Origin of the sequence: Pseudomonas sp. FeS53a (assembly GCF_000931385.1) — a bacterium.
GTDB lineage: Bacteria > Pseudomonadota > Gammaproteobacteria > Pseudomonadales > Pseudomonadaceae > Metapseudomonas > Metapseudomonas otitidis.
The window spans coordinates 110,469-165,523 of record NZ_JYFT01000005.1 but is presented as its reverse complement, the minus strand read 5'-3'; the positions used below and the strand labels follow the sequence as shown (position 1 = coordinate 165,523).

The window sequence follows — 55,055 nt, the reverse complement described above, 5'->3', positions numbered from 1 at the left end:
CCTCCAAGCCCCCTCCCCACCAGCGCACCCAGCAGCTGGCGCGGCTGTTCACCACCCTGACCATCCTGGCGATCCTGGCCATGGAGGCCTGGCAGGTCTGGCTCGACTACCGGCAGGAGTTCCACCGCGCCGAAGTCAGCGCCACCAACGTCACCGGCGCCGCCGCCGAACACGCGCGCGACGCCATCCGCCAGGCCGATGCCCTGCTCTACGACCTGATCGAACAGGTCGAGCATGACGGCTTCGAACGGCTGGACAAGGCGCGCATGCACCGGCTGATGAAACGCCAGCAACAGTTCCTGCCGCAGCTCCACGAACTCTTCCTCTACGACAAGGACGGCAACTGCCTGGTCTCCGACCGCGAAGTGGGCGGCCAGCCGATGAACAACGCCGACCGCGAGTACTTCCGCTACCACCGGGACGACCGCGACGACCGCGTGCACATCAGCCAGGTGATCCGCAGCCGCTTCACCGGCGACCTGGTCATCCCCATCTCGCGGCGCATCGAGGACCGCAACGGCCAGTTCGCCGGCGTCGCCGTGGCCACCCTGGAAGTGGCCTACTTCAACCGTTTCTACGAAACCTTCGACCTGGGCGATCGCGGCATCATCGTGCTGGCCGAACAGAACGGCACCATCCTCGTCCGCCACCCCTTCGACCCCTACGCCACCGGCCGCAGCCTGGCCCGCACCCACATCGTCAAGGACCTGCTGCCGGAGGCGCCGGCCGGGGTCACGGTGGCCCGCTCCTCGCTGGACGACGTCGAGCGCCTGTTCAGCTACCGCCAGTTGCAGGACTACCCCCTGCTGGTGGAGACCGGCATCTCCACCCAATCCATCGCCGCGCCCTGGCTCAACCAGGTGGCCCGCTCGTGCCTGGTGGTGGTGGTGGTGATCGCCGGCCTGGTGTTCTTCGCCGCCACCCTGGTGCGGCAGATGGAACAGGGGGCTCTGGCCGAGGAAGAGCTGCGCCTGGCCCACGAAACCCTGGAGCAACTGGCCCTGGAGGATGCCCTCACCGGCCTGGCCAACCGCCGCCGGCTGGACGCCGTGCTGCCCATCGAGGCCAGCCGGGCCCGACGCCTGGGCACGCCGCTGGGCATCGTCATGCTCGATATCGATTACTTCAAGCGCTACAACGACCACTACGGGCACCTCGCCGGCGACCAGTGCATCCGCGCCGTCGCCCAGGTGCTGGCCGGCTTCGCCCGCCGCCCCGGCGATCTGGCCGCGCGCTACGGCGGCGAGGAAATGACCCTGCTGCTGCCCAACGCCGACCCCGAGGACACCCACCGCATCGCCGAACAGATCCGCCAGGCCGTGCGCGCGCTGGAGATCCCCCACAGCGGCAGCGACCACGGCGTGGTCACCGCCAGCCTCGGCTACCACGTGTACATGCCGCTGCCCCTGGACAACACCCCCGAAGCGCAGCTGCTGCGGGCCGCCGACGAAGCCCTGTACCGCGCCAAGGACGCCGGCCGTGACCGGGTTCACCCGCCGGCATCCTGAGCCCGGCAGGCCGTCGAAAAGCGCTGCACTCCGCCCCACACCCTGCGCTACCATGGCGCGCCGCCCGGCAGTGGATGCCGGTCGCCTCTCCTCCCCTGTTCTTCCAAGGAACGACAACGACAATGCTGTACGTCGTCATGCTCGGTGGCCGGCACCCCCGGGCCAAGATCGAAGTCCACGACGTGGTGTTCGCCTTCGCCGACACCATCGAAGACACCTACCCCCGCCTGCGTGAAGAGTGGTTCGGCAGCCGCGAAGGCCTGCACATCGACTCCTGGATGGCCATCGAAGGCGTCGACGGCTACCGCGTCAGCCTCAGCAGCCTGGCCCCGGCGCCCGGCTCGCCCCGGCTCTACTTCATCAACCTCGGCGGCTACGAACCCGGCTCCTTCGGCGAAGCCCACCGCTACCTGCTGGTGGTCGCCCGCGACCGCGCCGAAGCCAAGGAGCGCGGCAAGCGCCGCATGCACGCAGGCTGGGACAAACCCCACACCGACGCCCTGCTGGACGTGGACGACTGCATCCCCATCGACCTGCTCGACGGCCGCTACGTCCACCTCACCGAAGGCGAGCACCGGGGCATCACCCAGCGCAGCGACTACATCGTCCTGTCCTGACCCCCACCTGCCACGCACCGGGCCGCCCGCAGCCGCGCGGCGGTCACCTGGCGCACCTGGGCGCGGCTCTGGGCGATGTGGGCGGTCATGCGTGCGCAAGCGTCGTCCACATCCCGCCGCAGGATCGCCGCGAGCACGGCGGCGTGCTCCTCGTAGGTAGCGGCGATCCGCCCTTGCACCCCGAAATCCAGGCGCCGCACCACGCGGATACGCTCGCTCACCTCGCGGTGCACCCGCGCCAGTTCCGGGTTGCCGGCGGCCGCCACCAGTTCGCAGTGGAAGGCCTCGTCCCAGGCGGCCACCTCGGAATCCACCTCGCTGCGCCGGGACAGTGGCACCTGCCAGCGCGCGCAGAGCGGTGCCAGGCTGGCGGCAGCATCGGCGGCCTCGCACAGTCGCTCGATGGCCGCCCGCTCCAGCACGATGCGCAGGTCGTACAACGCCTCGAAGCGCTCGAACTCGAACGGCAGCACCTCCCAGCCGCTGCGGAAGTGCACCTGCAGGTAGCCCTCCTGCTGCAGGCGGTCCAGCGCCTGGCGCACCGGCGTGCGGCTCACCGCCAGGCGCGCGGCCACCTCGCCCTCGCTGAAGCGGTCGCCGGGCAGCAGGCGGAAATCGGCAATGTCGTCCTTGAGCTGGCGGTAGACGGTCTCCGCCAGGCGTGGCGGCCGGCTCGCCATCGGCTCAGCGCCCGCCCAGCGTCGCCACGTAGGCGCGCCAGCCCCCGAAGGCCGTGATGTCGCGGGCGCCTTCCAGGCCGCAGGGCTCGCAGATGAACCCCTTCACCCAGCGGCCATCCTCCAGTTGCAGGTTGCCGATCCCCAGGGGCGGCGGCACCTCGGCGACGAACTCACCGAAACGCGCCAGGGGTACGTCCCACAGCTCGACGATGATCGCGGCACCCTCCTGGCCGCGCACCAGGCCGGGCTTGGGCGGCACCGAGCCGGCCAGCGCGTGCAGGCGGTAGCAGGGGGCGGTGCGGGTCTCCTCCACCCGCACCGCACCACGGGTGGTCAGCTGATGGTTGAGCGGCATCCCGGTCAGGTGCGCCCCCACCACCGCCACCCGCACGCACTCGGGCGCCGGGACGGGCGGCGCCGTTGGCGGCAGCGAGCGCCCGGTGGCCCCCAGCGGCAGACCCAGCGCGGCCTGCCAGCGTCGCCCCAGGCTGGCCAGGGCCTGGTCGTGCCAAGCCGGGGCGATCAGGGTGATGCCGGCCGGCAGGCCGTCCTCGCGGAACCCCGCCGGCAGCGCCAGGGCACTCAGGTCGGCGAGGTTGGTGAAGTTGGTGTAGGTGCCGAACTGGCTGTTGTAGAGCAGCGGCTCGCGGGCCATTTCCGCCTGGGTGCGCAGGGTCGGCGAGGTGGGCACCAACAGCGCGTCGAACCCTGCCAGCACCTGCTGGATGCGTCGGGCCAGCGCCGCCCGGCGGTACTCGGCGCGGTAGGCGTCGCAGGCGCTGAAGTCGCGGCCGCTCTCGACGATGCCCCGCACCACCGGGTCCATCGCCTGGGGCCGGGTCTGCAGCAGGCTTCCCACGGCCACGGTGCGCTCGGCCACCCAGGGCCCTTGGTACAGCTCGCGGGCCAGCTCGGTAAACGGGCCGAAGTCGATGGGCACCACCTCGGCGCCCAGGGCCTCGAAACGCTGCACGGCCTGCTCGAACACCGCCTGGTTGCGCCGGTCGCCGAAGAACTCGGGCGCCTCGGGCACCGCCAGTCGCGGCCGTGCCCCGATGGCCACCGGCGCGGTGGCCGGGTTACGCCGTGCATAGGCGTCCGCTTCATCGAAACCACCGGCCAGCCGCGCCACCTGCTCGGCGTCGTCCACGGTCAGGGCGAACACCGAGATGCAGTCCAGGCTGCGGCAGGCCGGGACCAGCCCCTGGGTCGACAACCAGCCCCGGGTGGGCTTGAGGCCGACGATGTTGTTGAAGCCCGCCGGCACCCGCCCCGAGCCGGCGGTGTCGGTCCCCAGGGCAAAGGGCACCAGGCCACGCGCCACCACCGAGGCCGAGCCGGAGCTGGAGCCCCCGCTGACATAGGCCGGATCGAAGGCATTGGGCACCGCGCCAAAGGGCGAACGCACCCCCACCAGGCCGGTGGCGAACTGGTCGAGGTTGGTCTTGCCCAGCAACACGGCACCGGCGGCCTGTAGCCGCGCCACCACCGTGGCATCGGCCTCGGCGAGGTAGGCGAACGCCGGGCAGGCGGCGCTGGTGCGCCAGCCGGCGGCGTCGATGTTGTCCTTGATGGCGAACGGCACGCCATAGAGAGGCAGGGCCGACAGGTCGTCACCCGCGGCCTCCAGCTGGCGGGCCAGGGCGGCGAGACGCTCGGTCAACTGAGCCGGTTCGGCCAGCACGATCCAGGCCAGGTCTTCCCCGCGCAGGGTCTCCAGCAGCTCATGCAGGCAGTCGGGCTGCAGGCGGCCGTCGCGGTAGGCCTGCTGCCAGTCGTGCAGGGTCCAGCCGGTGGTGGGCAACAGCGGGGTCTTCATCGGGGCGCTCCATCTTGTATCCAAGTTGGCGACGCCCGTTGCAAGCGCCGGACCAGAAGCCGGGAACCCAGTCACCACGCGGCCTGTCGCATCTGCAAAGGCCCCGCGCACCCGGCAGGACGCCCGCCGACGGTGCGTGAGCGCCTCATTGCAGGGCCTCCGTCGAGCGGCACGGCCCATCGCTTGGGCGGGCTGCTCTCGGCCCCCCGAAAACGCTAGACTTGCCAGCATTTCGCCATCCCGGTCCCCGGCATGCCCACGAGCCCTGTCTACATCACCCCCGACCAGCTGTGCGTCGGCCTCTACATCCAGCTCGAACTGGGCTGGTGGGAACACGACTTCACCTTCAGCAACTTCAAGATCCGCGACGACAACCAGGTCGCCGCCCTGCGCAAGCTCGGCCTCAAGCGCCTGCGCTACGACCCGTCGCGCAGCGACTGCGAGCCCCTGCCACTGCAACCGGTCACCGCGCCGACCGAGCCGCTGGCAGACACCCCGCCCCCGCCAGCACCGGAAGAAGCCGCGCGCCAGGCGCGGGTGGTCCAGCTGAGCAAGTTGCGCACACGCCTGGCCGAGGTGGACCGCCGCTTCGTCCAGGCGAGCCAGCGGGTCAAGGCGATGAACCAGGCCCTGCGCAACCAGCCAGAAGATGCCCTGCGCCAGGCCGGGGAAGTGGTCGGCGAATTGGTGGAAGCCATCCAGGGCGAAGACGGCGCCGCGCTGCACAGCATCAACGGCAAGGCCCACGACGATGCCTACGTGCACCCGCTCAACGTCACCGTGCTGTCGCTGATGCTCGGCCGCCAGCTCGGCTACGACAGCGAGGCCTGCCACAGCCTCGGGCTCGGCGCCCTGCTCCACGACATCGGCAAGATGGACATCCCCAGCCAGGTGCTGCTCAAGCCCGAGCCCCTGACACGCCCGGAACAGCTGCTGCGCCAGCTGCACACCGAGTACGGCCTGCGCCGGGGCCAGCAGCTGATGCTCGACGACGAAGTGCTGCGGGTCATCCACGAGCACCACGAGCACTGCGACGGCACCGGCTACCCGCGCCAGCTGTCCGAGGCCGCCATCGGCCGGCTGAGCCGGGTGGTGTGCATCACCAACCACTTCGACGGCCTGTGCAACCCGCGCGACCCACGCGCCGGCCTCAGCCCCCACGAAGCGCTGAAGCAGATGTTCGCCCTGCACCGCTCGCGGTTCGACGACGTGATGCTCAAGGCCTTCATCCGCTGCATGGGCGTCTACCCGCCGGGCAGCCTGGTGCAGCTGGAGGATGATCGCTACGGCCTGGTGCTCGGCATGCACCCGAGCCAGCCGCTCAAGCCGACGCTGATCCTCTACGACAGCCAGGTGCCCAAGGAGGAAGCCCTGATCGTCGACCTGGAGCGTGAACCGCGCCTGACCATCGCCTCCGCCCTGCGGCCGGCCCAGGTGCCGCCCGAAGCACTGGACTACCTCAACCCCCGCCAGCGCATCACCTACTACATCGACCCGCGCACCCGCGGCTGAGCCGCGTGGGCGGATTTCCGCCACCCATCGCCTCCCAGGCCCCGCCATGGTGGCGGGTACCCGCCAGCCCGCGGCTGGCGTGCCTCCCGGCAAGCCCCGTGCCACCTGGCCTGCGACCATCTGGCACAGCCCTTGCTATTTCGGCCGCCCACGGAGGTCTCAGGACCACCGTTCGCAGCCGCCGCCACATGCGACGGCCAGAAGAACGCAGCGCCACCGCCCGGTCGCGCCCTCACAAAGGGCCCGGCCACACCGCGTGCACAGGGTGGCAGGCGCAGCCCGGAAGACTGGAAGGTTCATCGATGAAGAAACTGCTGCTGGCACTGACGTGCCTGAGCGTGGTCGGCTGCTCCCAGCCCGACGCCCCCGAACAACCCCTCGACGTGCTGCTGATCGGCGGCGGCATCATGAGTGCCAGCCTCGGCACCTACCTCCACGAGCTGGAGCCCGAGTGGACGATCGAGACCTTCGAACGCCTCGACCAGGTCGCCGAGGAAAGCTCCAACGCCCTGAACAACGCCGGCACCGGCCACTCGGCCTTCTGCGAGCTGAACTACACCCCCGAGACCGCTGACGGCGGCATCGACATCAGCAAGGCCGTGGCGATCAACGAATCCTTCGAGATCTCCAAGCAGTTCTGGGCCTACCAGATCGACCGTGGCGTGCTGAAGAACCCCCGCTCGTTCATCAACAACGTTCCGCACATGAGCTTCGTCTGGGGTGACGACAACGTCGCCTACCTGAAGAAGCGCCACGCCGCCCTGCAGCACAGCAACCTGTTCCGCGGCATGGAATACAGCGAAGACCACGCGCAGATCGCCCAGTGGGTACCGCTGGTGATGCAGGACCGCGACCCGGCCCAGAAGATCGCCGCCACCCGCATGCCGATTGGCACCGACGTGAACTTCGGCGAGATCACCCGCCAGCTGTTCGCCTCCCTGTCCGAGTCGCCCAAGTTCAAGCTGAACCTGAGCCATGAAGTGCGCGACATCGTGCGCAACGAAGACGGCACCTGGAAGGTGGTGGTGGCCGACCTGGCCCACGACGGCGCCGAGCGCGCAGTCAACGCCCGCTTCGTGTTCATCGGTGCCGGCGGCGGCGCCCTGAAGCTGCTGCAGAAATCCGGCATTGCGGAAGCCGAAGGCTACGCCGGCTTCCCGGTGGGCGGCTCCTTCCTGATGACCCGCAACCAGGACGTGGTCGCCCGTCACCATGCCAAGCTCTACGGCAAGGCCTCGGTCGGCTCGCCGCCCATGTCCGTCCCGCACCTGGACACCCGCGTGGTGGACGGCCAGGAAGTGCTGCTGTTCGGCCCCTTCGCGACCTTCTCCACCAAGTTCCTGAAGAACGGCTCGCACATGGACATGTTCAGCGCCATCACCACCGACAACATCGGCCCGATGACCACCGCCGGCATGGACAACCTGGACCTCAGCCAGTACCTGGTCGGCCAGCTGATGCTCGACCAGGACGACCGCATGGCCGCCCTGCGCGAGTACTTCCCCGATGCGCAGGACGCCGACTGGGAACTGATCCAGGCCGGCCAGCGCGTGCAGGTGATCAAGAAGGATCCGGTGAAGGGTGGCGTGCTGCAGTTCGGCACCGAAGTGGTCAGCGCCGCCGACGGCTCCATCGCCGCCCTGCTGGGCGCCTCCCCCGGTGCCTCCACCGCCGCGCCTATCATGCTCAGCGTGCTGGAGAAGACCTTCCCCGAGAAGCTCAAGAGCGACGCCTGGCAGGCCCGCCTGAAGGCCATCATCCCGTCCTACGGCCGCAAGCTGAACGACGACCTGGAGCTGACCAACAGCACCCGCGCCTGGAGCCACGAGCGCCTGCAGCTGGAGTTCATCCCCGTCCAGCCCGAGAGCGCCCCGGCCCCGGCCGCCGCCCTCTGATCCCCCTGCCCCGCCCGTCCTGGGCGGGGCACTCCGCCGCCGAGCATTCGGCAGGCGCCACTTCCCCGCCGCTGCCACCCAGCCGACGCCGATCCGCAGCGCCACATTCCGGCTCCCCCGCGCTCGACAGGCGGAACCCCAGCCCGGCCAACGCAGTCCAGAACATGGCGAGGCCCGTGCAGCGCGACTAGCTTTGAGGGTCTCCGTCCGTGTACCGGCCCCCGCCGTGTGGGCCAAAGGAGAAGCAGATGCCCTCGTTGGATAGCCTGAACTGCCGCCGCCCCCTGGATGTGGACGGCAAGACCTATCACTACTTCAGCCTGCCGGAGGCCGCCAAGAGCCTCGGCAGCATCGACAAGCTACCCCTGTCCCTGAAAGTGCTGCTGGAGAACCTGCTGCGCTGGGAGGACGGCAAGACCGTCACCCGGGACGACCTCGATGCCCTGGTCGCCTGGCAGAAGGAGCGTCGCTCCGACCGGGAGATCCAGTACCGCCCGGCGCGGGTGCTGATGCAGGACTTCACCGGCGTGCCGGCGGTGGTCGACCTGGCCGCCATGCGCGATGCCGTGGCCAGCGCCGGGGGCGACCCGCAGAAGATCAATCCGCTCTCCCCGGTGGACCTGGTGATCGACCACTCGGTGATGGTGGACCGTTACGCCAGCCCCGAGGCCTTCGCCCGCAACGTGGAGCTGGAGATGGCCCGCAACGGCGAGCGCTATGCCTTCCTGCGCTGGGGCCAGAGCGCCTTCGACAACTTCAGCGTGGTGCCGCCGGGCACCGGCATCTGCCACCAGGTGAACCTGGAATACCTCGGCCGCACCGTCTGGACGCGGGAAGAAGACGGCCTGACCTACGCCTTCCCCGACACCCTGGTGGGCACCGACTCCCACACCACCATGATCAACGGCCTCGGCGTGCTCGGCTGGGGCGTCGGCGGCATCGAGGCGGAGGCGGCCATGCTCGGCCAGCCGGTGTCGATGCTGATTCCCGAGGTGGTCGGCTTCAAGCTCAGTGGCAAGCTGCGCGAGGGCATCACCGCCACCGACCTGGTGCTGACGGTCACCCAGATGCTGCGCAAGAAGGGGGTGGTGGGGAAATTCGTCGAATTCTACGGCGACGGCCTGGCGGAACTGCCCCTGGCCGACCGCGCCACCCTGGCCAACATGGCACCGGAGTACGGGGCCACCTGCGGCTTCTTCCCGGTGGACGAGGTGACCCTCGGCTACCTGCGCCTGTCCGGCCGGCCCGAGGCCACCGTCAAGCTGGTGGAGGCCTACTGCAAGGCCCAGGGCCTGTGGCGCAACGCCGGCGACGAGCCGCTGTTCACCGACAGCCTGGCCCTGGACATGGGCACGGTGGAAGCCAGCCTGGCCGGCCCCAAGCGCCCGCAGGACCGCGTCCCGCTGACCCGCGTGGCCAGGACCTTCGATGACCTCCTCGCCCTGCAGCCCGCCCCTGCCGGCACCGGAGGCCAGGCCCAGCGCGGCACGGCCGAGTACCGGCACGAGGGCCGGAGCTACCGCCTGGAGGATGGCGCCGTGGTGATCGCCGCCATCACCTCCTGCACCAACACCTCCAACCCCAGCGTGATGATGGCGGCCGGGCTGCTGGCGAAGAAGGCCGTGGAGAAGGGCCTGGCGCGCAAGCCCTGGGTGAAGAGTTCCCTGGCCCCCGGCTCCAAAGTGGTGACCGAGTACTTCGCCGCCGCCGGGCTGACCCCGTACCTCGACACCCTGGGCTTCGACCTGGTGGGCTACGGCTGCACCACCTGCATCGGCAACTCCGGGCCGTTGCTGGAACCCATCGAGCAGGCCATCCAGCAGGGCGACCTGACGGTGGCCTCGGTGCTCTCCGGCAACCGCAACTTCGAAGGCCGTGTGCACCCGCTGGTGAAGACCAACTGGCTGGCTTCCCCGCCCCTGGTGGTCGCCTATGCCCTGGCCGGCAGCGTGCGCCTGGACCTCAGCCGCGAGCCCCTGGGCGAGGACCGCAACGGCCAACCGGTGTACCTCAAGGACATCTGGCCCAGCCAGCAGGAGGTGGCCGAAGCCATCGCCAAGGTGGACACCGCGATGTTCCGCAAGGAATACGCCGAGGTCTTCACCGGCGACGAGACCTGGCAGGCGATCCAGGTGCCGGATGCCGACACCTATGCCTGGCAGCCCGACTCCACCTACATCCAGCACCCGCCGTTCTTCGCCGACATCGGCGGCGAACCGCCCCGGGTGACCGACGTGCAGCGCGCCCGCATCCTCGCCTTGCTGGGGGACTCGGTGACCACCGACCACATCTCCCCCGCCGGCAACATCAAGGCCGACAGCCCGGCCGGGCGCTACCTGCGCGAACACGGCGTAGAGCCAGCCGACTTCAACTCCTACGGCTCGCGCCGGGGCAACCACGAGGTGATGATGCGCGGCACCTTCGCCAACATCCGCATCCGCAACGAAATGCTCGGCGGCGAGGAAGGCGGCAACACCCTCCACGTGCCCAGCGGCGAGAAGCTGGCCATCTACGACGCCGCCATGCGCTACCAGGCCGAAGGCACGCCGCTGGTGATCATTGCCGGCAAGGAATACGGCACCGGCTCCTCCCGCGACTGGGCGGCCAAGGGCACCAATCTGCTGGGGGTCAAGGCGGTGATCGCCGAGAGCTTCGAGCGCATCCACCGCTCCAACCTGGTGGGCATGGGCGTGCTGCCGCTGCAGTTCACCGGCGGCATCGACCGCAAGCGCCTGGGCCTGACCGGGCGCGAGCGGATCGCCGTCCTCGGGCTCAGCGGCGTGGAACTGCGCCCGCGCATGGACCTGACCCTGGAGATCACCCGCGAGGACGGCTCCCACGAGAATGTCGAGGTGCTCTGCCGCATCGACACCCTCAATGAAGTGGAGTACTTCAAGGCCGGCGGCATCCTCCACTACGTGCTGCGCCAGCTGCTCGCAGCCTGACCTGTAAGCGGCCCGGAGCCCCGCAAGGGCTCTGGGTCGCTGGCTGGCAGGAAACTTTCCCGACGGCGACACGACACAAACTGTTTACACTGCACGGCAAAAAATGGCTCAACTTTGGTTCACCAGAGCCGATACCCGCCTCAAGCCTTGCGGAAGAACAACATGAGAAACAACCAACCGGTTACCCAACGCGAAAGGACCTACCCCGCCGAGCAGCGCCTCATTTCGACCACGGACGGCAAGGGTGTCATCACCTACTGCAACCAGGCCTTCGTCGATATCAGCGGCTATTCCAGGGAAGAGCTGATCCACGCTCCACACAACCTCGTCCGCCACCCGGACGTGCCCCCCGCCGTGTTCGCCCACATGTGGGCCACCCTGAAGAAGGGCCGGCCGTGGATGGGCATCGTCAAGAACCGCTGCAAGAACGGCGACCACTACTGGGTCAACGCCTACGTCACGCCCATCTTCGAGGGCAGCCAGGTCACCGGCTACGAGTCGGTGCGGGTCAAACCCACCGCCGAGCAGGTGCGCCGGGCCGAAGCACTCTACGCACGGATCAACGCCGGCAAGTCCGCCATCCCCAGCCAGGACCGCTGGCTGCCGGTGCTGCAGGACTGGCTGCCGTTCATCCTCATCAGCCAGATCGGCTTCTTCATCGGTGCCTGGCTGACCTCCCACTGGGGCTTCCTGCTCGCCGCGCTGCTCTCCGTGCCCCTCGGGCTGATCGGCCTCGCCTGGCAAGGGCGCGGCATCAAGCGCCTGCTGCACCTGGCCGAGCAGACCACCTCCGACCCGCTGATCGCGCGGATGTACACCGACAGCCGGGGCGACCAGGCCCGCCTGGAGATGGCCCTGCTCAGCCAGGAGGCACGCCTCAAGACCTGCCTCACCCGTCTGCAGGACACCGCCGAGCACCTCACCGACCAGGCCCGCCAGGCCGATGCCCTGGCCCACAACAGCTCCGACGGGCTGGAGCGCCAGCGCCAGGAGACCGACCAGGCGGCCACCGCCGTCAACCAGATGGCCGCCACCACCCAGGAAGTCGCCTCCAACGTCCAGCGCACCGCCGACGCCACCCAGGAGGCCAACCGCCTCACCACCCAGGGCCGGCATGTCGCCGCCGAGACCCGCGCCGCCATCGAGCGCCTGTCGCAGTCGGTGATCGAGACCAGCGAGACCGTCGCCCGCCTGGCCCAGGACAGCAACGAGATCGGTGGCGTGGTGGACGTGATCAAGGGCATCGCCGACCAGACCAACCTGCTCGCCCTCAACGCCGCCATCGAGGCCGCCCGTGCCGGCGAAATGGGCCGGGGCTTCGCCGTGGTGGCCGACGAGGTGCGCTCCCTGGCGCAACGCACCGCCGAGTCCACCGGGCAGATCCACCAGCTCATCGCCCAGTTGCAGAAGACCGCCGAGGAAACCGTGCGCACCATGGAGAACGGTCGTCGCCAGGCCGACGAAGGCGTCGAGCAGGTGCTGCAGGCCGACCAGGCCCTGGTGGGCATCAGCGAAGCCGTGGCCAACATCACCGCCATGACCGACCAGATCGCCGCCGCCACCGAGGAACAGAGCGCCGTGGCCGAAGAGATCAACGTGCGCATCGGCAGCATCGCCCAGCTCGCCGACCAGACCTCCGGCGAAGCCCAGCGCACCGCCCTGCTGAGCGAAGAGCTGGCCCGCACCGCCCACGGCCAGTACTCCCTGGTGGACCGCTTCAACCGCTGAACCCCACCCGGTCGAAACGGAGCGCTCCAGGGCGCTCTTTTTCGTTGTGCCGCCCGCTCGCCGCCGCGCCTCCCTGACCCGCTCGACCGGCACCGTACAGGTCTTTTCGCCGCAGATCCGCACCGGGTCGGGCCGCCGGCCTGAAGATTCCACTTGAACGTTCCCGCTTCGCCCCACTCACAGTTCGTATCCCGCTGCGCTCGCGTGGGCGCGGCAGTCTGACAAGGATGGGGAAACGGATGGCAACCCGAACGCCCACACTCGCGTTCTGCCTGGCGACGCTGGCACTGGCCGGCTGCGGCCAGGACACACCGCAGGAACACCTGCCCCGCGTACTGGTGCGCGAGGCCACCCGCACTGACTACGCCCCGCGCCCCAGCGTGGTGGGCGACATCCAGGCGCGGGTCGAGGCGCAGCAGGCCTTCCGCGTCGGCGGCAAGATCATCGAACGCCATGTCGACGTGGGCGACCGGGTGCAGGCCGGCCAGGTCCTGGCCCGCCTCGACCCGCAGGAGCTGCGCACCCAGGTGGACAACGCCCGCGCCGCCGTCGCGGCCGAGCAGGCGCGGCTGCGCCTGGCCGAAGTCGACTTCCGGCGCCAGGGCCAACTGCTGCCCAAAGGCTACACCAGCCGCAGCGAATACGACCGCGCCCAGGCCGAACGCCGTGCCGCGCAAAGCGCCCTGGACGCCGCCCTCGCCCAGCAGGCCTCCGCCGAAGACCAGCTCTCCTACACCGAACTCAAGGCCTCCACCGACGGGGTCATCACCCAGCGCAGCGGCGAGGTCGGCCAGGTGGTGCAGGCCACCCTGCCGATCTTCACCCTGGCCGGCGAAGGCGAGCGGGACGCCGTGTTCAACGTCTACGAATCGCTGTTCCAGGGCGACCAGGGCGATCAGCCGGTCAGCGTCCACCTGCTCTCCGACCCGACCGTGCGGGTCGAGGGCCGCATCCGCGAAGTCACCCCCACCGTCGACGACCGCAGCGGCACGCTGAAGGTGAAGGTCGGCCTCGACCGGGTCCCCGCCGCCATGGGCCTGGGCAGCGTGGTGGGGGCCGAGCTGCCGCAGGCCGCGCAGCCCCGCGTGGTGCTGCCCTGGTCGGCGCTGTTCAAGCAGGGCCGGAGCCCGGCGGTGTGGGTGCTGGACGACGAGGACCGCGCCCACCTGCAACTGGTGAGCCGGGTCAGCTACGCCCGCGAACGGGTGATCGTCGGCGAAGGCCTGTCCGCCGGGCAGCGGGTCGTGGTGGCGGGCGGCCAGATGCTGCACCCCGGGCAGAAGGTGGAAGTGGCCCGTGACGAACAGGCCGCCGAGCCGGTGGAGCACAGCGCCAGCGCCGAGCCCCGCACCCGGACGGAGGCCCGCCCATGAAGCCCTGGCTGCCAGCCCTTGCACTGGCCGCACTGGCCGGCTGCTCCCAGGAGGCGGACAAGGCCCCGGCGCCGCGCCCGGTGCTCTACGTCACCGTGCGCAGCGACGACGTCCACCAGGTCGGCCGCTTCGCAGGCAGCATCCAGGCCCGCTACGAGACGACCCTGGGCTTTCGCACCAACGGCCGCATCGCCGCACGCACCCTCAATGTCGGCGACAGCGTGGAAACCGGCACCCTGCTCGCCACCCTCGACCCCACCGACCAGCAGAACGCCCTGCTCAGCGCCCAGGGCGATGCCTCCCGCGCCGAGGCCGAGTGGATCGACGCCCAGGCCGACGAGCGCCGCCAAGCCGAACTGCTCGCCCGGGGCGTAGGCGCCCAGGCCAACCTGGACCGCGCCCGCACCCGCCTGAAGACCAGCCGCGCCACCCTCGACCAGGCCAACTCGGCGGTGCGCCGGGCCCAGGATCAGCTGGGCTACACCGAGCTGCGCAGCGACATCGCCGGCGTCATCACCCAATGGCACGCCGAGGCCGGCCAGGTGGTGCAAGCCGGCCAGGAGGTGGTGACCCTGGTCCGCCCTGACGTGAAGGAAGCGGTGGTCGACCTGCCGGATGAACTGGTCCAGCGCCTGCCCGCCGACGCGCGCTTCGAGGTGAGCGCCCAGCTCGACCCGCAGGCGCGCACCACCGGCACGGTACGGGAACTGGCGCCCCAGGCCGACGCCACCACCCGCACCCGGCGCCTGCGCCTGTCCCTGGGCGAGGCCCCATCCAGCTTCCACCTGGGCAGCACCGTCAGCGTGCTGCTCAGCAGCCCGGTCGCCCCGCGCACCCACCTGCCGGCCACGGCGCTGATCGGCGATACCCGCGCCACCGGGCCGGCCCAGGTCTGGGTGCTGGACCCGCAGGCACGCCAGGTGCACCGCCGCACCGTGGAGGTGCTGCGCAACCAGGACGGCAAGGTCACGGTCGGCAGCGGGCTGGCCGACGGCGAACGGGTCGTCAGCGCCGGCGTGAACAGCTTGAAAGAGGGCCAGGAGGTGAAGATGGACGAAGGAGCGCAACCGTGAGCGAGCAGCACAGGGACCGCCCGCGCGGCGACACCGGCAAGGCCGGCTTCAACCTCTCCGAATGGGCGCTGCGGCACCCCTCGTTCGTCTGGTACCTGATGGTCGTTTCGCTGGTGATGGGGGTGTTCTCCTACTTCAACCTGGGCCGCGAGGAAGACCCCTCCTTCACCATCAAGACCATGGTGATCCAGGCCCGCTGGCCGGGCGCCACGGTGGACGACACGCTGCTGCAGGTCACCGACCGCATCGAGAAAAAGCTGGAGGAGCTGGACAGCCTGGACTATGTGAAGAGCTACACGCGGCCGGGCGAAGCGACGGTGTTCGTCTACCTGAAGGACACCACCAGCGGCAAGGCGATCCCGGACATCTGGTACCAGGTGCGCAAGAAGATCAACGACATCCGCGGCGACTTCCCCCAGGGCCTGCAGGGCCCCGCGTTCAACGACGAGTTCGGCGACGTGTTCGGCAGCGTCTACGCCTTCACCGCCGACGGCCTGAGCTTCCGCCAGCTGCGTGACTACGTGGAGAAGGCCCGGCTGGACATCCGCAGCGTGGAGAACCTGGGCAAGGTGGAACTGATCGGCGCGCAGAGCGAGGTCATCTACCTCAACTTCTCCACCCGCAAGCTCGCCGCCCTGGGCATCGACCAGCGTCAGGTGCTGGACAGCCTGCGCCAGCAGAACGCGGTGACGCCCTCCGGTGTGATCGAGGCCGGGCCCGAGCGCATCTCGGTGCGCACCAACAGCGAGTTCCGCTCCGAGGCCGACCTGGCCGCAGTGAACCTGCGGGTGAACGACCGCTTCTACCGCCTCTCCGACCTGGCGGACATCCAGCGCACCTACACCGACCCGCCCAGCACGCTGTTCCGCTACAACGGCCAGCCCGCCATCGGCCTGGCCGTGGCCATGCGCAAGGGCGGCAACATCCAGGAATTCGGCGAAGCACTGCGCCAGCGCATGGAGCAGATCACCGCCGAGCTGCCGGTGGGCGTCGGCGTGCACACGGTGTCGAACCAGGCCGAGGTGGTGGAGAAGGCCGTGGGCGGCTTCACCAGCGCCCTGTTCGAGGCCATCGTCATCGTCCTCGCGGTGAGCTTCGTCAGCCTCGGGGTACGCGCCGGGCTGGTGGTGGCCTGCTCCATCCCGCTGGTGCTGGCGATGGTCTTCGTGTTCATGGAATACACCGACATCACCATGCAGCGGATCTCCCTCGGCGCGCTGATCATCGCCCTCGGCCTGCTGGTGGACGACGCGATGATCACCGTGGAGATGATGGTCACCCGGCTGGAACTGGGGGACTCGCTGCACGAAGCGGCCACCTTCGCCTACCGCTCCACGGCCTTCCCCATGCTCACCGGCACCCTGGTGACCATCGCCGGCTTCGTGCCCATCGGCCTCAACGCCAGCTCGGCGGGGGAATACACCTTCACCCTGTTCGCGGTGATCGCCGTGGCGCTGATCCTCTCGTGGATCGTCGCCGTGCTGTTCGCCCCGGTGATCGCCGTGCACATCCTGCCCAGGACGCTCAAGCAGCCTGAGGAGAAGAAGAGCCGGCTGTTCGGCTTCTTCGACCGCTGGCTGCAGCGGGCCATGCGCCGCAACCTGCTGACCCTGGTGGTCACCCTCGGGCTGCTGGGGGTGTCGCTGTACCTGCTGCAGTTCGTCCAGCAGCAGTTCTTCCCCGCCTCCGACCGGCCCGAGCTGCTGGTGGACCTGAACCTGCCGCAGAACAGCAGCATCGACGAAACGCGCCGGGTGATGGACCGGGTCGAAGCGCTGCTCAAGGACGACGAAGACGTCTCGCGCTGGAGCGCCTACGTCGGCCAGGGCGCGGTGCGCTTCTACCTGCCCCTGGACCAGCAGCTGCAAAACCCCTTCTACGGTCAGTTGGTGATCGTCGCCCGCGACCTGGAAGCCCGCGAGCGCCTGGCGGGCCGCCTGCGCGAACACCTGCGCCGCGACTTCGTCGGCATCAGCAGCTACGTGCAGCCGCTGGAGATGGGGCCACCGGTGGGACGGCCGATCCAGTACCGCATCAGCGGCCCGGACGTGGACAAGGTGCGCGACTACGCCATGCAGCTCGCCGCCCTGCTGGACAGCAACCCGCACATCGGCGAGATCATCTACGACTGGAACGAGCCGGGTAAGGTGCTGCGCATCGAGATCGCCCAGGACAAGCTGCGCCAGCTGGGCCTCGGCTCCGAGGACGTGGCGCAGATGCTCAACAGCGTGGTCACCGGCACCACCGTGACCCAGGTGCGCGACGACATCTTCCTGATCGACGTGGTCGGCCGCTCCGGGCGCGAGGAACGCAGCTCGCCGGAAACCATTGAGAACCTGCAGATGGTCAACGCCAGCGGCACCTCCATCCCGCTCAAGGCCTTCGCCCGCGTCGGCTACGAGCTGGAGCAACCGCTGGTGTGGCGGCGCGACCGCAAGCCCACCATCACCCTCAAGGCCAGCATCACCGACGACATCCAGCCCACCGACCTGGTGAAGGTGCTCCGGCCGGACATCGACGGCTTCGCCGCCAAGCTGCCGGCCAACTACCGGCTGGCTGCCGGCGGCACCGTCGAGGAGAGCGGCAAGGCCCAGGGGCCCATCGGCCGGGTGGTGCCGTTGATGCTGTTCCTCATGGCCACCTTCCTGATGATCCAGCTGCAGAGCGTGCAGAAGACCCTGCTGGTGGCCAGCGTCGCCCCGCTGGGCCTCATCGGCGTGGTCGCCGCCCTGCTGCCCACCGGCACACCCATGGGCTTCGTGGCGATCCTCGGGATCCTCGCGCTGATCGGCATTATCATCCGCAACTCGGTGATCCTGGTGACCCAGATCGAGGCCTTCGAGGCCGAAGGCCGCTCCCCCTGGAAAGCCGTGATCGAGGCCACCCACCACCGCACCCGGCCGATCCTGCTGACCGCCGCCGCCGCCAGCCTGGGCATGATCCCCATCGCCCGCGAAGTGTTCTGGGGACCGATGGCCTTCGCCATGATCGGCGGGATCATCGCCGCGACACTGCTGACGCTGTTCTTCCTGCCGGCGCTGTACGTCACCTGGTACCGCATCCGGGAGGAGTGACCGGGCCGCCCGCCCCGGCCGGTGCGGTTTCCCCGGCAGGCTGCGATGGAGTTCGTAAAAGCGGCGGATGGCGCCGGGGGCCGGGCTGCGCAGACCCGGGGCCTGTGCTAAAAACCGCCCACGAACGCGGGTGCCGAGCCGTCGCCCGGCAACGCTGAAAAAGGAGCGACACCATGGGCATTTCCTCCAGGGCCATCCTGGCACTGCTGCTAGGCGCAGGCAGCGCCACCGCCGAAGAACCGACCGACACCGGCAGCCCCATCAAGGACTCGGCCAAGGCCGCCGTTTCTGCCGCCATCTCGGCCGGCAAGAACCTCCTTGGCGGCGCCTCCGAAGGCATCACCGAAGGCCGCCAGTCCGCCCAGGGCGCGGACGGCGCCTTGGTGATCTCCCAGCTGGACCAACTGGACGGCAAGATCGAGGTCCACCTGCTCAAGACCGAAGCCCAGGATGAGAACCTCAGTGTCCTGTTCGGCTTCAAGAACCTCACCGACAAGCCGATCCGACTGATCAACCTGACCTACAACGGCGCCCTGCTGGCCATCGACCAGGACGACTACTCCAGCAACCTGACGCCGATGGACAACCCCGAGGAAGTCACCGTCCCGCCCAAGACCGGTGTTCGGCAGAAATTCGTCTTCCAGGGTCCGGTGGAAGGCCCCAAGACCGTGCGCCTGTGGGGCCGGGACTACCCCGTCAAGTAAGCCAGGCACGCCGACCTCGAAAGGCCGGGCCTGACCCAGCTTTCCCCGGAAATGCCCCATACCCGGACTGAAGTCCGGCCTACGCAGAGCCACGCCTGGGAGTTCGCGGTGGAGGGGTGAAGCGCCGCTCACCCTACTCGCCTGGAAACACCCGTAGCCTGGGCTTCAGCCCAGGGATGCGCCGGACTGTACCCAGGCACGGGCTCGGCACCCTTCCCGGACTGAAGTCCGGGCTACGCAGGGCCACGCCTGGGAACTCGCGGTGGTGGGGTGAAGCGCCGCTCACCCCACCCGTCTGGACACACCCGTAGCCTGGGCTTCAGCCCAGGGATGCGCCGGGCTGCTGCCGGGCACGAGGTCAGGGCTGCAGCGGGTTCTGTTCGCTGCACAGGTCCGGGTTGTCGTTCAGCACGCGGCGGATGCGGCCATTGTCGTAGTACGGCACTTCGGGGCAGTAGCGCTGGCCGGCGGCGGTCTGCACCGGTTTCCAGGTGGTTTCCTCGGTGCGCAGCAGGGTCGGCGGCTGGCCGGGCGGCGCGGGTTTCCAGACCTCGATGTAGGTGCGTTCGAGGAAATTGCCTTCGTCCATGTCGCAGGACGCGGGGTCGAGCCCACGCAGGCGCAGGCGGCCGTCGTCGCCCTGCTCCACCCGGCTGCTGTATTCGATGAAGCCGTTGCCGTAGCTGGGTATGACGTAGCACAGGCGCCGCTTGTCGCCGTCCATCAGCGGCAGCAGGTAGCTGCTGCGGGAGTCCACCTCCTGCACGTCGCCGTCCTGCCAGCGGTAGGTGGAAACGCCGTGTTCGCAGCAGCTGGCGCGCCAGTAGGTGTAGACGATGCGGTGGACCGGATCGAACTCCGCCGAGCTGATGTCCTGCAGCGTGGGCGGGGCGTCGACATAGCGGCCAGTGGCCGGGTCGTAGAGCCAGGTCTGGTGGGGGATGTTGGGGCCGGCCGGGAGGAACTGGGCGATGGTCAGGTCCGGCCAGCCGTCGAAGTTGGCGTCGATCAGCGAGGGCGTGAACATCCCGCAGGTGCCCTGGGACTCGGTGGCCAGGGTCTGCACCAGCTGGCCGTCCTTGTACAGGCGGATGGCCGAGACCATCGGCGGTGTGGGGCAACCGTCGCCCTCCTCCTCGGGCGGTGCGTCCGCCACCAGGCGCAGCTCGAAGGGGAAGCGCGCCTCCAGCGCGTCCTCGGCAGTGGCCGGGCGCAGGGCCAGGGGCAGCGAGCGCTTGCCGTTGGGCGAAATCCAGGTGCCGGTCAGGCCCTTCTCCAGCGAGGTGATGCGCCAGGTCCCGGTCGCCACGTTGGCACGGCTGCTGTCGGACTCGCCCAGCTCGGCTCCCTCACCGGCGATAGGCCCGCTGAGCCTGAGCACGTCGCGCGTCTGGTTGCTGCAAGGCTGGTAGCAATAACGGCCGCGCAGGCCATCGGCCACCCGCTGCAGGGACACCTCCACCGTCTTGGTGCCCAGGGTGCCGACCCAGCTGCGGTTCCACACCGGGATTTCCACCGCCGGGGCCGACACCTCGTCCGCCCGACCAGGCAGGGGCGGCGCCGCCAGCGCAAGGATCAGCCCGGAAAAAACGCCACGGTAAGAAAGGACAGTGCGCATGCAACCTCCATGTCGGCGGAATTGGGGCGCGCAGGGTAGCAGAGCCGGCGCCCGGCCCCTGAGACCTGGGCGAGCAAAACCGCCGGCACGGTGCCCGTACCGACACACCCGGCAAGAACAGCGGTCGTCACGGACGATCTGTTGCCAGCGACGCAACACAGGCCCCACTCTTGCGCATCGCCCCACAGGAGCCCGTGATGGACCGTTTCCAGGAGATGCAGGTGTTTCTCGCCGTGGCCGAGGAACAGGGCTTCGCCGCCGCCGCGCGCCGCCTGAACATGTCGCCACCCAGCGTGACCCGCGCCGTGGCGGCGCTGGAGGAGCGCATCGGCACACTGCTGCTGGCCCGCACCACCCGCAGCGTGCACATCACCGAGGCCGGCCAGCGCTACGTGGAAGACTGCCGGCGCATCCTCGCCGAGCTGGAGGAGGCGGAGGAATCCGCCGCCGGCAGCCACGCCAACGCGCGCGGCCAGTTGAGCGTCACCGCGCCGGTGCTGTTCGGCGAGCTGTTCGTCACCCCGCTGATGGTGGAGTACCTGGACCAGCACCCGGCGGTGCAGATCAAGGCGCTGCTGGTGGACCGGGTGGTCGCCATGGTGGACGAAGGCATCGACGTCGCCGTGCGCATCGGCCACCTGCCGGACAGCGGCCTCAACGCCGTGCGCGTCGGCGAAGTGCGCCGGGTGGTCTGCGCCTCGCCGGGCTTCCTCGCCACCCACGGCCGCCCCACCCACCCCACGCAGCTGCAGGAGGCCCAGGTGGTGGCCTCGGCCAGCAGCCAGGCGCTGGGCGAGTGGCAGTTCATCGAAGAAGACCGGCCGCTGAACATCCGCCCCCAGCCGCGCCTGGTGGTCACCGCCAACCAGGCCGCGATCCACGCCGCCTGCCTGGGCTGGGGGCTGACCCGGGTGCTGAGCTACCAGGTGGCCGACAAGGTGCGCCGGGGCGAGCTGGAGATCGTCCTGGAGGCCTTCGAGCAACCGCCGCTGCCGATCCACGTGGTGTACCAGGGCGGACGGCGGATCGCCGCCAAGGTGCGCACCTTCGTCGACTTCTGCACAGAACGCCTGGCCCGGGACCCGGCCCTGAACCGCAACCGGCAGCCCTGAACATGGACCGCCACGGGCAGATGCAGGCCTTCCTCGCCGTCAGCCAGACCCTGAGCCTGGCCGCCGCCGCGCGCCAGTTGGGGTTGTCGGCGCCCACCGTGACCCGCGCCGTGGAGGCACTGGAGCAGCGCCTGGGCCTGGCCCTGCTGCAGCGCAGCACCCAGGGCGTGACGCTGACCGAAGCCGGGCAGCGCTTCGCCGCCGACTGCGAGCTGCTGCTGCAGCAGGTGCGGGAAGCCGAAGCCTCGGCCGCCGGGCTGCACCTCGAACCGCGCGGTCGGCTCACGGTGAGCATGCCGCTGCTGCTCGGGCAGCAGGTGCTGACCCCGATGCTGCTGGACTACCTGCAGCGCTTCCCCGAGGTGGATGTGGTCGTCCGCTACCTGGAACGGCTGCCCAACCTGCATGAGGAAGGCCTCGACGTGGCCATCGTCGCCGGCAGCCTGCCGGATTCCTCCCTGGTGGCGCTGCCGGTCGGCCAGGTGCGCCGGGTGGTCTGCGCCAGCCCCGGCTACCTGGCCCGGCACGGCGAACCCCAGGCCCCGGCGGACCTCGCCCGGCACCGGATCATCCACGCCCTGGCGGACTCGCGGCTCCCCGAGTGGCGCTTTCGCGTCGACGGTGAGCTGCGCGCGTACCCACTGCGCCCGCGCCTGGCCTGCGCCACGACCCAGGGTGCGATCCAGGCGGCCTGCCTGGGCGGCGGCCTGACGCGCTGCCTGGGCTACCAGGCCCATGAGCAACTGGCCAACGGGCAGCTGCGCACCGTTCTCGACCCCTTCGCCCCGCCCCCTGTGCCACTGCACGTGGTGTACCGCGAGGGACGCCGCGCCGCCGCGCGGGTGCGCAGCTTCGTCGACCTGGCGGTGGCCGGCTTGCGCCACCACGGCGCCCTGAACGGGACGGGCGAGGACTAGCCGCTCGGCGTTTATTCCAGATTCCAAAACAAAGGATTGCCATTCCTGGCGATTCCGCCCAAACCCTTGCGCACCGAAGATGGCTCCACAGCACGGCCGACCGGCCCCTGTTTCCCCCACCTGTGCCACGGAGATCATCATGTCCAAGCCGATCAAGCTCTTTCACCACCCCCTGTCGGGCCACGCCCACCGCATCGAGCTGTTCCTCTCGCTACTGGGCGTCCCGGCGGAGCTGGTCTTCGTCGACCTGGCCAAGGGCGCCCACAAGAGCCCGGAATTCCTCGCTATGAACCCCTTCGGGCAGATCCCGGTGATCGACGACAACGGCGTGGTGCTCAGCGACTCCAACGCCATCCTCGTGTACCTGGCGAAGACGCATGACCCGGCCGGCCGGTGGCTGCCCAACGACCCGCTGGGCGCCGCCCGGGTGCAGCGCTGGCTCTCGGTGGCGGCCGGGCCGATCGCCTCGGGCCCGGCTACCGCGCGGTTGATCACCGTGTTCGGCGCACCCTACGAGGCCGAGCCCACCATCGCCCGCTCCCACGCGCTGCTCGCAGTCATCGAGCAGGAGCTGGCCCAGCGCCCCTTCCTCGCCGGCGACCAGGCGACCCTGGCCGATGTGGCGGGCTACAGCTACATCGCCCACGCGCCGGAGGGCAACGTGTCCCTGGAGCCCTACCCCCAGGTCCGCGCTTGGCTGGCCCGCGTCGAAGCGCTGCCCGGCTTCGTGCCGATGCCGCGCACGGCCGCCGGCCTGCAAAGCGCCTGACGCGCCCCCGGTGCAGCCACGGCTGCGCCGGGCCTTACGCCTCTCCAGCGGGAGCCCCACCATGAACCAGCCGACCGAGCCCTCCCCCTGGCACGCCGGGGAACAGCAACTGCAGGCACGCGCCGGGGTGGCCCAGCGCATGGCGGACATGGGCCGGCGGGTGATCCGCGACCACATGCCCGAGCAGCACCGCGCCTTCTACCGCCAGTTGCCCTTCGTGCTGCTGGGCTCGGTGGATGCCCAGGGGCGCCCCTGGGCCAGCATCCTCGAAGGCCCGGTCGGCTTCGCCCACTCGCCGGACCCACGCCTGCTGCGGCTGGACGCCCTGCCCCAGGCCGGCGACCCGGCCGCAGCCGCCCTCACCGACGGCGCGGCGGTCGGCCTGCTGGGCATCGAACTGCACAGCAGGCGGCGCAACCGCCTCAACGGTCAGGTGGTGGCCCGTGACGGGCATGGGCTGGGCATCGCCGTGGAACAGACCTTTGGCAACTGCCCGCAGTACATCCAGCTGCGCCAGTACGAGACCGTCGCAACCACGACCCCGCCAGCAGCCCCGGTCGAACACCTCGCCCAGCTGGACGATGCGGCACGCAAGGTGATCGCCAGCGCCGACACCTTCTTCGTCGCCAGCTACGTCACCCTCGCCGATGGCCACCGGACCGTGGACGTCTCCCACCGGGGCGGCCAGGCCGGCTTCGTCCGGGTGCGGGGCAACCGCCTGAGCATCCCGGACTTCGCCGGCAACCTGCACTTCAACACCCTCGGCAACCTGCTGCTCAACCCGCAGGCGGGCCTGCTGTTCATCGACTTCGCCAGCGGCGACATCCTGCAACTCAGCGGGCGCACCGAGCTGACGCTGGAGGGTGAGGAAATCCGCGCCTTCCAGGGTGCGGAACGGCTCTGGCACCTGGAGGTGGAGCAGGTCATCCGCCGCCCCGCCGCCCTGGCATTGCGCTGGGCCTTCCAGGGCTATTCCGCCAACAGCCTGATGACCGGCAGCTGGGAAGAGGCCGAGGCCCGCCTGCAGGCCGCCGCGCAGCGCGACCACTGGCGCCCGCTGCGGGTGACGCGGGTGCAGGACGAGAGCGCCAGCATCCGCTCCTTCTACCTGGAGCCCGCCGACCAGGGCGGCTGGCCGGCCTTCTCCGCCGGGCAGCACCTGCCGCTGCGGCTCCCCCTGCCGGGCCAGGCGCAACCCCTGATCCGCACCTACAGCCTGTCCAGTGCACCGTCGGACGGCTTCCTGCGGATCAGCGTGAAGCGCGACGGCCTCGTCTCCCAACACCTGCACGCGCACCTGGGCGTCGGCGGCCTGCTGGAGGCCAAGGCCCCGCGCGGCCGCTTCGTGCTCGATCCGGAGGAGCGCCGACCGCTGGTGCTGCTGGCGGCCGGCGTCGGCATCACGCCGCTGCTGAGCATGCTGCGCGAGGTGCACTACCAGAACCGTCGCCTGCGCCGTCGCCGTGTGGTCTGGCTGTTCCAGTCCGCGCGCCACGGGAGCGAGCTGGCCTTCGGCCGCGAACTGGCCGCCCTGCAGCAGGAAGCCGGCGACACGCTGCAGTGGCTGCGGGTACTCAGCCAGCCGGAAGGCGAACTGCAGGAGGGGCTGGACTTCGACCAGGCGGGGCGCATCGATACCGCCCTGCTCAAGGCCGTGCTGCCCTTCGACGACTACGACTTCGTCCTCTGCGGCCCCTCCGGCTTCACCCAGGCGCTGTACGACGACCTGCGGGCGCTGAACATCAGCGACAGCCGCCTGCACGCCGAGACGTTCGGCCCCTCCAGCCTGCAACGCCGGCCGGACACGGCCAGCCCAGCCGACGCGCTGCCCCCGGCGGCCACCGAGGCGGTGCCGGTACTGTTCCAGCAATCCGCCAAGGAGGCCCGCTGGCAGCCCGAAGGCGGCAGCCTGCTGGAGCTGGCGGAGAGCCGCGGGCTGCAGCCGGACTTCAGCTGCCGCAGCGGCTCCTGTGGCACCTGCCGCACGCGCATCCTCAGTGGCCAGGTGACCTACCCGCAGCCACCGGCCAGCCTGCCAGACGCGGGCGAGGCGCTGATCTGCTGCGCGGTGCCCGCCGCCGGTGCGCCACAGCCACTGTTGCTCGACCTTTAGCGGCTACCTTTGACACCACGCCCACACCTGAAGAGGCACGACCATGACCGCCGAAACCCGCCCCCCGCTTCCCCCCTTCACCCATGAAACCGCCGTGCAGAAGGTGCGCATGGCCGAAGACGGCTGGAACAGCCGCGACCCGGAGCGGGTTGCCCTGGCCTATACCGTCGACAGCCGCTGGCGCAACCGCAGCGAGTTCCCCCGTGGCCGCGAGCAGATCCGCGAGTTCCTCACCCGCAAGTGGCAGCGCGAGCAGCAGTACCGCCTGATCAAGGAACTCTGGGCCTTCGAAGGCCACCGCATCGCCGTGCGCTTCGCCTACGAATGGCACGACGCCGAGGGGCAGTGGTACCGCTCCTACGGCAACGAGAACTGGGAGTTCGACGAACACGGCCTGATGCAGGTCCGCCACGCCAGCATCAACGACCTGCCGATCCGCGAGGACCAGCGGCTGTTCCACTGGCCCCAGGGTCGGCGGCCCGACGAGCATCCCGGGTTGAGCGATCTGGGGTTGTAGGCGCCTGCAAGCCGGCGCAGGGTCAGCCGGAGCGTGCCAGGGCGGACCGGTACAGGGCGGCAGCGATGCCTTCGATCTCGGAGGCGAGGTGCAGCCGCTCGATCCAGCGGGCCGGAATGCCCTGCCGGCCGTAGAAGGCGCCGGCGATCTGGCCGGTGATGGCGGCGGTGGTGTCGGCGTCATCCCCCAGGTTGGCGGCGGCGAGTACCGCTGCCTCGAAGGAGTCGGTGGACCAGAAGCACCACAGGGAGGCTTCGAGGGAGGCGACGCTGTAGCCGGTGCCCTGGATCTGGTCACGCGACCTGTACCTGAAGCTGCCCTCGGCCAGGCGCCGGATGGCGGGCTCGGCATAGGCCTCCGGGGACAGCGCCAGCATCTCGTCCTTGCCCTGCCCCGCCAGCGCGTTGGCAATGACCTCCGCAAGCAGCAGGCACGATTCGATGGCCTCGGCCGCGCCATGGGTGGTGAGGGAGCTCTGGCGCGCCGCCCACCTCATCGCCTCGCGGTCCGGGTAGTAGAACAGCACAGCCGGAGCCAGGCGCATGAGCGAACCGTTGCCGGCGGTTCGAGGGTCGCTCGAGCCCGCGAACGGCTCTCCCGTCTCCTGGAAGCGCGTCAGTGCATCCCGGACCGTCATGCCGATGTCGAAGCACGCCCCCGTCGAACTCCAGTACCCCCATTGCCACCAGTTCAGGTAGCGGCTCATCTGGTCCCGGGCGTCGAACCCATTGCGCTCCAGCAGGCTTTCCGCCAGACACAACGCCATGGAGGTGTCGTCCGTCCACTGCCCCGGCGCCAGGTGGAAGGGCCCGCCGCCGACCATGTCGGTGATGGGGACGAGGGCGCTGCGCGGGGTGAACTCGAGGGTCGTGCCGACCGCGTCGCCACAGGCCAGGCCAAGCAGGCACCCTGCGTAGCGATCCGAGAGATGTGCGTTGTGCATGCGGGTGATTCCCTTCCGGTTCCTGGCTAAGCCCCACTGGCAGCGCCTTTCAGGCGGGCGCAGCGTAGCAGAGGTACTGTCTGGCGCCTGAGACGGTTCTGGCAAAACGGCCCGCAAGGCATGCCGGGCTGCGGCGCACCCGATGTATGCTCGGCGCCGCTCACACGGACGTACCCCGCCATGCAGAGGATGCCGACATGACACCCGCTCTCCGCGTTGCCGCCTTCGTGCTCATCACCGCCAGCAGCCTGGCCGCTCGGGCCGAAGCGCCCCTGCACGGCTACTACCGGGCCGCCACACCTGCCACGGGCCATTACCAGACCCTCACCGTGCTGGCCACGGCACACGGCCTGTCGTTCTTCTACGTGTCGGAATCGGGCGCCGCCCGCTGCGAAATACCGGGCATCGCAACCCCGGTCCCCGGTGCCGCCAGCACCTACCTGTTCACCGACGACCCGGACCATCACCTGTACGCCAGCTGGGAAGGCTACGGCGCGCCCGATGCATCACACCGCTGCCAGGTGAGCCTCGTCTTCGCAGAGGACAAGGTGGTGGTGAAACCGCTGGATGCGCAGCGCTGCCAGTCCTTCTGCGGCCTGCGGGGCGCCATCGGCGGCACCTTGGAGCGGGTGGGGCCTTGGGCGATGAACAAGGAGTGAGTGGCATTACCGGATCGGAGATGGCGCTCTTCGAGACAGTCACCCCAGCCTGGTAATGGGCGGGGATCAAAAAGGGCACCGTGGCGATGATGCCGCTCAGTCGCCCCGCTTTCTGCGCTTGGCCTTGGCCTTGTACATCTCCCGGTCGGCCAGCTTCAGCGCATCCTCGGCGGAGATGCCTTCCGGGGTGACAGCGGCCACACCGACGCTGGCGCCGGGGTAATGGATGTCGCCCAGCCCCTCGCCCAGCTCGAACGTCCCGACCGTCGCCTGGGCCAGGCGCTCCTGAAGCTGACTGGCAGCCTGTTGCATGCCATTCGGATTTGCCAGCTCGGCAGCTGCGCCGAGGGCGATGACCACGAACTCGTCGCCGCCCGTGCGCCCGAGGATGTCGCTGGCGCGCAGGCACGCCTGCAACTGAGCGGCCACGCCCCGCAACAACTGGTCGCCCGCCTGGTGGCCGTAGGTGTCGTTGATGCCCTTGAAACCATCCAGGTCGATCACCGCAACCAGCACGTACTTCTGTTCCCGCTGGGCCTGGGCGAACAGCCGGTTGAATTCACTGAGGATCGCCCGGCGGTTGGACAGCCCCGTGAGGCTGTCCGTCATGGCCAGCTTCGCCAGTTCGGCGTTGGCGGCCTGGAGCCGTTCCACCAGCAGCTCCCGCTCCAGCGAATAGCTGAGCAAGCCGGACATGAGCATCAGCAGCGGCTCCACGTCGGCGGAGCGGGCCACCTGTGCCGAACTGGCGGCGCACACCGTGCCCAGTACCCGGCCATCGTGGGAGCAGATGGGTGCGCTGAGGTAGGTCTTGATGCCCAGGGCAGCGGCGGCCTCGGAGTCGCCCCAGCACTCGGCGACGTTGTCGGAGTAGAGCCGCTTCTCTTCGAGCGCTCGCTTGCACAGCGTGTCCGCCCAGGGCACTACCAGCCCTTCCGGGATCACCATGCTGCCGACGTTGCGGGCGAACTCGACGCGCTGGATGCCTTCGTCGGTGTTGATGGTGGTGAGGTAGGTCGACTCCATCCCCGTGACCTGCCCCAGCAGGGCCAGCAGTGGCCGGGTCAGCTCCTCCAGGGTCCGGGCCTTGGGAACGGTTTCCGAGAGAAGCGACAGTATGTGGTCCATGGGCAAGAACTACGGCGTTGTGGACGGGTGCGGGATTGTTAGCCAAAAGCAGCCCGAATTGAACCAGGGGAAACCGCCTCTTGGCGGTAACCAGGCGCTACGGCAACCCGTTTCAATTCAGGATGTGAACGCGTCACGGTGCGTGCCTGACTCCACCGGCATCTGCCGACAAGGGTGCCGTCCGGTACTTCGTCGTGGTCGTCCATTTCGATGGGCGAGACGCCGCCAGTCCTCCTACTCGCTGCAGCCGGCAACGACACTGCTCCAATCATCCGCCCCACGCGAGCGCTACAATGGCGCCCGCGCCGATCCCCTGATCGGGCACGCCTGGAGCCTGCTTCCCGATGTTCACCCTCGTTACCCTCGACACGCCGCCGCCCGAGTCCCTGAAGAGCCAGGTCCTGCAGCTGGTGGTGGACGACTTCAGCGACATCAGCCCCGTGCCGCTCACGCCCAGCAACCCGCTCTACCCGCTGTACCAGTACGTGATCGGCTACGAGGTGCACCTCTACCTGCAGGCCATGGACAGCGGGCTGGACGGTGCCGCACGGCTCGTCCTGGCGCTGGATGACGAAGACCCTTCCCAGGTGCTCGGCTTTGCCCTCTTCCTGCCGAGCGCGGACGACGCCGAAGCCTGCACCCTCCCCTACATCGCCGTGAAGGCCAGCCACCGCCGGCGCAGCATCGGCCGTGCCCTGCTGCAGCAGGTGATCGCCCAGCGGACCCACCTCGAACTGGCCTGCGTCGCCAGCAAGGCACCACTCTTCGAAGCCATGGGGCTGCGCGTGCTGGCCGCCCAGGGGCCCCACGTCCTGCTCAACACCCGTGACCACCGCTCCGACGGCCTGGTCGCCGTGCAGGACCTCGCCCCCATCTACCAGTCCAAGGAAGTGCGGCAGATCCACGCCTACCTGGTGAAGCAGCACGGCAGCAAGGCCATGCGCGAAGCAGAAGCCAAGCGCGACCGGCTGCTGGACCAGTTGGCCTTCCACGCCCAGGCCCTGGTGAAGGAGCGCTTTCCCACGGTGCATTGAAGGTCGGTGCACCGCAGGAAAAGCACAGATGACAGCAGCTGGCTGAGTCGAGATCCTGTTCTCGGGTTTCAAGCCCGACTGGAAGAAGGACGCGCTGTGCTGCGCAACCCAGCCGGTCAAGGGCAAGGTTTCGTTCAGTGATGGCGGGAGGCAGGTTGTCTTGGCGCCCTGATGGCCGCCTCACTTGGCCACTGGGCCCGCTACCCTTCCCAGTGTCCCCTCTCGCAGAACAAGCCCCGGCTCCCACTCCGGCTCGCCGACCTTGACCGTTTCCAGCACCTGCCACCTGAGCGTGTCGCCCTGCAGCGTGGCCTTGCCCTTCACGACCTCGCCCGTTCGACCGCTGGTGACAAACAGAACGGCTTCGGAGCCCGTCACGGTTCCCCGGACTTCGCCGCCATCGTTGAGCTTGCCGCAGTTGACCGTGGCGAGGTAGTGCGTCCCGAGCACCGTGTTGCCCTGCTGGGTCAGATCGAAGCCGGCGCTTCCGCACTCGGCTTGGGCGGCCTGTTGCTCGGGCGTGCGCAGGTCCAGGTACCAGCTTCCGGTGAAGGTGGGTTCGGCGAGGCAAAGGGCGGGAATGGCCTGGAGCAGCAGCAGGGCTGCGAGCAGGCGGGCCAGGCGTGGTTGGCAGCGGGTGTGAGTGGCGAGGTGCGTAAGCCGCATGGCGATCCTTGTCCGTGCGCGGATGATGAAAGCCCCCGTGCAGAGGGCTTGGCAGTTGAGTTACCCCTGTCGATCAGTGCTGTTCCAGCTCCTGGCGCAATTGCTCCAGCAGTGCCTGCACCGTCAGTTCGGGGTTTGCCAGCAGGTAGCTCTTGGCCAGAATCGTCAACGGATGCACGCCCATGTTCTCCGCCAGCTCTGCCAGCTTGATGACCGAAGGGCTTTTGATGCCGCGCTCCACATCGCTGATGTAGCTCTGGCTTGCCCCCACCGATTCCTGGGAAAGATCGCTGCTGAGCCTCAACTCCTTGATGGCCTTCCCGAGGGCTTGCTTCAGTTCCATTCCACCTACTCGCAAAAAGGAACGATGAAGCCTTTCGTCTGGCCATTACTCCATACTCTATAGAGTATTATTTGCCGAATGAGAGCACCTCTTACGCCCTCTAGCTCCGGGGCTCTGAAAGGGAAGTTTCCGGCCAATGCACCTGCTCCCGAACACATGGACCTGCGACATCACGCGCGTCCTCGCCCAGCCACCCGGCGAGCCTCAGCTGCAGGCCCTCACCCACTGGCTCCAGAGCCTTGCCCCGACCGACCACGTCGTACTGTTCGTCAACGAAGGCCATTACCCGCCGCAGCCTCTCTACTACGCCCTGCCGCCCGAACGGCGACGGCGCTTCATCGATGACTACAGAAGCGGCCCCTACCTGCTCGACCCCTTCTACCTCAGCAGCCTCTTCGACAAGGTCGATGGGCTCTACAGCCTGCGGGACCTGGCGCGGGAAGGCTTCGAAAACGGCCACTACTTCCTCACCTACTACCACCGCTTGCGGCTGAGTGATCAGGTGGGCTTCTTCACCACCCCGGAGCCAGGCTGCCGAGCAGTGCTTTCGCTGATGAGGGCCACAGGCAAGAACGCGTACGGCGACGCGACGCTGCGGCTGCTGCATGACGCCATGCCGGTCGTGGAGGACGTGGTGCGCCTGGCCTGGGCGGCGAGGAGCCAGCCACGGGCGGATGCCCTGCGGCCGACCGAGCATGTGCGCGCGGTATTCAGCAGCTTTGGGGAGGAACTGCTGACGCGGCGGGAGCACACGATTGCCCAGCTGATGCTGCAGGGCTACTCCAGCCTGGAGATCGCCAGGCAACTGCGCATCGCCTGGAGCACCGTGAAGGTCCACCGGCGCAACCTGTACGAGAAGCTGGAAGTGGACAGCCAGGCGCAACTCTTCGGGCTGTTCATGGGCGAGCTGCTTGGCGCGGAATTGTTCAGCAGGCCAAAGCGGCGGCAACGTCGATATCGGCGCCAGTCCTGACATCGCTCCAGAGCCCTCCACCCCACACCGGAACACCGCAATCAACCCAAGCCATTCGCACGCGCCCCACGCCCGAATGGACAGTGGCTGCACGCTGTAACAGCGACATGAGGACGCTCGACTTCACAGGCAGGCACGGCCCCCGAGTTGCGGTAGCATCCCGCGCTTGCCATGGAGAGTGATATGCAAAACCGATACGGACGACTCGCCTCGTGGATTTATCACCTGGATAAACCCATCGGCCATTCATTTGGAGATCTGGAGTACTACCAAGAGCGTCTGGCGGACGTTGATGGCCCGGTACTGGAGCCCGCAGTGGGGAATGGGCGGATCTTCATACCGCTGCTGGAGAAGGGCCTGGCCATCGAGGGCTTCGATGCCTCCCACGAGATGCTCGAATACTGCCGGCAGGAATGCCGGGCGCGAGGGCTGCCCGCGCCCCTCACACAGCAGACATTCGAGCAGTTCCGCTACGACCAGCGATTTGCGGCCATCATCATGCCCGCCGGGTCATTCCAGCTGATTACCGAAACCACCACCGCAATGACCGTGCTCAAACGGTTCTGGAATCACCTGCAGCCCGGCGGGCGATTGATCATCGACATCGACCCCATCGAGAGCATCATCGGGGAGGCACAGGCGGCACGGAGCTGGACAGTGGATGGCAGCAACCTTCTCACACTGACCAGCCACCGGGCCGAAGTGGACTACCGCAAGCAAACCACGCTGTCCCATCTGCACTACCAGCATTGGCAAGACGGCACCTTGCAGTCCGCCGAGCTGGATCTGTTCCACTTGCGCTGGTGGGGCGTCGACGAACTGGCATTCGCACTGCGCGAAGCGGGCTTTGTAGAGGTGGTGGCGTCAGGCGGCTACCAGCATGGCCGCTCCCCTTGCCAGAGCGATCACATCATCAGCTTCGAAGCACGCCGCCCAGGTTGACGAGGCCGTGAACAAGGGCGCGGCAAAGGTGGCGCACGGCGGATCGAAAGCGGCCGCGTCCACGCCAACCGGGAAGGGCCGTAACCCCGGCACGTTCATCCCGAATCGAAGGGTGAACGTGCCGATCAGCGCAATCCACAACCACACCGCTGAGTGCGCCCGAGGCGGTTGTTCAAGCAACCGCCTCACTCGGTCAGCGGCAGATCGTGGGCTCGGCCTGACGTAACGCTTTCCGCCCCAAGACCCGCCACTTTCTCCCAGCCAAGACGGCAGCCTGTCGCCGTGCCGGCCCCCTCCTCCCCTTGCCCTCGGGCTCGGCCGTCCCTATCCTGCGCCGGCCACGGTCAATCCCGTGGCCGGGTTTAGCGACCCGAAAGACATTGGCGCGATTGCGCCAGCTGGTGCATGCGAGAAACGGCGGATGTTTCTTGCAGGCATTGGCACGCATGCAGTTTTTACTGCACCGCTCTATGGCAGATCGCGTGGGGAGACCCTCGGGTCTGCCGGATTCCAATGTCTCCGGTTCGCTAACCCTGCGCGGTCTGCCACCCTTTCGTTTAGCGACGTAGGTGGCAGCTCCTTAACCGACATTGGAGCAACACCATGCATGACGCATTCACCCCCATCACCTTCCAACGCCACTGCCATCAACTGCGCGCCGTCATGATCGACAACCGCCCCTGGTTCGTCGCCCTCGACTTCGCCCTGATGATCGCCGCCACCCGGCCCTACCGCCTGACCAAACGCCTCTACCCCCACCAATTCCGCTTCGCCTTTCTGCGCTACAGCACAGGGCGCTGCGAAGAAGTGGAACTGGTCAGTGACGCCGGCCTCTACCGCGCCCTCTACCGCTTCGGCCACCCCGAGCACTGCGCCCTCAGCCAGTGGCTCAGCGACGAAGTGATCCCCACCCTCCACGACTACCACCGCGACCCGCAGGCCAGCCCGCGACGCATCCTCATGACCTGGGCCAACCAGCGCATCGCCGCCTTGCACTGGCAAAGCGAAACCTGGATCGCCCGCCAGGACCTGCCGCGTTTCATGGCGGTGCATGACGACCCGCTGTTGGGGGATGGGCCGAGTTGGAGGCGGTTTTTCTAGAGGTGCAGAAATGAAAAACGCCGCATGGGAGTGCGGCGTTTTTGGTAGGAATGGCAGTTGTCGGCCAATAGCTGACATTGCCCATGGCTGCGGGGCGGCTGCTTTTTTTGAACAAGTAGAAAGGATTTGGCTCGCTCATGATGTTAATCGTGCCATCTGGCCCCACGGCAATGAGTTTGCTCATGTACTCTCGTGAGCGTCGTAAGTAGTGTGAGGCCACCACTGCGTCTGCGGCCGTACGGATACCGCATCCATAATTTATTGGAGTTTGATGTTGAAAAATTACTCGCAGAGAACGCGCGCTCGGGGGAGAAGCAGCCGCAGGAGATCGTTAGTGGTTATTACGCTGGTCGTTTTAGTCGCACTATTGGTCGCTGCAGCACTAGTTCAAAATCGTGGGCTGCAGATTAATGCAAAGCGGTATGAGATTGACGTAAAACTCAATCCGACAGCGCAACCGGCCCCCTCTATTGCCACCCACAACGACGGCTCGCCCATCGTTACCGCACCGGATGCGAAGGTCGAGGTTCACGTGACTAGGCCAACTAAGTCGGCGCCTGCACACCCCCCTGAAAATGGCGGAATGTCCACCAACGGAGCAGCCTCACCGATCGTGACCGGACAGGGCGCCGTGGTTAAGTCCACGGTCGATACTCGACCATGAGGGAGGCTAAGCTTCGCAGTGCGGCGGTAATGCTTTGGGTGCTGGTTATGCCTCAGTTGGCCCTGGCACAGTCACCGAATATGCAGACCACGGGCCCATGCTCGTCCATCGTCAGCGGTCCGGGCGCATCGGGGACAAGTTATTGCATCGGCATCACCGACGAAGCGTTGAAACGCCTGACCAACATCACTGCCGCTACCCAAGGTCGCAGGCTCTTTGTTGCAGAGGCTTGGCTTAGTCCAACACTGATGTTCGGACGACCTAGTGGTGACAAGCAATCTGTTAACGAGCAGGTGTTCTTGTCCGTGCGCGCGACGAACATCACGGCGGTGCCCATTGTTTTGACTGCAGCTAAGTGGGAGATAGTGCAGGCGAGAAATCTGTCGAAGGTCGGCGGCTCGTTCGGCGCCAGAAACTTGTTGTGGCCTGCGCTTTCAGCGAACAAGCCAATTAAGATCGAGGCTGGCGAACAGGTTGACGTCAAGTTCGGTGAAGGGTTGCAACTGAGTGGTATGGCCAGTCGCCTGCGTAAAAACCGTGAACTGGACAGTGCATCTACATTGCCTGTCGAACCGACACGGATCAACGGCGACAAATACATCAACTGGTTCGCCGAACAGATGGGGCTGCTATACGGGCCCCAGGCCAAGCTGCGGCTCACGCTATATGAGGGTGACTACAAGCCTATTGCTAGTCTGTCACTGCCATTGGCCCAGGGCGTGGACTTTTTCTATCGAGGCGAGGCGGTGGACCAGAAAGGAAACGTGCAGTACGCGCCCCGCCTAGCGTACGACGCCTTCCTAGGGCAGTACCTCGAAATGCGGGCAAATATGGAGCCTGGGTTTCGTATCAATACTCCGCAGACCAGAGTGATTGAGGTGACTCCAGACCCTACTGTGTGGGGTAAGCAAAGGTATCAAGATCTGGGCGTTCAAGAGCGACCTGAGCAGTGACGCTGCGCGCAGCGTCTGCTATCGGCCAGGAGCTGCCATTCACGACAGACAGATGACTCTCGGCAGCATCAGTATCGGGGTCTGTCCCCGACTATTCCGTAAGAAAAATGGAGTTTTATATGCCAAGGACTGACCTTAAAGTCCCGTTCTCGCAGAAAGATGAAGCCAAGTCACTTGGCGCACGATGGGATCCGACACTGAAAGTCTGGTATGTTCCAGACGGGGTCGATATAGCACCTCTTGTGCAGTGGTTGCCTGTAGCCAAAGAAGATGATCTTGAGCACGAGCCGGAATTCCTTGTTCGCTCGCCCTATTACTATGTGATCGAGTCAGCTACCAGTTGCTGGAAATGCTTCAACTCGACGCGTGTTTTTTCCTTCGTGCTTCCTGAGGAACACGAGCAGTTTGAGCTTGTTGAGGATGAAGACGAAGGTTTCACGCTTTCAGCCAACCGTGGTGAGTGGAGCTGTCGTGGATACCGCGGAACTGCCTCTAGCGTCAGCAGCTTATCTCCGCAGGTTGCAAAACAGCTTAGCCGTTTCACTGAAAACTTTAAGTCTGCATACAGTAAAGCTGGCGGCCGATACATGATGAATCACTGCGAGCACTGCGGATCGAAGCAGGGCGATTTCTTTATGCACAGTGAGCCGGGTGGGGCTTTCTTCCCCACTTCGCCAGAGCAGGCTAGCCGAATGATCCTGACGAAGATCAACGAGCGGTTTGAGTCTAATTGTGGAGTCGGTTTTGCTTCTGACGACTTTCTGGACTGCATGCGTGTTCAAGAGCAGAGCTAAACGTCCAAACTCAGTAAAAGTGGAGATAGGCCGCGGCTGGGGGAGATGCAACGACGGTCAACTAACGACCAAAACGACCGTTCAGGAACATGACGATCATGATTTTTCTCTGTTTTCAAATGAGATCGAACCTGTTGACCGATACCTCTGAGTGGCTTGAGCAGCGTCTCGTTTGAAGGTTGAAGGACATGGCGGCGGACGCCAGTGATTCGCACTCTGGAAAAAGGAATTAAGAATGCGGGTAGCCAATTTAAGGATCGATGGTTTTCGCGGGGTGAGGACGGGCTTTGTGCAGTTCGGCAAGCATGCTGTTCTCATTGGAGATAACAATACCGGCAAGACCACGCTAATCGAAGCTATGACTCTTGTGCTTGGCAGGGATCGCTTAGTGCGGGAGCTGACCGAGCATGACTTCTATGGATCTAACCCGCAGGCAGCAGATAGGATCAAGATTGTCGCTACGATCACTGATTTTCCGGAGGATGATCCAGAGCAAAGCAGCCAGTGGTTTCGTGATGGGAGAGCGGTTGTTAAGTGGCTCGATGAGGAGACAGGCCACGTGCATCCGCGACGCGAAAACTTGGCGTGGAAGCTATGTTGCCAGCTTGGTGTGCAAGCTCGTTTCGACCTTGAAAGCCTGGGCGTGGAAACCATTCGCTACTTCCATGACCACGAAGAACCCATTGATCCTTTTGCTGATGAGGCGCCTGCCCCGGTGCCTGGCAAGCTTATACAGGAACTGAGCTTCTATCTGGTGCGCGCGAGCCGGACTTGGGACAAGGTCTTCTCATGGGGTAATGAGCTTTTCAAGCGCACGGTGCTGGCCGCTGCGGCTCAGCCTGCTGGTTCATTGCTCGCTGAACGAGACCGTTTGAGGGCTCCGGCCCAGCCAATCGATGCCGACCCAGGTATTCAACCTCTGATCCAGAATCTAAATAGTGAGCTTGCTCTCTCATTCCCGAACGCTCCGAAAGTCCAGTTGAGGCTCACAAGCACCGACAGCCGGTCGGTGATGGAGGCAGTGTCAGCCCACTTTTCAGGAGCGGATGGCTTCAGCATACCCGCAGGGAGACAAGGCAGTGGGCTGGTATCCATGCAAGGCTTGCTATTGCTTCTTGAGCTTGGTCGCGCTCGTGCTTTAAGTGGCGGAGAGTTTCTGATGGCTCTCGAAGAGCCTGAAATCCATCTCCCACCTTCTGCACAGCAACGACTGGTTCAGCGTGTTCAAGCGCTATCGACCCAGACTTTCGTGACGACCCATTCGCCGCTCGTTGCTAGCATCGCGGATCCGATCTCCGTTTTGGTTTTGAAAAAGCATGAGGGGAGGCTTTCAGCTGAGCCTTTCTTGGCCAGTCCGCTTGTGGCGGCGACTCCAAATTGGAAGCGTAAGTTTTTCCAGCACAGCCGTATAGACGTGCTGAGTGCGTTAATGCAACCCACGCTTCTTGTTCCAGAGGGGCGTGCTGACTTCCAACTAATTCGTTGCATTCTACGGCCGCTGATGATGACCGAAGGATGGGTCGATACGATGCCACGGCCGTTCGGTATCGAAGTCGGTGTAGTTCCCACAGAGGACGCAAATGTCGTCGAGACTCAGAGGCTGATGACACGTCTTCACCAGAGGGTATGTTGCTTGGTGGATGGAGACGCGGCCGGCCTAGGATATGCAGATCAGTTGCAGCAAGAAGCTGCACCGCCGAGTGCGATCATCCGCTGGCACGATGGCGCAATGATTGAGGATGCCATCGGTTGGATCCTTGAAGCCGACGAAGCCGTAGTTGTAGAGAAGCTGGCTGAAATCTCTCCTCAGGCGCCTGCGTCCAGCGCTGACATTGTTGCGTATCTCAAAGCCAAGAAGATGGACATCATCGCCTATGAAAGCCTTGCTGATGCCATTGCTACGACGCAAGCATGCAGAGGGCGTGCAGCGGATCTCTTGAGCGGTCTGGCTTGTGCATGTGTCGGCGATGAATCTACCCAGCGATTTGCGCGTGGAGCCGACGGGGTGTGGGTCTTCCAGCCATGACAATCCACGCATTCACTGGTGGCGCCGGTTGTGGCAAAACTCACATGCTCATGACTTCGCTGTCTGCATATCTGGACGCGACACCACTTCATGCAGGGCAGAAGGTTCTGGCGCTTACGTTTATGCATGGATCTCGTCGACGCCTGGAGGAGCGTCTGGGAATGCTTCAGAGCCTGAGGGGTAGGGCGGAATGCATGACCATTGATAGCTTTGCATGGCGTCTAATTAGACGTTGGCGTTCGCTTACCGCAGCTCTCGGCTTCGTAAACATAGAGCCAAGTGAGCACGAACGCGTTTGTGAAGCTGCCAGCGCGCTTTTACAAATTAAAGAGGTCCAAAGTTGGGTGGTGATGACGTTTCCAATACTCGTCGTAGATGAAGCCCAAGATATGACTGTGGATCGCCTCGGCATGGTTGCAGGTCTGGCCAATAGATTGGAGGTATTTGTTGCAGCCGACGAGTTTCAATGTCTCAGCGAGGAGCTTCGACCCAACCCTGCATGCGTTTGGCTTTCCCAAGTATGCGTTCCTGAAGAGCTTACGCAGCCACGCCGGACCAACGTCGATGAGCTGCTTAATGCAGCGCGAGCGATTCGTGCCGGCGAAGCACCAAAGTCCGGGAACTACTTCAAAGTTGCGCTAACGCCGAGGTCACCCTTGGCTGGAGCATGGATCAATTCCAACTTGAGTTGGTACGGCGGTGGCAAGAGTGTCGCGATAATAACTCCAATGCTTGGGGCATTTGCGATAGCTGCATTGACTTGGGCGGCTGCGAATAAAACCAAGAAAGGTGCAGGCCCTTACAGCATCTCTTGGGAGCAGTCAGAAGCAAAAGCTGCTACCGATTATATGGCGACGATTCAACTGGACAACCAGGCCGATTCGCCTTCAATTGCTGCCGCTCTCTTAGCCGCTGGTGACGCGAGAGTTGCCAGCGATGTGATCGAATGGTTGGAGATTCAACGCCGCACAAAGGCGAAGGTGGAGTTCTCAAGGAATGAGGTCGAAAAAATAGTGGCACAATCATTTGCACAGCGCCGCCAATCTCGACGAAGCGGAGTGCGTGGATGGAAAGGCATGACAGTTCACGGTGCCAAAAACCGTGAGTTTGACAACGTCATTGTGCTCTGGCCTGCCGGAGTCGGTGGAAGCGATGAGCAGAAGAGGCGTTTGCTCTATAACGCGGTGACACGTGCGAAGGAGCGATGCATTGTCCTTGTGCAAGCAACTGCCCACATAAGCCTGCCTCCCTTCACGTAATCGCGCAGAGCTACCGCCGAATTCGCTCTCTGATCCTGCGACGTCCTCGTAGAAAAAAGGACAGATTTGTTTACTAGGCCACCGCCCGCTCTTGGCCGATAACAGCCCTTCAAAACAAACACCACTTCCCTCCCCCACAAAAAAACCCCGGCCTGGCGCCGGGGTCAGGCCGCAGTTCGCGGCCTCAGTCGGGGCTTATGCCGCACGCGGCGAAACGATGATCTTCACGTTGTGTTCCTTGTTGTGCACCAGTTCTTCGAAGCCCTTTTCGACGATCTGCTCCAGCTCGATGCGGCCGGTGACCAGGGGTGTGATGTCGAGGCGGCCGTCGGCGATGAAGGCGATGACGTCGGCGAATTCGCCGTTGTAGGCCAGGGCGCCGAGGACCTGTTTCTCGGTGGCCACCAGTTCGAAGAAGTTGAACGAGCTGGGCTCTTCGAAGATGCCCACCAGCACGCAGGTGCCGGCCTTGCGGATAGCGTCGATGGCGAGCTTGGCGGTGTGCTTGTTGCCGATGCATTCGAAGCTGACGTCGGCGCCCAGGCCCTGGGTGAGCGTGCGGATCTCGGCGAGCACGTCGCATTCGTTCGGGTCCAGCACGTGGCTGGCGCCCACTTCGCGGGCCTTGGCCTTGCGCGCGCTGGACATCTCCAGGGCGATGACCTGGGCGGCGCCGGCGGCCCTGGCGCACATGATGGTGCACAGGCCGATGGTGCCCGCCCCCACGACCACCACGTTGCGCCCGAGCAGGCTGCCGGCCTTCTTCACCGCGTGCATGCCCACGGCCAGCGGTTCGATGAGGGCGCCGGCCTCGGCGGGGAAGCCGGCCGGGAGCTTGTACAGCAGGTTGGCGGGGACGTTGACCCATTCGGCGAAGGCGCCGTTGTTCATCAGCCCGGTGAAGGCGAGGTTCTCGCAGATGTTGTAGAGGCCGTGGCGGCAGTAGTAGCAGGTGCCGCAGTGCTGGCAGGCGTCGGCGGCGACCACTTCGCCCGGGGTGAAGCCCTGCACGCCGTCGCCGAGCTTGACGATCTCGCCGCAGAACTCGTGGCCGAGGATGCACTGGCCCTTGATGCCGGTGAGCGGGTGCGGCGCTTCCACGGGGATGAACACGGGGCCGGCGACGTACTCGTGCAGGTCGGAGCCGCAGATGCCGCACCAGTGCACGCGGATCTGCACCCAGCCGGGGGCCGGGTCGCCGGGCAGGGGCACGTCTTCCACGCGGATGTCGTTGCGGCCGTGCCACACCGCGGCACGCATGCTGTTGGGGAGGATGCTCATGGGGTTCTCCTGGGGCCCGGCGGGTGCCGGGCCCGGTGATCGTCAGTGGCGTTGGAGGAAGGCCTGCAGCAGCGCGTTGACCGCGTCGGCGGCCTCCATCTGCAGCATGTGGGCCTGCCCCGGGAGGATGTGCACCTCGGCCGGCAGGCCATCGGCGTGGTGGGCGGGGATGATGGCGTCGGCCTCGCCCCAGACCACCAGCACCGGGTGCTGGCCGCTCTCCACCACGCTGCGCAGGTCGAGCCGCTGGCGGCCCGCCTCGTTGAGGGTGTCGGCGAGCTGGCGCAGGGCGGCGTCCACCCCTTCCAGGCGCTTGAAGCGGAGCATGTCTTCGAGCATCTGCCGGGTGACCAGCGCGGGGTCGGAGAACAGCTGCACCAGCTGCGGCTTGAGGGCGTTGCGGTTGCCGGCCTCGACGAAGCCCTGCAGGTAGGTGCCGTTGATCTCGGCGCCGAGCCCGGCGCTGGCCAGCAGGCTGAGGCTGCGCACTCGCTGCGGGGCCAGCCGCGCGGTGTTGAGGGCGACGGCGCCGCCCATGGAGTGGCCGGCCAGGTGGGCGTGCTCGATGTCGAGGTGGTCGAGCAGCGCGAGTACGGCGCAGCTCAGCTCGTCCAGGTCACCGCGGACCAGCTGCTTGGCGGATTCGCCGTGGCCGGGCAGGTCGAGGGCGATGACGCGGCGCTCGGTGGCCAGGGCCTCGTGGTTGAACAGCCAGTTGTTGAGGTCGCCGCCGAAGCCGTGGATCAGCACCAGCGGCACGCCGCCTTCGCCACGCTCGAAGTAGCGCAGGGTGCGGCCGTCCAGCTCGACCTTCTGCGGGCTGGGGCCGCTGTCGGCCTCGCCTTCGCCACCGGGCACGAACTCGGCAAGGAAGCGCTCGACCACGGCGTCGATCTCCGCTTCGCTGGCCTCCCCTTCCACCACGATGCCGAGCAGCGCGCCCACCGGCAGTACCTCGTCGGGCCGCGCCACCTGGCGCCGCAGCACGCCGGAGAACGGCGCCTCGACGCTGCTGCTGATCTTGTCGGTCTCCACGTCGAGCACTTCGTCGCCCTTCTCGATGGTGTCGCCGTCCTGCTTGAGCCAGTCGGCCACCCGGCCTTCGGTCATGGAGAGACCCCACTTGGGCATGGTCAGGGTATGGATGCGGCTCATGCGGCGTTTCTCCCTTGCAGCAGCGCCAGCACGGCGGCTTCGATCTTCGCGGCGCTGGGGATGTAGAGGTCTTCCAGGGCGTCGGAGAACGGCACCGGGGTGTGCGGAGCGGTGACCTGGCGGATCGGCCCCTTGAGGGCGTGGAAGGCCTGCTCGGCCACCAGCGCGGCGATGTCGGTGGCCAGGGAGCAGCGCGGGTTGGCTTCGTCGATGACCACCAGGTGGCCGGTCTTCTCGACGCTTTCGAGGATGCTGTCGGCGTCCATCGGACTGGTGGTGCGCAGGTCCAGCACCTCGCAGGAGATGCCCTGGCGGGCGAGGCTGGCGGCGGCGTCCATGGCCAGGTGGACCATGCGGCCGTAGGTCACCAGGGTGACGTCGTCGCCGTCGCGGAGGAAGTTGGCCTCGCCGAAGGGCACGGTGTAGAGCTCTTCCGGCACCTCGCCCTGCATGGAGTAGAGCAGCTTGTGCTCGCAGAAGATCACCGGGTCGTTGTCGCGGATGGCCTGGATCAGCAGGCCCTTGGCGTCGTACGGGGACGAGGGGCAGACCACCTTGAGCCCGGGGATGTGGGTCCACAGCGCGGTGAGCATCTGCGAGTGCTGGGCGGCGGCGCGCAGGCCGGCGCCGACCATGGTGCGGATCACCAGCGGGGTGACGGCCTTGCCGCCGAACATGTAGCGGAACTTGGCGGCCTGATTGAGGATCTGGTCCAGGCAGCAGCCGGCGAAGTCGACGAACATCAGTTCGCACACCGGGCGCAGGCCCCGGGTGGCGGCACCCACGGCGGCGCCGACGTAGCCGATCTCCGACAGCGGGGTGTCCAGCACGCGGCCGGGGAACTGGTGGTAGAGGCCCTTGGTGACCCCGAGCACGCCGCCCCAGGCGTCGTCCTCGCCGGGTGCGCCGGCGCCGCCGGCATTGTCCTCGCCCATGATGAAGACGCTGGGGTCGCGGCGCATTTCCTGGGCCAGCGCCTCGTTGATGGCCTGCTGGTAACTGATCTTTCTGGCCATGATGGCTCTCCTTTGATTGTTCTTCTGGCGGCTCGCCGGCCGGTTACGGGTAGGCGACGTAAACGTCGCTGAGCAGGTCGGCGGGGGATGGCTTGGGGTCGGCCTTGGCGCGCACCACGGCCTCTTCGATGCCGGCCTCGACCTCGGCATCGATGGCGTCCAGCGCGCTGGCCTGAAGCAGGCCGGCGCGGGTGGTGCGCTCGCGGAACTGCATGAGGCAGTCGCGGGTTTCGCGGTAGTGCTTGACCTCGTCGGGGGCGCGGTAGGTCTGGGCGTCGCCTTCGAAGTGGCCGTAGTAGCGGGTCAGCTTCACTTCGATCAGCGAGGGCCCCTCCCCGGCCCGGGCCCGCTCGATGGCGGCGCCGGCGGCTTCGTGCACGGCAAAGAAATCGAAGCCGTCGACGGTGACGCCGGGCATGCCGAAGCCGGCGGCGCGGTCGGCGATGTGGTCGCAGGCGACGGACCAGTTGGAGGCGGTGGCCTCGGCGTAGCCGTTGTTCTCGGCGACGAAGATGCACGGCAGGTTCCACACCGAGGCGAGGTTCATGGCCTCGAACACGGCGCCCTCGTTGGAGCCCCCGTCGCCGAAGAAGGCCACGGCCACGGCGCGGTTGCCCTTGAGCTTGGCGGCCAGGGCGGCACCGGCGGCCAGCGGCGCGCCGGCACCGACGATGCCGTTGGCGCCGAGCATGCCCTTGGACAGGTCGGCGATGTGCATGGAGCCGCCCTTGCCGTGGCAGACGCCGGTCTTCTTGCCGTAGATCTCGGCCATCATCCCGTACACGTCCACTCCCTTGGCGATGCAGTGGCCGTGGCCACGGTGGGTGGAAGCGATGCAGTCCTCGTCGTAGAGGTGCGCCATCACCCCGGCGGCGGAAGCTTCCTCGCCGGCGTACAGGTGGACGAAGCCGGGGATCTCGCCGGTGGCGAACTCCACGTGCAGGCGTTCCTCGAAGGCGCGGATGGTGCGCATCACGCGGTAGGCATGGAGCAATTGCTCAGTCGAAAGCGTGGACATCTTCTTGTTCTCCAGGGTGGTTCACGGGCTTGCCAGGGACGGCCAGCAGGCGATGGCAGGCGGCGAAGGCCAGGGCGGCCTCGACGTCAATGCTCAGCGGGCCGTCGAGTTCGAGGGTGATGCTGGGGCGGTCGGCGGCGGCGAACTCGATCTCGCGCTCGCCATCCAGGGCCAGGGTGCCGGCGGCCAGGTGCGGCAGCCGGGGGATGCCGGGTTCCAGGCTGCCGCTGGCGACGATGCCGCAGGCCTGCAGCAAGCCGGGGGCGAGCGGCGCCAGCAGGGCCTGTTCGGCGCCGGGGGCGAGGCGCACCCAGCTGCCACGGGGGTAGCGCCGTGACACCGGGTTCCACAGCCCGCAGAGGGACGAGAGGCCGATGGCGTGGGGCTCGGCGAAGGCGGCATAGACCTCGGCCAGGTCCTCCGCGCGGCTTATGGCGCGGGCACCGGTGAAGGTGAGCGGCGAGACGGCCACCTCCACCAGGGCGGTTTCGTCGATGCCGCGCGCGGCGATGCGCACCCGCAGGCGCTTGTTGCGGCGCAGCGCCACCTCCGCCGGGATGCGGCCGCTGGCGTAGAGCCCGCCGGCCAGGCCCGCGCCGGTGGCTTCGCGCAGCTCGGGGAAGGCGTTGTTGGTGCCGGTGGAGAGGCACAACAGCGGGATGTCGCCCACCTCCCCCGCCACGGCCTTGTGGGTGCCGTCGCCGCCGAGCACCGCCACCAGGGCGACGCCGCGCCGGACCATCAGGCGTGCGGCGTGGCGGGTGTCTTCCACGCTCTGGCGCAGCGGCAGGTCGAGGAACTCCAGGCGCGGCCAGCGACTGTCGTGGGCGTGGCGGCTGGCGCTGGCCTTGAGCACGGCGGCGGCGATACCGGTAATGTCCGGCGGCATCAGCACCTCGTCCACGCCGGTGGCGCCGAACGCGCCGAGCAGGCGCTGCACCACGGCGGCCTTGTCGGTGCTGGAGTACAGCCCGGCGTTGGCGGTGAGGCGGCGCACGTCACGGCCGGAGGCGGGGTTGGCGATGATGCCGACGCGCAGGGGCATGGCGGCACTCACAGGGAGAAGCCGCCGTCGACGGCGATCGCCTGGCCGGTGACGTGGGGCGCGCAGGCGAGGTAGACGGCGAGCTGGCCCATGTCCTCCACGGTCTGCGCTTCGCCCTGGGGCAGCAGGCTGGCCTGGTGGCGCTCCCAGGATTGCGCCTCGCTCTCCCCCGGCTGCGCCCAGCGCCCGGAGAGCCCGGCCTCGCCACGCCACATGCCGGTGCCGACGATGCCGGGGCACAGGGCGTTGACGGTGATGCCCTCACGGGCGACCTCCTTGGCCAGGGCGTTGCTGAAGCCGATGACGGCGAACTTGGAGGCGCTGTAGTGGGCCAGGTCCGGGAAGCCGACCCGCCCGGCGATGGAGGCGACGTTGATGATCCGCCCCCAGCGCTGGGCCTGCATGAGGGCCAGTTCGGCCTGGCAGCAGAGGAACACGCCGCGGGCGTTGATGGTCATGACCCGGTCCCAGTCCTCGACGCTGAGTTCACGGACCTTGTGGATGCTGATGACGCCGGCGTTGTTCACCGCCACGTCGAGCCGGCCGTGCTGGCGGGCGATGGCGTCCACCAGGGCCTGGACGCTCTGCGGATCGGCGACGTCCACCGCGTGGGCCGTGGCGCGGGCGCCGAGGGCGCGGACCTGGGCGGCGCCCTCCTCGGCCAGGGCCGGGTCGAGGTCGGCGATCACCAGTTCGGCACCGGCCTGGGCCAGGCTGCAGGCAATGCCGAGGCCGATGCCACGGCCGCCGCCGGTGACCAGGGCGATCCGGCCGGAAAGGGAAAATGGCGCAGGGGCAACAAGGGTCATGACGCACCTCTGAATTGTTGTTGTGGGTGCGGGACGGCGTCCCGGTGTCGCCAGGACAGGAGCAAGGGCGGTGCCAGGACGGCGCAGGCGGGGCGCAAAGGTGCGGGCCAGAGCGGCTGCGAGGGGGTTGTTAACGCGCCGTGGGAAGCGCGATCTGAGACGCGCCATGTCAGCCTGCACGGGGTGCGGGCGAGACGCTGAGACGCGGCGTCTCATCCGCCGGGCGGCGCGCCGCCGTGCTTGTCCGCCCTCCGGGCCGGCGCTTAAATGACCGGCACAAGAACAACGACACGAGCCGTGGAGGCCCCATGCTGCCTGCCAACTCGAAAGCCCATGTGGACTGCATCAGCCGTGTGCTGCGCCACGCCGAACGCCTGCCCGAACCACCGGTGCCGGACCTGATCCTGGACTCCTGGCGCCGCTCCATGGACCAGCACCGCCTGGACCCGGGCTCGCTGCAGGGCCCGCGCATCCTCAGCGAGACGCTGCTGAAGGAATGCCGCGAACGCGCGGAAAGCTTCCTGCGCATCGCCGGCGAGGAGGTCTCGCGCCTGCACGGGCGGGTGCGCGATGCCGACTACTGCGTGCTGCTCACCGATGCCCAGGGCCGCACCATCGACTACCGCGTGGAAGCCACCATCCGTGGCGAGTGCCGCCGGGCGGGGCTGTACCTGGGCACCTGCTGGTCGGAGGGCGAGGAAGGCACCTGCGGGGTGGCGGCGGTGCTGACCAACCGGGTGCCGGTGACGGTGCACAAGCGCGACCACTTCCGCGCCGCCTTCATCGGCCTGACCTGTTCGGCGGCGCCGGTGTTCGACCCCCAGGGCCAGTTGCTGGGGGTGCTGGACGTGTCCGCCGTGGAGTCTCCGGACGACCGCCGCAGCCAGCACCTGATCCGCCAGATGGCGGTACAGAGCGCCCGCGATATCGAGAACGCCTTCTTCATGCACAGCACCCGTGGCCACTGGGTGCTGCGCGCCCATTCAGCCCCCGGCTACGTGGACAGCCAGCCGGACTACCTGTTCGCCTGGGACGCCGACGGCCGCCTGCAGGCGCTGAACCCGGCGGCGCGGCACTACCTGCTGGAACGCCACGGGCGCCTGCCGCAGCACATCGGCGAGGTGTTCGACCTGGACCTGCTGCGGGCGGCCGCCGACGAGCACCCGCGCCATGTGCCCGAGCAGGGCCTGCACATCCGCCTCAGCGTGCCGCGCCGGGCGGTGAGCGTGGCGCTGCCGAGCCGCGATGCCACGCAGCTGGACCCGCGCATCGCGGAGAGCCTGCGCCTGGCGGTGCGGGTGAAGGACCGCCACCTGCCGGTGCTGATCCACGGCGAGACCGGCGCCGGCAAGGAGGTGTTCGCCCGCCAGTTGCACGACGCCAGCGCACGCCGGGGCAAGCCCTTCGTGGCGCTGAACTGCGCGGCCATCCCGGAGAACCTGATCGAGAGCGAACTGTTCGGCTACGTGGCCGGCGCCTTCACCGGGGCGGAGCGCAAGGGCATGCGCGGGCTGTTGCAGCAGGCCGATGGCGGCACGCTGTTCCTCGACGAGATCGGAGACATGCCCCTGGCCCTGCAGACCCGCCTGCTGCGGGTGCTGGCCGAGGGCGAAGTGGCGCCACTGGGGGCGGCACGTCGGCAGGCGGTGGACATCCAGGTGATCTGCGCCAGCCACCGGGACCTGGCAGCGCTGGTGGCGGCCGGCGAGTTCCGCGAGGACCTGTTCTTCCGCCTCAACGGCGCGCGCTTCGAGCTGCCGCCCCTGCGCGAACGCACGGACAAGCTGGCGCTGATCAACCGCCTGCTGGACGAGGAAGCGGCCCGCTGCGGGCTGCGCCTGGGGCTGTGCGAGGCGGCGCTGGAATGCCTGCTGGGCTATCGCTGGCCGGGCAATGTGCGCCAGTTGCGCCATGTGCTGCGCTACGCCTGCGCCATCTGCCCCGGCGACACCCTGCGCCTGCAGGACCTGCCGGAAGAACTGCGCGGCGCAGCGCCGGAACTCCGGGACGAGACGCCCGCCAGCCCGGAGCGCCAGGCCCTGCTGGACGCCCTGGTGCGCCACCGCTGGCAACCGCTGCCCGCCGCGCGGGCCCTGGGCATCTCCCGGGCGACCCTGTACCGGCGGGTGAAGCAGCACGGCATCGAGATGCCGCGCATGAAGAGCGAGCCGGCGACCCCGCTGGAGGGCATCTCCGAGGGGGTTACTTGAAGAGCGCCGAGACCACCTTGGCGACGTGTTCGGCGCCCCGGCTGATCTCGCCCATGATGGAGGCGACGGTGGATATCTGCGCGTTGTTGTCCTTGGCGCTGGCTTCGATCTTCTTCATGTAGTCGTCGATCTGCTGGGTCATCTTCACGTTCTCGGTGACCACGCTCTTGATCTCGATGGTGGCGCCGCTGGTGCGCCCGGCCAGTTGCCGCACTTCATCGGCCACCACGGCGAAGCCGCGCCCCATGTCCCCCGCCCGCGCCGCTTCGATGGCGGCATTGAGGGCCAGCAGGTTGGTCTGCTCGGCGACGCCCTGGATGGTGGTGACGATGTTCTCGATGTCCTTGGCCTGCAGGCTCAGCTTGGAGATGAGGTCCACGGCGGTGTTCACCATGGTCAGGGTGGTGGCGGAGATCGCCACCGACTGGTCGAGCGAATCCATGCCCCGGTTGGAGATCTGCGCGGTCTCCTCGGCGGTGGCAAAGGACAGTTCGGCGGCACGCCGGACCTCTTCGTTGCGGCGCACCTGCTCGGTGACGTCGATGGCGAACTTGACCACCTTGAACACGGTGCCGGTCTCGTCCTTCACCGGGTTGTAGCTGGCCTCGATGTGCACGGTGTTGCCGGAGGCGGTCTTGCGCTCGAAGTGGCCACGGTAGAAGTTGCCGGCCTTGAGGTTGGCCCAGAAGTCGGGGTTCTCCCTGTAGAACTCGTCGAGGCAGAGCATGCGGTGGTGGCGACCCTTTAGGCTGCCGAGGCCGTAGCCCATCAGGCGCAGGAAGTTGTCGTTGGCGTCGATGATCTCGCCATCGGGGGTGAACTCGATCATGGCCATGGAGCGGCGGAGCGCGTCGCTCAGCGCACCGAGCACCAGCAGGTCGGAGTGCTTCTGGGTGACGTCACTGGCGATCTTCAGCACCTCCACCACGCGGCCGGAGGCGTCCTTGACCGGGAAGTAGGTCGCCTCCAGCCATAGCACCGCGCCGTTCTTGGCGATGCGCTTGAACACGCCGCGCTGGGAGATGCCGTTGGCGAGGGAGGTCCAGAAACGTTCGTAGGCGCTGGAGTTGCGGAAGCTGTCCTCGCAGAAGAGGCGGTGGTGCTTGCCGACGAGCTCCTGCTCGGTGTAGCCGACCACCTGGAGGAACAGGGGGTTGGCGGTGATGATCTCGCCCCGGGGGGTGAAGGAGATGGATGCGACGTTGTCCTCGATGGCGCGCAGCCGCTGGAGGTTTTCTTCGTCCTGGGGGGTTTTGATGTCAGGGCTGACTCGGCTCTTTCTGTTGAACAACATGATGAGCTCCTTGATGTTGGGTCGAACGTTTTGCCCTTACTGCCCGCAGTGGTCGTCCGGTAGCCGGAGCGGCCTTCCTCAGAGTAGCCAAGCCAAACGGAATGAGAGGCTGATGCAACAACGAGCCCATCGGCTTGGGGTTGCCTTCAGTTCCGCTTCATCTTCCTGTGATCCGGACTCAATGGTTATCGGCACTTCCCGATTTTATGTAGGGAAATCCTTAGCGACCCAAATACCGCTGCGCTTGATAAATGCACAAGGCAGGGGGTCGAGGGCCGCAAAGCCCCCACCTGAAGCCTCCCGCACGTTCGGGTCAGGCGAATGACAGGCCCCGATCTGGGCGAGGCGCCAGCAGCAAGGCCAGGCAGAACCAGACGAACGGCGCTGCAGCCCCCATGAGCATGGGCGCGGCGTAACCGCTCAGCGAGAAGGCACAGAGGCTGGCCGCCAGCAGGGCAAGCCCGCAGATCAGGCCGGCCCGCGCGTACCGGCCCAGTCGGCGGGCCAGGAAGTGGGCGATGAGCCGCCCGATGATCGAGGAAACGACGAGCACCTGCTCGACGCCCAGGATGGCGATGCCTGCCATGAAGGCTGGCCCCTCGGTCGCATCCCGCTCCACGGCCCAGAAGAACCAGGCGACTTGCGCCCCGTAGAGCACGGCCACCCCGGCCAGGGCCACCAGAAACGCTCGCCGCCCGGGGAGCAGCGCGGGCAGCGTGCCCACCAGCAGCATCCCGATCAATGCCATGCCCTGCATGTTGCCGACCTCCTTGTATGGGTCATCCTCGACGCCCGGCGAGGCGGCTTCCCTGCCTGCGGATGGGCGTGCCCAGGGCGCCATCATCGACGGGGCGCGGGCCAGGTCAATCCCCGGGATGAGTTCCTGTCGATGGGTTCGCAGATGGGGGCGCGTGTGCTTCGACACTGCAACGAAAAAGACACGCCGAAGCGTGTCTTTTTCCAGGTGGATTGCGGCGGTATCAGCGCTCCCCCACCGGCGCCTGGTCGGCCTCCACCAGCAGGCTGGCACGCCGCGTGAGCAGGTGGAAGGCGCCCCAGAGCACGAGCAGGAAGGGGATGCCGAACACCAGGGTCATGTGGAAGGCCGGGACGAAGGCGGTGGTGATGAGGATGGCCACCATCAGCCCGAAGCCCAGCAGGGTCGCCCAGGGGAAGCCCCACATGCGGAAGGACAGCTGCAGGCCGCCGTTGCGCGCGTGGTAGCGGCGGAAGCGGTAGTGGGTGAGGAAGATCATCATCCAGGCGAACAGCGCGCCGAAGATGGAGATGGCCATCATCAGCATGAAGGACTCCTCGGGGAACACCAGGTTGACCAGGGTGGCCAGGGCGATGCCGGTGCAGGACAGGGCCAGGGCATTGAGCGGGACGCCGTTGCTGCCGAGGCGCCCCATCAGGCGCGGGGCGTGGCCGGCACGGGCGAGGCTGAACATCATCCGGGTGGTGGTGTAGAGCTGGCTGTTCATGGCCGACAGGGCGGCGACGAGGATGACGAAGTTGATCAGCCCGGTGGCGCCGGGGATGCCCACCTGCTCCATCACCATCACGAAGGGGCTCTGGGCGCCCTGCCCCGACTGGTTCCACGGCACCAGGGCGAGGATCAGCGCGAGGGTGAGGATGTAGAACACCAGCAGGCGCGCCATGGTGACGCGGAAGGCGCGCTTGACGGCCACCTCCGGCTGCTCGGCTTCGCCGGCGGCGACGGCGATCATCTCGATGCTGAGGTAGCTGAAGATGGAGATGATCACGGCGATCCAGACGCCGGAGACGCCATGGGGCATGAAGCCGCCGTGGGCGACGTAGTGGTGGAAGCCGTAGGCGGGGTCACCGCCGCCGAACACCAGCCAGGCGCCGAGCAGGATGAAGGCGACGATGGCACCGATCTTGATCGCCGAGAAGCCGTACTCGAAGTGGCCGAACGCCTTGACGCTGATGGCGTTGGTGACCACCAGGGCGGCGGAGAACAGCAGGATCCAGACCCAGCCGGCAACGGCGGGGAACCAGTACTTCATGTACACGGCGATGGCGGTCACTTCGGTGCCGACCGCCAGGACGATGGCGGCCCAGTAGGCGTAGCGCACCAGGAAGCCAGCCAGCGGGCTGACATAGAACTCGGCGTAGGCGCCGAAGGAGCCGGAGGTGGGGTGGGCGACGGTCATTTCGGCCAGGCAGCCCATGAGCAGCAGGGCGATCAGGGCGCCGATGGCGTAGCTGACCAGCACGCCGGGGCCGGCGAAGCCGATGGCGAAGCTGCTGCCCATGAACAGGCCGGTGCCGATGGCACCGCCAATGGCGATCATGGCCATCTGGCCGGAGGTGAGCTGGCGCTTGAGCCCCTGCTCGCGCGCGGTGATGGCGGCGAATCCTGTCTTGTCGTTCATCGTGTGCCTCGGTGTTGTCGTTATGCGGGGCGTCAGAGCAGTTGCAGCGGGTAGTCGATGATCACCCGCAGTTCGTTGTTGTCGGCGGTGTCGGCCCGGCCGACCTGGGCGGTGGAGCGGATGCTGGCCTGGCGCAGGCGGATGGAGAGGTCCTTGGCGCTGCCGCCCTGGACGACGTAGCCGAGTTCGATGTCCCGCTCCCAGCGCTTGCCGGCCTCGCCGTAGCGCTGGTAGGCGCTGGGGCTGCTGCGGTGGCTGTCGTCGATGTGGTCGCCCCGGATGTAGCGGCTCATGAAGCTGAGCCCGGGCACGCCGAAGGGGGCGAAGTCGAGGTCGTAGCGCACTTGCCAGGAGCGCTCGTTGGGGGCGTTGAAGTCGAGGACCTGCACGGAGTTGGCGAGGTAGATGGAGGTGCCGGGCTGGCGGTCGAAGCCGAGGTAGTCGAAGGGCTGGTCGCCGTTCACCCGCTGGTGCGCCAGGGTCAGGGCGTGGGCGCCGAAGCGGTAGCGGGCGGAGGCGGACCAGGCGATGGTGTCGATGCGGCCGGCCAGGCTGCGGCCCTGGTCGAGGGTGCGGTAGAAGCTGGCGTCGAGCGTGAGGGCCTGCTGGTCGGCCAGGTCGAGGCGCTGGCCGGCGCCGAGGTAGTACTGCCGCCAGATGTCCTCATAGCGCGAGGCGTAGGCGGACAGGTGAGTGGCGTCGCTGGGGGTCCACTGGCCGCCGAGGTAGTCGGCACGGCGGGTTTCCACCTGGGCGAACAGGGCCTTGAGGGCGCCGTCGCGGTTGGTGGAGTTGCCGTCGTTGCCGGCGGTGAAGTGCCCGGCCTCCAGCAGCAGGTTCTCCACCTCGCGGCTGCCGAGGGAGAAGCCGATGGGCATGGGGGCGAACAGCCGCGCGTTGCCAGTGCCGAACACGGGGTTCATGGGGGCCTGGCTGCCGTACTTCAGCTCGGTCCGGGAGACGCGCAGCTTGAGGGCGCCGCCGATTTCGGCCTGGCTGTCTTCGGGGCGGCCCCGGGAGTCGATCGGCAGCAGGTCGGTGCCGGTGCGGGCGCGGTTGCTGTCGAGCTTGAGGCCGAGGTTGGCGCAGGCGTCCAGGCCGAAGCCGACGGTGCCCTGGGTGTAGCCGGACTGGTAGTCGAGGGTGAAGCCGTGGGCCCACTCCTCGCGGTAGTTCTGCCCGCCCGGGTTGTTGAGCAGGTTGCGGTGGAAGTAGAAGTTGCGCTGGTTGAGCTGCAGGCGGCTGCCTTCGAGGAAGCCTTCGGGGCTGTCGGCGGCCATCAGCGGGGTGGCGGTGATGCCGCTCAGGAGCAAAGCGGCGCGGGCCAATCGCGGGGTGTTCATCTCATCGACCTCTTGTTGTGGTTATGGGTGAGAGGTGGAGGCGCCCGGGTGGGCGCCGGGTGCATGGGGTCAGGTCACCTGCTTGCGGGCCATGAAGCGCTCCTGGCGCCAGGCCTCGCTGTCGAGGATTTCGCCGAGGGTTTCGGCGGCGTCCCAGACGTCGACAAAGCGGGTGTAGAGGGGGGTGAAGCCGAAGCGCATGATGCGCGGCTCGCGGTAGTCGCCGACCACGCCCCGGTCGATCAGCGCCTGGATGATGGCGTAGCCCTCGGGGTGCTCGTAGCTGACGTGGCTGCCACGGCGGGCGTGCTCCAGGGGTGTGACCAGGGTGAGCGGGTGCTGGCCGCAACGGGCCTGCACCCGCTCGATGAACAGGTCGGTGAGGGCCAGGGACTTCTCCCGCAGGGCCTCCATGCTGGTGCGGGCGTAGACCTCGAGACCGCACTCGATCATGGCCAGGGAGGTGATCGGCTGCGTGCCGCAGAGGTAGCGGCCGATGCCGGGTGCCGGCTCGTAGGCGGGCTCCATGCCGAACTGGCGGGCGTGGCCCCACCAGCCGGACAGCGGTTGCCAGACCAGCTCGCGCAGGGCGGGGGCGACCCAGACGAAGGCCGGGGAGCCGGGGCCGCCGTTGAGGTACTTGTAGGTACAACCGATGGCGTAGTCGGCCTTGGCGGCGGTGAGGTCGATGGGCACGGCGCCGGCGGAGTGGCAGAGGTCCCAGATGGTCAGCGCGCCGCATTCGTGGGCCAGGGCGGTGAGGGCCTGCATGTCGTGCAGGTAGCCGGTCTTGTAGTTGACCTGGGTGATGAGGGCGACGGCGGTGTCGCTGCCGATGGCAGCGGGCAGCTCCTCGGGGGTGTCCACCAGGCGCAGGCTGTAGCCCTGCTGGAGCAGGTCGGCGAGGCCTTCGACCATGTAGATGTCGGTGGGGAAGTTGCTGCTCTCGGTGACGATGACCTTGCGCGAGGGGTCGCGCTGGGCCTGCACGCGCAGGGCGGCGACCAGCACCTTGAAGAGGTTGATGGAGGTGGTGTCGGTGATCACCACTTCGTCCTGGCCGGCGCCGATGAGGCCGGCGAGCTGGTTGCCCAGGCGCTCGGGCAGGCCACGCCAGCCGGCTTCGTTCCAGCTGCCGATCAGGCCGGTGCCCCATTCGTCCTCTACCACTTGCCGGGCCCGTTCGAGGGCGGCCTTGGGGCGCGCGCCGAGGGAGTTGCCGTCGAGGTAGATGACCCCTTCGGGCAGGGCGAAGGCGTCGCGCAGGGGCGCGAGGGCATCGCGGGCGTCGAGGTCGAGGCAGGCTTGTCTTGTTGTCATGGTCGGCTCCTAGGTCGACAGGCGACGCAGCACGGCACGGACCGGGCTGGCATCGAGTTGGGTGAACTTGAGCGGCAGGGCGATGAGTTCGTAATCGCCCTGGGGCACCTCGTCGAGCACCAGGCCTTCGAGGATCGCCATGCCGTGGGCGGCAACGGCGTGGTGGGCGTCGAGGGTCTTGCTGTGCTGGGGGTCGAGGGACGGGGTGTCGGTCCCCACCAGGCAGACGCCATGGGCGGCGAGCAGCGCGATGGCGTCGGCGGCGATGGCGGTGAAGGTGTCGGGCCAGCGGTCCTGCGGGGCGGCCAGGCAGGTGCGGATCAGCACCCGGGGCGGGACGCCGGCGAGRTGAGGCTGCAGGTGATGGGGCTCGACGAGGCCCTCGGCCTCCAGGCAATGGATCACGCGGCAGGGGCCGAGGTAGGGCGCGAGCGAGACGGCGCCGATGGCGGCACCGGCCGGGTCGTAGTGCAGCGGGGCGTCGGCGTGGGCGCCGGTGTGGGGCGAGAGGGTGATGCGCCCGACGTTGACCGGGCAGTGCGCGTCGATCTGCCAGGTGGCGTGCTGCTGGAAAGGGGTGTCGCCAGGCCAGGTGGGGGTCTGGCTGTTCAGGGGTGGGCTGATGTCCCACAGCAACGGCTCATTGCGCATGGTCTTTTCCTCGTTGGGCGAAAAAATCATGCTGCAAAGGCCTTCGAATTATCGT

Annotated in this window: 45 protein-coding genes and 1 pseudogene; 26 read left to right on the top strand and 20 right to left on the bottom strand. The window is 67.4% G+C overall.

Annotation, left to right across the window (positions count from 1 at the left end; genetic code table 11):
- Together SZ55_RS02210 and SZ55_RS02205 are read left to right on the top strand one after the other, a co-directional pair.
- A partial coding sequence (locus tag SZ55_RS02210; protein ID WP_044400561.1) for a sensor domain-containing diguanylate cyclase occupies positions 1-1,508 on the top strand: 1,508 nt, incomplete at its 5' end.
- 122 nt (positions 1,509-1,630) lie between these two features.
- Positions 1,631-2,125 carry a DUF1543 domain-containing protein gene (locus SZ55_RS02205; RefSeq protein ID WP_044400559.1) on the top strand — a complete coding sequence of 165 codons (495 nt, stop codon included), beginning with the start codon at positions 1,631-1,633 and terminating at the stop codon, positions 2,123-2,125.
- Here the strand turns inward: SZ55_RS02205 and SZ55_RS02200 are convergent.
- Together SZ55_RS02200 and atzF are read right to left on the bottom strand one after the other, a co-directional pair.
- A complete protein-coding gene (locus SZ55_RS02200) occupies positions 2,107-2,805 on the bottom strand; it encodes a GntR family transcriptional regulator (RefSeq protein WP_044400557.1) in 699 nt (232 codons plus the stop codon). The genes SZ55_RS02205 and SZ55_RS02200 overlap by 19 nt on opposite strands.
- Positions 2,806-2,809: 4 nt before the next feature.
- Positions 2,810-4,624 (bottom strand): allophanate hydrolase, encoded by a 1,815-nt coding sequence (gene atzF / locus SZ55_RS02195; RefSeq protein ID WP_044400555.1) that lies wholly within the window; start codon positions 4,622-4,624, stop codon positions 2,810-2,812.
- Between the two features lie 252 nt (positions 4,625-4,876).
- Here atzF and SZ55_RS02190 point away from each other — a divergent pair, with 252 nt between their 5' ends.
- From SZ55_RS02190 to SZ55_RS02155, 8 genes are all read left to right on the top strand, one after another.
- Positions 4,877-6,136, top strand: coding sequence for an HD-GYP domain-containing protein (locus SZ55_RS02190; protein ID WP_044400553.1), 1,260 nt, complete (start codon positions 4,877-4,879; stop codon positions 6,134-6,136).
- Positions 6,137-6,438: 302 nt separating this feature from the next.
- On the top strand, positions 6,439-8,031 hold the full coding sequence (locus SZ55_RS02185; RefSeq protein ID WP_044400551.1) for a malate:quinone oxidoreductase: 1,593 nt from the start codon (positions 6,439-6,441) through the stop codon (positions 8,029-8,031).
- 248 nt (positions 8,032-8,279) lie between these two features.
- On the top strand, positions 8,280-10,976 hold the full coding sequence (gene acnA, locus SZ55_RS02180; RefSeq protein WP_044400549.1) for an aconitate hydratase AcnA: 2,697 nt from the start codon (positions 8,280-8,282) through the stop codon (positions 10,974-10,976).
- 162 nt (positions 10,977-11,138) lie between these two features.
- Positions 11,139-12,704: a methyl-accepting chemotaxis protein gene (locus SZ55_RS02175; RefSeq protein WP_044400547.1), complete on the top strand. Its 1,566-nt coding sequence runs from the start codon at positions 11,139-11,141 to the stop codon at positions 12,702-12,704.
- A gap of 239 nt (positions 12,705-12,943) precedes the next feature.
- Entirely contained in the window at positions 12,944-14,077 is a 1,134-nt protein-coding gene (locus tag SZ55_RS02170; protein ID WP_044400545.1) for an efflux RND transporter periplasmic adaptor subunit, read from the top strand.
- Positions 14,074-15,150 carry an efflux RND transporter periplasmic adaptor subunit gene (locus SZ55_RS02165; protein ID WP_044400542.1) on the top strand — a complete coding sequence of 359 codons (1,077 nt, stop codon included), beginning with the start codon at positions 14,074-14,076 and terminating at the stop codon, positions 15,148-15,150. The genes SZ55_RS02170 and SZ55_RS02165 overlap by 4 nt, the downstream gene beginning before the upstream one ends.
- A complete protein-coding gene (locus tag SZ55_RS02160) occupies positions 15,147-18,224 on the top strand; it encodes an efflux RND transporter permease subunit (RefSeq protein ID WP_044400539.1) in 3,078 nt (1,025 codons plus the stop codon). The genes SZ55_RS02165 and SZ55_RS02160 overlap by 4 nt, the downstream gene beginning before the upstream one ends.
- Positions 18,225-18,397: 173 nt before the next feature.
- Positions 18,398-18,928 carry a hypothetical protein gene (locus SZ55_RS02155; protein ID WP_044400535.1) on the top strand — a complete coding sequence of 177 codons (531 nt, stop codon included), beginning with the start codon at positions 18,398-18,400 and terminating at the stop codon, positions 18,926-18,928.
- 358 nt (positions 18,929-19,286) lie between these two features.
- Here SZ55_RS02155 and SZ55_RS02150 read toward each other — a convergent pair whose 3' ends face one another.
- A complete protein-coding gene (locus SZ55_RS02150; RefSeq protein ID WP_044400532.1) occupies positions 19,287-20,546 on the bottom strand; it encodes an XAC2610-related protein in 1,260 nt (419 codons plus the stop codon).
- A gap of 197 nt (positions 20,547-20,743) precedes the next feature.
- On the opposite strand from SZ55_RS02150, the gene SZ55_RS02145 reads away from it, so the two are divergent.
- The 5 genes from SZ55_RS02145 to SZ55_RS02125 all read left to right on the top strand — a co-directional run bounded on the left by SZ55_RS02145 (position 20,744) and on the right by SZ55_RS02125 (position 25,974).
- Positions 20,744-21,658, top strand: coding sequence for a LysR family transcriptional regulator (locus tag SZ55_RS02145; protein ID WP_044400529.1), 915 nt, complete (start codon positions 20,744-20,746; stop codon positions 21,656-21,658).
- A 2-nt stretch (positions 21,659-21,660) separates the two neighbouring features.
- Complete coding sequence (locus SZ55_RS02140; RefSeq protein ID WP_044400526.1) at positions 21,661-22,575, top strand: LysR family transcriptional regulator; 915 nt, start codon at positions 21,661-21,663, stop codon at positions 22,573-22,575.
- 139 nt (positions 22,576-22,714) lie between these two features.
- The gene (locus tag SZ55_RS02135) at positions 22,715-23,344 is read left to right on the top strand and encodes a glutathione S-transferase family protein (RefSeq protein ID WP_044400523.1); all 630 of its coding nucleotides are present in this window, start codon (positions 22,715-22,717) and stop codon (positions 23,342-23,344) included.
- Positions 23,345-23,405: 61 nt separating this feature from the next.
- Positions 23,406-25,457, top strand: a complete 2,052-nt coding sequence (locus SZ55_RS02130) for a pyridoxamine 5'-phosphate oxidase family protein (RefSeq protein WP_044400520.1) — start codon at positions 23,406-23,408, stop codon at positions 25,455-25,457.
- Between the two features lie 43 nt (positions 25,458-25,500).
- A complete protein-coding gene (locus tag SZ55_RS02125; protein WP_044400517.1) occupies positions 25,501-25,974 on the top strand; it encodes a nuclear transport factor 2 family protein in 474 nt (157 codons plus the stop codon).
- Positions 25,975-25,996: 22 nt separating this feature from the next.
- Here SZ55_RS02125 and SZ55_RS02120 read toward each other — a convergent pair whose 3' ends face one another.
- Positions 25,997-26,917 (bottom strand): ADP-ribosylglycohydrolase family protein, encoded by a 921-nt coding sequence (locus SZ55_RS02120; protein ID WP_044400514.1) that lies wholly within the window; start codon positions 26,915-26,917, stop codon positions 25,997-25,999.
- A 197-nt stretch (positions 26,918-27,114) separates the two neighbouring features.
- Here SZ55_RS02120 and SZ55_RS02115 point away from each other — a divergent pair, with 197 nt between their 5' ends.
- A complete protein-coding gene (locus tag SZ55_RS02115) occupies positions 27,115-27,576 on the top strand; it encodes a hypothetical protein (protein WP_044400512.1) in 462 nt (153 codons plus the stop codon).
- A gap of 96 nt (positions 27,577-27,672) precedes the next feature.
- On the opposite strand, the gene SZ55_RS02110 is transcribed toward SZ55_RS02115, so the two are convergent.
- Complete coding sequence (locus SZ55_RS02110; RefSeq protein WP_044400511.1) at positions 27,673-28,704, bottom strand: sensor domain-containing diguanylate cyclase; 1,032 nt, start codon at positions 28,702-28,704, stop codon at positions 27,673-27,675.
- A gap of 344 nt (positions 28,705-29,048) precedes the next feature.
- On the opposite strand from SZ55_RS02110, the gene SZ55_RS02105 reads away from it, so the two are divergent.
- Positions 29,049-29,738 (top strand): GNAT family N-acetyltransferase, encoded by a 690-nt coding sequence (locus tag SZ55_RS02105; RefSeq protein ID WP_044400509.1) that lies wholly within the window; start codon positions 29,049-29,051, stop codon positions 29,736-29,738.
- 180 nt (positions 29,739-29,918) lie between these two features.
- Here the strand turns inward: SZ55_RS02105 and SZ55_RS02100 are convergent, their stop codons facing one another.
- Positions 29,919-30,404 (bottom strand): hypothetical protein, encoded by a 486-nt coding sequence (locus tag SZ55_RS02100; RefSeq protein WP_044400506.1) that lies wholly within the window; start codon positions 30,402-30,404, stop codon positions 29,919-29,921.
- Positions 30,405-30,477: 73 nt separating this feature from the next.
- Positions 30,478-30,747 carry a helix-turn-helix domain-containing protein gene (locus SZ55_RS02095; protein WP_044400503.1) on the bottom strand — a complete coding sequence of 90 codons (270 nt, stop codon included), beginning with the start codon at positions 30,745-30,747 and terminating at the stop codon, positions 30,478-30,480.
- Positions 30,748-30,883: 136 nt separating this feature from the next.
- Here SZ55_RS02095 and SZ55_RS02090 point away from each other — a divergent pair, with 136 nt between their 5' ends.
- The 8 genes from SZ55_RS02090 (at position 30,884) to SZ55_RS27235 (ending at position 39,459) form a co-directional block, all read left to right on the top strand.
- On the top strand, positions 30,884-31,720 hold the full coding sequence (locus tag SZ55_RS02090; protein ID WP_044400500.1) for a helix-turn-helix transcriptional regulator: 837 nt from the start codon (positions 30,884-30,886) through the stop codon (positions 31,718-31,720).
- 183 nt (positions 31,721-31,903) lie between these two features.
- Entirely contained in the window at positions 31,904-32,662 is a 759-nt protein-coding gene (locus SZ55_RS02085) for a class I SAM-dependent methyltransferase (RefSeq protein ID WP_044400497.1), read from the top strand.
- Positions 32,663-33,265: 603 nt separating this feature from the next.
- Positions 33,266-33,763, top strand: a complete 498-nt coding sequence (locus SZ55_RS02080) for a BRO-N domain-containing protein (RefSeq protein WP_044400494.1) — start codon at positions 33,266-33,268, stop codon at positions 33,761-33,763.
- A gap of 334 nt (positions 33,764-34,097) precedes the next feature.
- Positions 34,098-34,427, top strand: coding sequence for a hypothetical protein (locus SZ55_RS27840; RefSeq protein ID WP_152644422.1), 330 nt, complete (start codon positions 34,098-34,100; stop codon positions 34,425-34,427).
- A gap of 47 nt (positions 34,428-34,474) precedes the next feature.
- Complete coding sequence (locus tag SZ55_RS02075; RefSeq protein WP_236692379.1) at positions 34,475-35,380, top strand: hypothetical protein; 906 nt, start codon at positions 34,475-34,477, stop codon at positions 35,378-35,380.
- A gap of 119 nt (positions 35,381-35,499) precedes the next feature.
- Positions 35,500-36,174 carry a DUF5710 domain-containing protein gene (locus SZ55_RS02070; protein WP_044400491.1) on the top strand — a complete coding sequence of 225 codons (675 nt, stop codon included), beginning with the start codon at positions 35,500-35,502 and terminating at the stop codon, positions 36,172-36,174.
- Positions 36,175-36,409: 235 nt separating this feature from the next.
- Positions 36,410-38,200 carry an ATP-dependent nuclease gene (locus SZ55_RS02065; protein WP_044400488.1) on the top strand — a complete coding sequence of 597 codons (1,791 nt, stop codon included), beginning with the start codon at positions 36,410-36,412 and terminating at the stop codon, positions 38,198-38,200.
- Positions 38,197-39,459, top strand: coding sequence for an ATP-binding domain-containing protein (locus tag SZ55_RS27235; RefSeq protein ID WP_082078118.1), 1,263 nt, complete (start codon positions 38,197-38,199; stop codon positions 39,457-39,459). The genes SZ55_RS02065 and SZ55_RS27235 overlap by 4 nt, the downstream gene beginning before the upstream one ends.
- A 195-nt stretch (positions 39,460-39,654) precedes the next feature.
- On the opposite strand, the gene SZ55_RS02060 is transcribed toward SZ55_RS27235, so the two are convergent.
- The 6 genes from SZ55_RS02060 to SZ55_RS02035 form a co-directional block, all read right to left on the bottom strand.
- A complete protein-coding gene (locus tag SZ55_RS02060) occupies positions 39,655-40,719 on the bottom strand; it encodes a 2,3-butanediol dehydrogenase (RefSeq protein WP_236692381.1) in 1,065 nt (354 codons plus the stop codon).
- Positions 40,720-40,782: 63 nt separating this feature from the next.
- The gene (locus SZ55_RS02055) at positions 40,783-41,895 is read right to left on the bottom strand and encodes an acetoin dehydrogenase dihydrolipoyllysine-residue acetyltransferase subunit (RefSeq protein ID WP_044400482.1); all 1,113 of its coding nucleotides are present in this window, start codon (positions 41,893-41,895) and stop codon (positions 40,783-40,785) included.
- On the bottom strand, positions 41,892-42,911 hold the full coding sequence (locus SZ55_RS02050; RefSeq protein WP_044400480.1) for an alpha-ketoacid dehydrogenase subunit beta: 1,020 nt from the start codon (positions 42,909-42,911) through the stop codon (positions 41,892-41,894). The genes SZ55_RS02055 and SZ55_RS02050 overlap by 4 nt, the downstream gene beginning before the upstream one ends.
- A gap of 43 nt (positions 42,912-42,954) precedes the next feature.
- The gene (locus tag SZ55_RS02045) at positions 42,955-43,929 is read right to left on the bottom strand and encodes a thiamine pyrophosphate-dependent dehydrogenase E1 component subunit alpha (RefSeq protein ID WP_044400477.1); all 975 of its coding nucleotides are present in this window, start codon (positions 43,927-43,929) and stop codon (positions 42,955-42,957) included.
- Entirely contained in the window at positions 43,910-44,974 is a 1,065-nt protein-coding gene (locus SZ55_RS02040) for an ATP-NAD kinase family protein (protein WP_044400474.1), read from the bottom strand. Before SZ55_RS02040 ends, SZ55_RS02045 begins: the two co-directional genes overlap by 20 nt.
- Before the next feature lie 8 nt (positions 44,975-44,982).
- Positions 44,983-45,783 carry an SDR family NAD(P)-dependent oxidoreductase gene (locus tag SZ55_RS02035; protein ID WP_044400470.1) on the bottom strand — a complete coding sequence of 267 codons (801 nt, stop codon included), beginning with the start codon at positions 45,781-45,783 and terminating at the stop codon, positions 44,983-44,985.
- Positions 45,784-46,091: 308 nt separating this feature from the next.
- Between SZ55_RS02035 and SZ55_RS02030 the strand changes: the two genes are divergently transcribed.
- On the top strand, positions 46,092-47,993 hold the full coding sequence (locus SZ55_RS02030; RefSeq protein ID WP_044400467.1) for a sigma-54-dependent Fis family transcriptional regulator: 1,902 nt from the start codon (positions 46,092-46,094) through the stop codon (positions 47,991-47,993).
- On the opposite strand, the gene SZ55_RS28955 is transcribed toward SZ55_RS02030, so the two are convergent.
- The 7 genes and pseudogenes from SZ55_RS28955 to kynB form a co-directional block, all read right to left on the bottom strand.
- Positions 47,986-48,387, bottom strand: a complete 402-nt coding sequence (locus SZ55_RS28955) for a methyl-accepting chemotaxis protein (protein WP_373870829.1) — start codon at positions 48,385-48,387, stop codon at positions 47,986-47,988. The two genes, SZ55_RS02030 and SZ55_RS28955, sit on opposite strands and share 8 nt — an antisense overlap.
- Positions 48,388-48,513: 126 nt before the next feature.
- Positions 48,514-49,287 (bottom strand): annotated as a pseudogene (locus SZ55_RS28950) (PAS domain-containing protein); the annotation flags it as partial.
- Positions 49,288-49,600: 313 nt separating this feature from the next.
- Complete coding sequence (locus SZ55_RS02020; RefSeq protein ID WP_044400464.1) at positions 49,601-50,044, bottom strand: hypothetical protein; 444 nt, start codon at positions 50,042-50,044, stop codon at positions 49,601-49,603.
- Between the two features lie 223 nt (positions 50,045-50,267).
- On the bottom strand, positions 50,268-51,686 hold the full coding sequence (locus SZ55_RS02015; RefSeq protein WP_044400461.1) for an amino acid permease: 1,419 nt from the start codon (positions 51,684-51,686) through the stop codon (positions 50,268-50,270).
- Between the two features lie 32 nt (positions 51,687-51,718).
- Entirely contained in the window at positions 51,719-53,029 is a 1,311-nt protein-coding gene (locus SZ55_RS02010) for an OprD family porin (RefSeq protein ID WP_082078116.1), read from the bottom strand.
- Between the two features lie 69 nt (positions 53,030-53,098).
- Entirely contained in the window at positions 53,099-54,349 is a 1,251-nt protein-coding gene (kynU, locus tag SZ55_RS02005; RefSeq protein ID WP_044400458.1) for a kynureninase, read from the bottom strand.
- Positions 54,350-54,358: 9 nt separating this feature from the next.
- Entirely contained in the window at positions 54,359-55,000 is a 642-nt protein-coding gene (kynB, locus tag SZ55_RS02000) for an arylformamidase (RefSeq protein WP_044400456.1), read from the bottom strand.
- Positions 55,001-55,055: the final 55 nt, after the last annotated feature.

Coding starts and splice junctions, on each gene's coding strand:
- SZ55_RS02175 (WP_044400547.1), top strand. CDS start 11,139: ATGAGAAACAACCAACCGGTTACCCAACGCGAAAGGACCTACCCCGCC.
- SZ55_RS02185 (WP_044400551.1), top strand. CDS start 6,439: ATGAAGAAACTGCTGCTGGCACTGACGTGCCTGAGCGTGGTCGGCTGC.
- SZ55_RS02020 (WP_044400464.1), bottom strand. CDS start 50,044: ATGCAGGGCATGGCATTGATCGGGATGCTGCTGGTGGGCACGCTGCCC.
- SZ55_RS02030 (WP_044400467.1), top strand. CDS start 46,092: ATGCTGCCTGCCAACTCGAAAGCCCATGTGGACTGCATCAGCCGTGTG.
- SZ55_RS02105 (WP_044400509.1), top strand. CDS start 29,049: ATGTTCACCCTCGTTACCCTCGACACGCCGCCGCCCGAGTCCCTGAAG.
- SZ55_RS02050 (WP_044400480.1), bottom strand. CDS start 42,911: ATGGCCAGAAAGATCAGTTACCAGCAGGCCATCAACGAGGCGCTGGCC.
- SZ55_RS02135 (WP_044400523.1), top strand. CDS start 22,715: ATGTCCAAGCCGATCAAGCTCTTTCACCACCCCCTGTCGGGCCACGCC.
- atzF (WP_044400555.1), bottom strand. CDS start 4,624: ATGAAGACCCCGCTGTTGCCCACCACCGGCTGGACCCTGCACGACTGG.
- SZ55_RS02010 (WP_082078116.1), bottom strand. CDS start 53,029: ATGAACACCCCGCGATTGGCCCGCGCCGCTTTGCTCCTGAGCGGCATC.
- SZ55_RS02150 (WP_044400532.1), bottom strand. CDS start 20,546: ATGCGCACTGTCCTTTCTTACCGTGGCGTTTTTTCCGGGCTGATCCTT.
- SZ55_RS02060 (WP_236692381.1), bottom strand. CDS start 40,719: ATGCGTGCCGCGGTGTGGCACGGCCGCAACGACATCCGCGTGGAAGAC.
- SZ55_RS02130 (WP_044400520.1), top strand. CDS start 23,406: ATGAACCAGCCGACCGAGCCCTCCCCCTGGCACGCCGGGGAACAGCAA.
- SZ55_RS02145 (WP_044400529.1), top strand. CDS start 20,744: ATGGACCGTTTCCAGGAGATGCAGGTGTTTCTCGCCGTGGCCGAGGAA.
- SZ55_RS02165 (WP_044400542.1), top strand. CDS start 14,074: ATGAAGCCCTGGCTGCCAGCCCTTGCACTGGCCGCACTGGCCGGCTGC.
- SZ55_RS02075 (WP_236692379.1), top strand. CDS start 34,475: ATGCCTCAGTTGGCCCTGGCACAGTCACCGAATATGCAGACCACGGGC.
- SZ55_RS27235 (WP_082078118.1), top strand. CDS start 38,197: ATGACAATCCACGCATTCACTGGTGGCGCCGGTTGTGGCAAAACTCAC.
- SZ55_RS02190 (WP_044400553.1), top strand. CDS start 4,877: ATGCCCACGAGCCCTGTCTACATCACCCCCGACCAGCTGTGCGTCGGC.
- kynU (WP_044400458.1), bottom strand. CDS start 54,349: ATGACAACAAGACAAGCCTGCCTCGACCTCGACGCCCGCGATGCCCTC.
- SZ55_RS02125 (WP_044400517.1), top strand. CDS start 25,501: ATGACCGCCGAAACCCGCCCCCCGCTTCCCCCCTTCACCCATGAAACC.
- SZ55_RS02090 (WP_044400500.1), top strand. CDS start 30,884: ATGCACCTGCTCCCGAACACATGGACCTGCGACATCACGCGCGTCCTC.
- SZ55_RS02205 (WP_044400559.1), top strand. CDS start 1,631: ATGCTGTACGTCGTCATGCTCGGTGGCCGGCACCCCCGGGCCAAGATC.
- SZ55_RS02110 (WP_044400511.1), bottom strand. CDS start 28,704: ATGGACCACATACTGTCGCTTCTCTCGGAAACCGTTCCCAAGGCCCGG.
- SZ55_RS02070 (WP_044400491.1), top strand. CDS start 35,500: ATGCCAAGGACTGACCTTAAAGTCCCGTTCTCGCAGAAAGATGAAGCC.
- SZ55_RS28955 (WP_373870829.1), bottom strand. CDS start 48,387: ATGGTGAACACCGCCGTGGACCTCATCTCCAAGCTGAGCCTGCAGGCC.
- SZ55_RS02120 (WP_044400514.1), bottom strand. CDS start 26,917: ATGCACAACGCACATCTCTCGGATCGCTACGCAGGGTGCCTGCTTGGC.
- SZ55_RS02200 (WP_044400557.1), bottom strand. CDS start 2,805: ATGGCGAGCCGGCCGCCACGCCTGGCGGAGACCGTCTACCGCCAGCTC.
- SZ55_RS02045 (WP_044400477.1), bottom strand. CDS start 43,929: ATGTCCACGCTTTCGACTGAGCAATTGCTCCATGCCTACCGCGTGATG.
- SZ55_RS02155 (WP_044400535.1), top strand. CDS start 18,398: ATGGGCATTTCCTCCAGGGCCATCCTGGCACTGCTGCTAGGCGCAGGC.
- SZ55_RS02080 (WP_044400494.1), top strand. CDS start 33,266: ATGCATGACGCATTCACCCCCATCACCTTCCAACGCCACTGCCATCAA.
- acnA (WP_044400549.1), top strand. CDS start 8,280: ATGCCCTCGTTGGATAGCCTGAACTGCCGCCGCCCCCTGGATGTGGAC.
- SZ55_RS02170 (WP_044400545.1), top strand. CDS start 12,944: ATGGCAACCCGAACGCCCACACTCGCGTTCTGCCTGGCGACGCTGGCA.
- SZ55_RS02095 (WP_044400503.1), bottom strand. CDS start 30,747: ATGGAACTGAAGCAAGCCCTCGGGAAGGCCATCAAGGAGTTGAGGCTC.
- SZ55_RS02100 (WP_044400506.1), bottom strand. CDS start 30,404: ATGCGGCTTACGCACCTCGCCACTCACACCCGCTGCCAACCACGCCTG.
- SZ55_RS02085 (WP_044400497.1), top strand. CDS start 31,904: ATGCAAAACCGATACGGACGACTCGCCTCGTGGATTTATCACCTGGAT.
- SZ55_RS02065 (WP_044400488.1), top strand. CDS start 36,410: ATGCGGGTAGCCAATTTAAGGATCGATGGTTTTCGCGGGGTGAGGACG.
- SZ55_RS02035 (WP_044400470.1), bottom strand. CDS start 45,783: ATGACCCTTGTTGCCCCTGCGCCATTTTCCCTTTCCGGCCGGATCGCC.
- SZ55_RS02115 (WP_044400512.1), top strand. CDS start 27,115: ATGACACCCGCTCTCCGCGTTGCCGCCTTCGTGCTCATCACCGCCAGC.
- SZ55_RS02040 (WP_044400474.1), bottom strand. CDS start 44,974: ATGCCCCTGCGCGTCGGCATCATCGCCAACCCCGCCTCCGGCCGTGAC.
- SZ55_RS02055 (WP_044400482.1), bottom strand. CDS start 41,895: ATGAGCCGCATCCATACCCTGACCATGCCCAAGTGGGGTCTCTCCATG.
- SZ55_RS02140 (WP_044400526.1), top strand. CDS start 21,661: ATGGACCGCCACGGGCAGATGCAGGCCTTCCTCGCCGTCAGCCAGACC.
- SZ55_RS02015 (WP_044400461.1), bottom strand. CDS start 51,686: ATGAACGACAAGACAGGATTCGCCGCCATCACCGCGCGCGAGCAGGGG.